Here is a 56,155-nt window from a genome sequence, read left to right on the forward strand (position 1 = left end):
CATCGTCGCCAGCGTGGTAATCAGGGCGTTGATTTTCAATTTAGCGATAACAAAACCATTCACCAGGCCGCACAGAACGCCCAGCAGTAAACCTGCCGCCACGCCAATCCACAAACTTTCGGTCAGGTTAATAACCACCGCAGTGGTTACGCCTGCGCAGGCAATCACCGAGGCGACAGAAAGGTCAAAGTCACCTGAGGCCAGGCAAAACAACATACCGCAAGCCACCATCCCCGACATGGAGATTGCCAGTCCCAGCCCTTTCATATTAATAAAGGTGGCAAAGTTCGGCACGAAGATGGCACAGGCGATAAAAAGCACTGCGAACACCACCAGCATACCGTACTGATCCCAGATACGCCCGAGGCTGAATGACGACTTAGGCGCGCCAGAACCCGATGTAGAAACAGAAGACATCTTATTCTCCTTACTCAGGCAACTGCCTGGCTGACTTTAGGCATAGCAAGGCTTAGTGCCTGACGCTCATCTGCCTGCTCATGTAGCAATTCACCGGCGATTTCACCTTCCCGCATAACTACGATGCGGTCGGCGACACCAAGGACTTCGGGCAGGTCACTGGAGGCAAACAGTACCGCCACGCCCTGCGCGGCCAGCGCATAAATCACGTTATAAATTTCATGTTTAGCCCCTACATCGATGCCGCGCGTAGGTTCATCAAGCAAAATGACTTTCATCTCTTCGGATAACCAGCGCCCTAAAATGGCTTTTTGCTGATTACCGCCGGAAAGATTCATGATCAATTGCTCTGCACCTGGCGTTTTGATGTTGAGAGAACGAATGTGGTGATCGGCATTATTGGCTTCCCAGCCGTTGTTGATCACGCAACCGCCGTGCACATGTTTGCGACGAGCGCTGATGTTGATATTGTCGCGCACCGAATGCACTGGAATAATGCCCTCCGCTTTGCGATCTTCCGGGCAGAGCATCATGCCAGCGGCAATGGCGTGGCCCGGTTTACGGATATCGATCGGCTGTTGGTCGATATAAACCTGCCCAGCGGTAATTTGCGTACCGCCAAACATGCCTTTCATTAATTCGCTGCGCCCTGCCCCCACCAGACCAAACAGGCCGACGATTTCGCCACTGCGAACAGCCAGGCTTATTGGCGTACGCACGCCTGGTGCCTTTACCGCATCCAGACGCAAGCGCTCCTCGCCGTAGTTGCGCGGTTGCCAGCCGTAGATATCGCCGATGTCGCGACCAACCATTGCCTGTACCAGCGAGTCATGATCTACCTGCTGCATGTCGGTAAAGGTTTTGACGTAACGACCATCTTTAAAAACAGTGATGGCATCGCTGAGCGCAAAAATTTCTTCCATACGGTGAGAAACGTATAAGATCACCCGCCCCTCTTTTCGCAGTTCACGAATGACGCGAAACAGATTGTCTATTTCACGCGCGGATAAGGAGCTGGTTGGTTCATCAAAAGCGATAATTTTGGCGTTACGTGCCAGAGCTTTGGCAATTTCAACCATCTGCCATTGCCCGATGGAGAGATATTTCAGCGGCGTATCCGGGTCAATATCCATACCCAGATGTTTGAGCTGTATCCCAGCTTCATAATTCAGCAGTGAACGATTCACGATGCCGCCTTTATGAGGAAGCTGGCCGAGATAGATGTTTTCCGCGACGGTCATTTCCGGCACGAGATGCAGTTCCTGGTAAATAATCGCGACACCCGCATTCAGTGCTGCGGTTGTATCGGAAAAGGACATTTCCTGCCCATTAATCACTACAGAACCCGTGGTTGGCGCATAGTTTCCACTAAGGATTTTTAAGAGTGTTGATTTTCCGGCGCCATTTTCACCCATCAACGCATGAACCTGACCGGCATAACAGTCAAAACTGATATCCGTAAGCGCCTTAACGCCTGGAAAGGTTTTACCAATGCCGCGAAATGAGAGATACGGGGTAGACTGTTGCATAACGTCTCCGTGAATCACTGGTCGTTTTACACCCCCTCTGCATAACGCAGAGGGGAATTTTTCCGGCAGATTACTTACCGCCTAAACCTTTTTTCTCCAGTTCTTCTTTAAAGTTGTCACGCGTGATCAGCACCACGTCGGTAACTTCAGTGAATTTTGGCGGTTCAACGTCTTTTGCTACCCAGTTGTAAAGCATTTCGCTGGATTTATAGCCATGAACGTCCGGGCTTGGCAGCAGTGAACCATAGAAACCCGTAGCCTGTGCCTTTGACAGTTCACTCACCGCATCCACACCGTTAATACCGATACCGATAATATCTGCGGCTTTAAAGCCCTGACCTTCCGTCGCGCGTACGCCACCCAGCACGGTGCTGTCGTTCATACCGACGATCAACCAGTGTTTAACTTCAGGATGCTGAACCAGCATAGAGTTGGCGGCGTCAAACGCCCCTGGAATGTCGTTAGATTTGGTAGGAACTTGATAAATTTGTTTTTCCGGGAATCCGGCGGCTTTCAGCGCATCCATAGAACCGGTGGTACGACGACGGGCGGTATCCAGTTCGTTGGCAGTAATCGCCATTACGGCGCTTTCTTTCACATCCCAGCCACGTTTCTGCATCTCTTTATACAGTTCCTGGCCCTGACGTTCGCCAATTTTCGTCGCCGCCATCATCACCAATGGAACGGTATCAACCGGCTTACCTTTGGCATTAACAAACTGATCATCCACGGCAATAACTTTCATATCGTAGCCACGCGCTTTCGCCACGATGGCTGCACCCAGTTTCGGGTCCGGAGTACAGATAACAAAACCTTTCGCGCCACTGGCTGCCAGGCTATCAATAGCGTTCAGTGTTTTTTCGCCATCAGGTACGGCTATCTTAATAACTTCAAAGCCTAAATCTTTCCCGGCTTTATCGGCAAACTTCCATTCAGTCTGAAACCACGGTTCTTCTGGTTGCTTCACCAGGAAACCGAGTTTCAAATTTTCCGCCATAGCGGATTGTGACATAACGGCAGCCAGACCGATGGCTGCAAGAGCTTTAGTAAATTTGTGCATGGTTATCTCCAGCTTTAGCATCATTTTGTATAGGGCAAAACCTAAGAACTTTCGTTAATTCAATCGGAAAACAAAGCATTACCTTTGGCGAAAAGATAAGTGACTGTGTTGGCATAGTTTTAGCGAGAAATTAATTCTCCATAGGAGAGCAATATCACACCGCAGAATTACAGTGAGAACGTGCATGAATTTAGCAATAAAAGACATACGGAAGACGTCAATTGTATGACAAATGAGAAATGACTTAGCAGATTAGTCCATAAGATTAGCCTGGAAATCCTTGTGGCATCATTTGATAGCTCTGGCGTGTCTTCTTTTTAATCTAATTTGCTCGGGCAAGAAGCTGCTCATTACAGCTGAATGGTGAATGATGTAAGAAGAATAAAAATTCCAGACAAAATTCCTTTCGCTGTTAATTATCACCACCTTCATTAATGAAGGATAAATCCATAATGCGAGCATCATCGCAAAACTGAAAAAATACCTAAAAATATAAGAACAGCATCATGAAATTGATAAATTCATTTAATATCAATAACATCCAAAAATTCACAACATTGAGAGTTATTGCAAATCAATAACTCTAATCAATGAAATGTAAAAAAATATAAACTTGGTGATTTAAGGATTTTCTTATAATGCTTCAGACGTTATGCTTATTTCAGATCATCGTCAGAATTGACTCCAGGATCACATTTCGGACCCGCAGAAAGGAATTATTCTGCAAACAGTAATTACGGTGTTTTGATTTATCTTGCACCTCTCGTCTTCTGGATATAAGGATATTAGGTATGGCAACCACTGGAATGCTTCTCAAACTCAACACTCAAATGAACCGCGAGTTTTATGCATCCAATCTCTACCTCCACCTGAGCAACTGGTGTTCTGAACAAAGTCTGAATGGCACCGCGACTTTTCTTCGCTCCCAGGCACAAAGTAACGTGACTCAAATGATGCGCATGTTTAACTTCATGAAAAGCGTCGGAGCGACGCCCATCGTTAAAGCCATTGATGTACCTGGCGAAAAACTGAACTCTCTGGAAGAACTCTTCCAAAAAACGTTGGAAGAATATGAGCAGCGTTCAAGCACGCTGGCGCAATTAGCAAATGAAGCTAAAGAATTGAATGATGATTCTACTGTCGATTTTCTGCGCGATCTGGAAAAAGAACAGCAGCACGATGGTCTCTTACTGCAAACCATTCTTGATGAAGTGCGCAGTGCGAAACTGGCCGGTATGTGCCCTGTCCAGACCGACCAGCATGTTCTGAATGTCGTGTCGCATCAGATACATTAATAAAATCGGCGCATGAAAAGATGCGCCGAATACACAAAAAGTGGTGAAAACCGCTGCCTCACATCGCTGAGGCGGCGGTTTTTTAATGGGATTCGTTTTGTGGGGTAAACTTTAGCTCAATCAACGCGATGGCTTTTTGAATAGCACGCATAGTGACTGGGTCAGCAGCAGCCGGATGGTGGGTAAAATCAATATTCTTCAGCTGGCTGGACATTTTTTCACGAACCTCAACAGGCGCGATCACATCGAGCACGTCGAGAATTTGTTTGATCACCAACTGGCAAGCAACAACATCAGAAACCAGTTCCTGATCGGCATTCAGCGGCTGGGACATCCTAAACTCCTGATAGCATTTTGAAAGCCGTTATAGTAGCGGCTTCCCTTCCTCAACGATAGTCACATCAGCCCGCATCAGGGTATAAAAAAACCTGCCGGAGCAGGTTTTTTTATTATCTGAACATATTGCCTGGCGGTACGTCTTTGAACGTCTTGCAATAATTATTGAACATGCTTTTCAGGATCTTACGCAGTTTCATCGCGCCACTCCGATTATTTGTTATGCAGGTGTTATTGTTCTTGCTGCTTATAATATGACATCCATCACAAAAATCAATCTTTATGTGATGCAAATCACATAAATACCCCTTTAATGTTACATAAATGATAACCACAAGATGTGTGCGTTCTGAAGAAAGCAAGGAATAGCGCTAATCCGTCGTCTTTTCTGTCCATAACCTGGCTGTGTCCACAAGTACAATACCTGTTTCTTCTCCCTCTTCAGGCTGTGACATGAAACATCTGATAATTGTTTTTTCACTTTTAACAGTAGCGGGCTGTACCGTAACTCGTCAGGCTCACCTCAGCGATGTTGATGCCACGAGTGGCATTGTACGCCTCGTTTATAATCAGGCTTTTTTACAACACGCCCGCACTGACAACTATCTCGATCAGGGAATCGCGAACCGCGCATGTCAGCAGGTTGGATTTACCCGCGCCTTTGCGTTTGGGCAACCTGTAAGTAACTGTAGTTTGTTTGCAGGATCATTATGTCTGAATACGCAATTTACACTGTCGTATCAGTGCCGATACTTAACCCCCTCGGCTTATCAATAAAGATTTTAATCAGCGAGGGAGGCTTCACTGGTTAATTACCATCTCAAATAGCGTTAATGCGTTTTATTCACATTCGCATTTTTAATAATTGACTTTAATATTTTACCTTTTGCAAATAATAAAATAACAAATTATAGTGGCGCCACAGCAACAAATATAACCTTTGTGGAGCACTATCATGCTGAAACCAGAAATGATTGAAAAACTTAATGAGCAGATGAACCTGGAACTCTACTCTTCACTGCTTTATCAGCAAATGAGCGCATGGTGCAGCTATCACACCTTCGAAGGTGCTGCCGCGTTTCTGCGTCGCCACGCCCAGGAAGAGATGACGCATATGCAGCGTCTGTTTGATTACCTGACCGATACCGGAAATTTACCGCGAATTAATACCGTTGAATCGCCGTTTGCTGAATATTCTTCACTTGATGAATTATTCCAGGAAACTTATAAACACGAACAATTAATTACGCAAAAAATTAACGAACTCGCTCACGCTGCCATGACTAATCAGGACTACCCAACGTTCAATTTCCTGCAATGGTATGTGTCTGAGCAACACGAAGAAGAGAAGTTGTTCAAATCTATTATTGATAAATTGAGCCTGGCGGGGAAAAGCGGCGAAGGACTTTATTTCATCGATAAAGAACTCTCTACCCTCGACGCACAAAACTAATCTTCTCTGGCGGCAGATTTTCTGCCGCCGTTTCAGATCAGTGACGACAAATCTTACTTTTATCGGTTGAGAACCCCTCTTCGCAGGGAATAAATTTGCCTTTTTCCGCCAGAAAAACCACCAACTCTCCCGCTGTCATCCCTTCAGCCGAGCAAGTATGAAAACGTGTCTGATCACCAAAACGCGCTTTGATCGCCGCTTCCAGGCTGGCGTGCGTATATTGCTCACCTGATTCAATCATCATATTTAACACTTCATGACCGTGAATAGATTCCATCGTTCCTCCTCAAAAAAAGCATAGCGTAACGATCCCTGCGCCTTATGGCTTTGCGCCAGCTCAGTTCTGAATGCATTTATCGTACATTTTTATTTACACCTGATGTAACGTCGATTTGACGAAATATGGATAATGCCTTAACCTGCGCCGCAGATATCACTCATAAAGATCGTCAGGACAGAAGAAAGCGTGAAAAACAGAACTCTGGGAAGTGTTTTTATCGTGGCGGGAACCACAATTGGCGCAGGTATGCTGGCAATGCCGCTGGCAGCGGCTGGCGTCGGTTTTACCGTCACTCTGACATTGTTAATCGGCTTGTGGGCCTTGATGTGTTACACCGCGCTGTTACTGCTGGAAGTGTATCAGCATGTCCCTGCAGATACCGGCTTAGGCACACTGGCAAAACGCTATCTGGGCCGCTACGGTCAGTGGCTGACCGGCTTCAGTATGATGTTTTTAATGTATGCCCTGACCGCAGCATATATCAGCGGTGCCGGTGAATTACTTGCCTCCAGCATCAGCGACTGGACAGGCATTTCAATGACCACAACCGCTGGCGTGCTGTTGTTTACTTTTGTTGCCGGTGGTGTGGTTTGTGTTGGGACGTCGCTGGTCGATTTGTTTAACCGTTTTTTGTTCAGCGCCAAGATTATTTTCCTGGTGCTAATGCTGGTATTGCTGCTACCACATATTCATAAAATCAATCTGCTAACGCTGCCACTGCAACAGGGTCTGGCATTGTCTGCAATTCCGGTGATTTTTACCTCGTTTGGTTTTCACGGTAGCGTACCGAGCATCGTCAGCTATATGGATGGCAACATTCGTAAATTGCGCTGGGTGTTTATTACCGGTAGCGCAATCCCTCTGGTGGCATATATTTTCTGGCAACTGGCGACACTGGGCAGTATTGATTCAACAACCTTTATGGGACTGCTGGCGAATCATGCTGGATTAAATGGGCTGTTACAGGCATTACGCGAAGTGGTGGCCTCGCCGCATGTCGAGTTGGCAGTGCATTTATTCGCTGATTTAGCCCTCGCCACATCTTTCCTGGGCGTAGCGTTAGGTTTATTTGATTATCTGGCGGATTTGTTTCAGCGTTCCAATACCGTTGGTGGAAGACTGCAAACCGGTGTAATTACCTTTCTGCCGCCACTGGCGTTCGCGCTGTTTTATCCACGTGGTTTTGTAATGGCGCTCGGGTATGCTGGCGTAGCGCTGGCAGTATTAGCGTTGATAATTCCTTCACTGCTGACCTGGCAGAGCAGGAAGCATAATCCACAAGCAAGCTATCGGGTGAAAGGTGGACGTCCCGCACTGGTGTTGGTGTTTATCTGTGGCATTGGCGTGATTGGCGTGCAATTTTTGATTGCGGCAGGATTGTTGCCAGAAGTGGGATAAATGCTTTGCCGTGTATATGGACATAGTCCAGATTTTTGTCCGCATCCTTAAAACATGGGTGCCAGAGTTAATTCTGACACCCAATATAGCCTCTTAATGCAGGCAGCACTGCTTATATTTCTTGCCACTACCACATGGGCAAGGGTCGTTACGACCAGGTTTTTCTTCAGCTTTAATCGGTTGCTGAACAGCTTTTTCCTGAGGATGCGTCATCCAGTAAGCATGCAAATCAAGCGCCGCCAGTCGAATGGCATCCACGCTTTCTTCAAACGCTTCTGGCGACATCTTCTCTACGCGCTCGAAGTTTTTCTCAGTACCGTGCAGCGCAATCGCTTCAAGCGCCGGTTTTAATGAGTCAGGCAATGCTGACCAGTCAGAAAGCGCAACGCCACGCATATAGCCAAAGCACCACTCTTCGACAATCGTCAGCTCGCTACCGTCAACTTCTCGTAGACCAAATAACGGTTCAAACTGTTCAGGAAACTCGTTGAGGCGCTCTGCAGTATCGGCCATATGTTGGAACGCCAGGTTCATAAAGCGCGTCATCTCTTTCTCTGACGCCCAGCGCGGCACATAATCCGCCCCACCCCACACAGCAACCAGCCACTGTTCTGGTTCAATTTCTTGCGGAGAACTCAACACCGCCGTCAACAAACCGTCCAGCTCTGCCACATCAAGGATGGCGTGGTCTGTGTTGTATTTGGTCAAGATATCATCCAGCCATTCCAACTCACTTTCGTTTAACGGTCCAGTTTTCATACGCTTTTCCTTGTGGATCTCGACTCGCCAGCGCCTATCTTACATGTCGGTCTGGCATAGAGATACTTTTCGAGTGGATTACCCGGAGATTAAAAATCAGAGAGGGTGTAACGACAAGTTGCACATACAAAAAAACCACCCGAAGGTGGTTTCACGACACTGCTTATTGCTTTGATTATTCTTATCTTTCCCATGGTACCCGGAGCGGGACTTGAACCCGCACAGCGCGAACGCCGAGGGATTTTAAATCCCTTGTGTCTACCGATTCCACCATCCGGGCTCGGGAAAAATTGGAGGCGCGTTCCGGAGTCGAACCGGACTAGACGGATTTGCAATCCGCTACATAACCGCTTTGTTAACGCGCCAAATTCTTCAGGCTTTTCAGCCAGACACCCGCTTAATGCCGATGTCGTTTAAACTGGAGCGGGAAACGAGACTCGAACTCGCGACCCCGACCTTGGCAAGGTCGTGCTCTACCAACTGAGCTATTCCCGCAATCATCAAGCAATCAGCTAATTACTTGATTTTATTATCGTCTGGCAATCAGTGCCGCCGTTCGATGCGTTGCATTCTACTTACCTGACGCGTTGAGTCAACGATATTTTTCATCACTTTTGATCGTTTGCTGAAATTTGCGTCGAAACGATCACTGATCAAGCAAATCTGCGCGAGCAGCGCTCAAATATTGCAACATTGACCAGAGTGTCAGCACCGCAGCCACAAAGAAAAGGGCAATACCGGCGTACTCAACCCAAATATTCGGGCGCCACAGCAACCAGGCCAGCGCGACCATCTGGGCAGTCGTTTTGACTTTACCAATCCAGGATACGGCCACACTGCTACGTTTACCGAGTTCAGCCATCCATTCACGCAGAGCAGAAATGATAATTTCACGGGCAATCATCGTTGCCGCCGGTAAGGTCACCCACCAGCTATGATAATGCTCGGTTACCAGCACCATGGCGATGGCGACAAGCACTTTGTCTGCTACTGGATCAAGGAAGGCACCAAAACGGGTACTCTGGTTCCAGCGACGCGCCAGAAAACCATCGAACCAGTCAGTCACCGCCGCGACGCAGAAAATGAGCGCGGCAGCAAACGGCGACCAGGTAACAGGTAGATAAAAAACCAATACAAAGAATGGGATAAGGATGACACGGAACAGTGTGAGCAACGTAGGGATATTAAATTGCATAATGACGGGTAACTATCTGTTGTCAGTAAGATTACCCCTATGTTGCTACAGAGACATCAATGTTTCAACGACCAGAAGATCTTTTCTGCCAGACCTTGCGAAATACCCGGCACTTTTGCAATTTCTTCGACGCTGGCGTTACGTAAACCTTGCAAACCGCCCATATATTTCAACAACATTTGTCGACGTTTTGGCCCGACGCCTTCAATGGTTTCCAGGGTGCTGGTATTTTTGACCTTCGCCCGTTTTTTGCGATGTCCGCCAATCGCATGATCGTGTGATTCATCGCGAATATGCTGGATGACGTGCAACGCAGGCGAATCTGGCGGTAAGCTAAAGCCCTCTCCTTCAGGCTCGAAGAACAATGTTTCCAGCCCAGCCTTACGGTCGGCCCCTTTGGCAACGCCAAGTAACAACGGATGGTTTTTATCCCAGGGAACGTCCAGCTCGGCGAAGACATTTTTCGCCTGCGCAAGTTGTCCTTTGCCACCATCAATCAGGATCACGTCCGGAATCTTACTGTCATCGATGGCTTTACCATAACGCCGACGCAACACCTGATTCATCGCCGCATAATCATCGCCCGGCGTAATGCCATTGATGTTATAGCGCCGATACTCCGCACGCAGTGGGCCATTAGCATCAAACACCACGCACGAGGCAACGGTTTGTTCGCCCATCGTATGGCTGATATCGAAACATTCCATCCGTTTCACTTCCGGCAATTTCAACACGCTGGCAAGCGCTGTCAGTCGCTGATGAACGGTTGATTGCTGCGAAAGTTTGGTGGTTAACGCTGTTGCTGCATTCGTCCGCGCAAGTTTCAGGTAACGCGCCCTGTCGCCTCGCGGTTTGGTCTGAATGTTTATCTTGCGCCCCGCCAGTTCTGATAATGAATCGGCGAGCAGCGTTTTATCGCTAAGATTAAAATCGAGCAGGATCTCACCCGGGAGAGTGCGCATCTGGCTGCCCTGTAAATAGAACTGACCAACAAAGGTTTCCACGACTTCGCCCAGTTCCGTACCGCCCGGCACCTTCGGAAAATAGCTACGGCTACCGAGCACTTTGCCCTGACGAATAAACAAAACATGGACACATGCCATACCAGCATCGAACGCCACGCCAATAACATCAAGGTCGTCGCCCGTATTAGAGACAAATTGTTTTTCGGTGACGCGTCGCACCGCCTGAATTTGGTCGCGAATACGTGCCGCTTCTTCAAACTCCAGATTCTGGCTGGCTGTTTCCATGCGGCTAATCAGTTGCTTAAGCACCTGATCGTCTTTACCCGATAAAAACAGGCGCACATATTCAACCTGCTGGGCATACTCTTCTTCGCTAACCAACCCGGCCACGCACGGCCCAAGACAGCGCCCTATCTGGTATTGCAGGCATGGACGCGAGCGATTGCGATAAACGCTATTTTCGCACTGGCGAATGGGGAAAATCTTTTGCAACAACGCCAGAGTTTCACGCACCGCATAACCATTCGGGAACGGGCCGAAATACTCCCCCTTGGCGTGCTTTGCACCGCGATGCATCGCCAGACGTGGATGTGTATCGCCACTGAGGAAGATAAAGGGGTAAGATTTATCATCGCGTAACAAAACGTTGTAACGCGGCTGATAGAGTTTGATGTAGTTGTGTTCCAGCAATAATGCTTCGGTTTCAGTATGAGTCACCGTGACATCGATTTGCTGGATCTGGGCGACCAACGCTTCCGTTTTGCGCGAAGCGAGATTGCTACGGAAATAGCTTGAAAGCCGTTTTTTCAGGTCTTTCGCTTTACCGACATAAATAACCGTACCACCAGCATCATACATGCGATATACACCCGGCTGGCTGGTGACGGTTTTTAAAAACGCTTTTGCGTCAAACTGAACACTCACTGACTTGTTAACGTCTCCGCATTACACAAACCATGGCGAATAGCCAGGTGAGTCAGCTCAACATCGCCATGAATGTTTAATTTACTGAACATACGGTAGCGATAGCTGTTCACCGTTTTCGGGCTGAGATTAAGCTGTTCTGAAATCTCATTGACCTTCTGGCCTTTGGTAATCATCAGCATAATCTGCAATTCGCGTTCAGACAAACTGGCAAATGGGCTTTCTGTTTTTTCTGGTTCGATCTGGCTTAACGCCATTTGTTGCGCAATGTCAGAAGCAATATAACGCTGCCCAGAATAGACAGAACGAATCGCGCTCACCACCTCCTGCGGGGCCGCACCTTTGCTTAGATAGCCCGCAGCGCCAGCCTGCATGACTTTTGCTGGTAAAGGGTTTTCGGTGTGAACCGTAAGCATGATGATTTTGACATCTGCGGTTGAACGGGCGATTTTACGCGTCGCCTCAAGGCCGCCAATGCCAGGCATACTCATGTCCATTAGCACCACGTCGACGGAATTTGCCCGGCACCACTTAACGGCATCTTCACCACAGGAAGCCTCACCAACGACTTTAATACCCTTTATATCTTCCAGAATGCGTCGTATCCCTGCGCGCACCAGTTCGTGGTCATCAACAAGTAGAACGTTGATCAAAGGAATATCTCCAGAAATAGGGATAACGCTACTGATAGTTAGTCATCCGTATATTAGCGGGTTTTATTGCAACTTTGAAACGTTAAAAATGGTGGGTATTCGATTTTTCTCTCATTTTTGATAATTCGATTGTCCACAGTTATGATCACGTCCGTCACCAAAAAGCTTCCGGGGCGTTGTAACCTATCTGTTAGACTGAAATGTGACAAAAATTGACTTCATTCAGCACAAATGAAAAATCATCAGCATGAATATGTAACATTAATTAACTCAATAAATACGCACAAAAAACATTCATGATATAAATATTTATTAACCACTATATTAACTAATTTAATATCAATGATGATTCAGCGACCAAAAAACAACCACTGCTATTTTTAGCAAAGCTTATGGTATACTCCGCCGCCTTAACATTTTTTACTGCAAATTTTCATTGCAACATGACGAGGAAAATAAATGAGTACGCCTGATTTTTCTACTGCCGAGAATAATCAAGAACTGGCAAATGAAGTCTCCTGCCTGAAAGCGATGCTGACGCTGATGCTGCAGGCGATGGGACAAGCTGACGCGGGCCGCGTGATGTTAAAGATGGAAAAACAGCTTGCGCTGATCGAAGACGAAACCCAGGCTGCGGTATTTTCCAAAACGGTTAAGCAAATTAAACAGGCCTACCGTCAGTAATATAAAACCGGCTGAAAGCACACCTTTCAGCCGGTTTTACACCTGGCACGCAGAATGTAATAGAGGTCATATTAAGCCAGTTGCGGCAGCGTAGCAGGCAACTTGGGTCTTATTCGGCGCGTTGATTTTTTTCTGCATGTTTTTCTGATGAAAATTAACCGTGTTCTCGGAGATTGACAAGATCATCGCAATCTCTGCCGATGTCTTACCTTCCGCGGTCCATTTCAAAATCTCCTTTTCCCGCTTACTGAAATTCATCTCCGGCGTCATCACTATTTGATCATTTAAACGCATCAGCGCCATCAGACTTTCGCGCACCAGTAACTGCATTTTTAATTGCAGCTCATCGCTAAGAACGGGTATTTCGCGCGTACTGCTACGAGAAAATGACAAAAATCCCAACGCCCGGTTCGGTAGCATTAAATACTGAGTGACTCCCCTGCGTAAACCATGCGCACGCGCAGCCTCCCATAATGGCTGGGCTTCACTGAATAAGTCATCATTCCACAATAAATGGCCCTGACTGAAGTTTTCAGGGTTGAGCACGGGATCAATAGCGAGAAAGTTTTTTGCCTGATAATAACTAACCCACGACTCAGGGTAATTGGTGTAGAAAGCCACTTTGGGTCGCGTGAATGGCACCGGGTGGCGAACACATAACGAATAGTAATCGTACTCGAGCTGCTGAGCCTGAAGCTCTATTTCATGGTAGACCTCTTCTGCGGCCTCCATCCTCTGAAAGCGCGACAGCATTGTGCGACGCCAGCTAAAAAAATCCGTATCCTGCATAGTAAACCGCAATGCCCCTGAGAGTGAGTATCATTTATACTGAAAACTCAAGCTATCACATAAATAAGATTTATATATAATTTATATTATTCAGATAATGAATTACTTTTGCAAGACATCGCATTCTCTTATGTTATTAATGAGTTATGCTGATTTATTGACCGTTTATTGAGTCTTCAGAAGAGTGGTTCGCCCCGGTAACTAACTCACCGGGGCTGATTTTTTCTTATTATTGCAGTAGAAACTTCTCGAGAAACTGGCGGGTACGGGGCTGCTGTGGAGTAGCAAATAACGCTTTCGCCGAGCCCTGCTCTACTATCCGCCCCTGGTCCATAAAGATCGCGCGGTCAGCAACATCTCGGGCAAAGCTCATTTCGTGTGTCACAATCACCATTGTGCGCTTTTCCTGTGCCAGCTGGCGGATAGTATTCAGGACTTCGCCCACCAGCTCTGGGTCCAGGGCCGACGTTGGCTCATCAAACAAAATCACCTCGGGACGCATCGCCAGCGCCCGGGCAATCGCCACACGCTGCTGTTGACCGCCAGATAAACGACGTGGATAGCTGGTTTCTTTGCCTGCAAGGCCAACTTTCGCCAACAACTCACGTGCGCGCGCCGTGGCTTCCTCTTTAGGTTCACCTTTGACAATCACCGGCCCTTCAATAATGTTTTCCAGCACCGTACGATGCGGAAACAAATTAAAGTTCTGGAAAACAAAACCAACGTGCTGGCGCAACTGACGAATCAGGGATTTTTGCTGACTTAACGAACGCGCGGTATCAATGGTGATATCCCCGACGGTAATCGTCCCCGCTTCGGGTTGTTCCAGCAAATTTATGCTGCGTAGCAACGTGGTTTTCCCGGAGCCGCTTGGACCTATAATCGCCACCACTTCGCCGGTTTTAACCTCCAGATCTATGCCATGCAGCACCGTCTGACCGTGGAATTTTTTCACCAGGTTTTTAACGTCAATGGCACTCATTTTGGATCCCTCTCCTGGCGATTAAGTTGATTCTCAAAATGGTTCTGCAACGTCGATAACACCGTCGCCATAATCCAGTAGATGAGCGAAGCCGCCAGATACATGGTGAAAACTTCCAGTGTGCGCGAAGTAATCAACTGCGCCTGACGGAACAACTCTGGCACCTGAATCGTCGCAGCCAGAGAAGTATCTTTTACCAGGCTGATAAAACTGTTCGACAGCGGCGGCAGTGCTACCCGCGCGGCCTGTGGCAAAATAGCACGACGCATAGTTTGCCACGGCGTCATGCCGATACTGGCAGCCGCCTCCCACTGACCTTTATCAATGGACGAAATCGCTGCCCGCAGCGTTTCGGCTGCATAGGCGGCGGTGTTCAATGACAGGCCAATCATCGCTGACGGAATCGGGTCTAATTCAATACCAAACTGCGGTAAACCGTAGTAGATCATAAACAGCTGTGCGATGAGTGGCGTACCACGGAAGATGGAGATATAAAAACGCGCCAGCCAGCGCACAGGCCAGACGGGTGACAAGCGCATCAGCGCGAGAATAAATCCCAGCAGTAAGCCAAAAAACATGCCGCCAATGCTGAGTTGCAGCGTATACCCTGCCCCTTTCAACAGGAACGGCAGCGAATCAATAACCAGTTGTATGCTTTCTTGCATGAGCGTTTCCGGAGCTAAACGTGGGGATGATAGGCGAACAGTGCAGGCGCGCCCCCGGTATGAATAAACAGAATCGGTCCTTCATCTTTGAAGCGTTTCTGACTTATACCATCAATCAGCCCCGCCATCGCTTTTCCGGTATACACGGGATCAAGCAGAATGCCTTCCAGACGCGCCAGCAGTTTCACCGCTTCCATGCCTTCGTCATTCGGCACGCCGTAGCCAGGCGCAAAATAGTCATCCCAGAGGAAAATTTCCGCTGATGCAGTCAGCTCCAGTTCTTTCGCGATCGCCTGTTGTAGGCCAACCACTTTCGGCAACTGGTCAGCAACAGAACGTGAAACAGTCACGCCAATCAGTTCTGTTTCAGGCATCAGTTGTTCCAGCCCTACTGCAAGCCCGGCGTGAGTTCCGGCACTGCCTGATGCCACCACCACCGACGATATGTTAACCGCCCCTTCACACTGCTGGGCGATTTCCAGCGCACTCTCCACATAGCCCAACGCGCCTAAAGCATTGGAACCGCCAACCGGAATGACGTATGGGCGAAAGCCTTGCGCTTCGACGCGAGTCGCTAACTCTTCCAGTTGGGCATCAGGATCGGTCAGCGCATCGCACATTTCAATCTGAGTATTGAACAGATCCAGCAACAAGCGGTTGCCGTTGGTTAAATAGTTTTCTGCGGCAGTGCCAATGGGATTTTCCAGCAGCGCCACGCAATGCAAACCAAGTTTTGCGGCCACTGCGGCAGTCTGGCGCACATGGTTAGACTGAATCGCTCCGGCGGTAATCAGTGTATCGGCACCTTCGCGCAAGGCGTCTGCTGCGAGAAATTCCAGTTTGCGTAACTTATTTCCGCCCATTGCCAACGGGGTGACGTCATCCCGTTTGATGAAAATGTCCCGCCCGAGATAGTCAGAAAAACGTGGCAGATATTCGAGCGGTGTCGGTGCGCCGATAAACTCCAGCCGTGGAAAACGAGTTAAATTATGCAGTGGCATAAAAGCCTCCGATTTGTGTTGTTGTGATCTTGTTATTATGCACGCAGGAAACGTATAAATAAAAAATGCGCCGATTAAAGCGCCCTTTTTTGTCATTATGCCCCGCCCAGAGTAGCGTTGACACGTTCCCGACTGTGAGTTCAACCGAGGGATGCAACACACTGGTTGAACCGATCTGTGAGTGATTCGTACTCTGGAGTTTTCTCGGTCTTTCGTTGAGCATATGGCAACTGTAGTACTTATGGATTCCGGGCGATAGCAGGTAGTGTGTTAATAGAATCAGATTTGTGGTCCCGTGATGCTGTTGAATGTCCGATGGGTCATCAGGAACGTAACGGTGTAAAGGCTGCTTATGTCCATAAAGCAGTAAATCTGATGTCCCCTGGTTACGGGGATAACTTCTCCTGGCATCTTAGGTTGATCAAGCCTGGTTATCCATACCCGTTCATTAATATGGTAATCATTATCTCTGTATTAATTATTATTTATATCCAGGTCTGTTTTTAGGATAAAAATATTATATTCCATGACGGTATTTTCAGGCACTTTTCTTATAAAAAAGCAGAGAAACACTCACTATCTAAAATTACACCAATCAATAAACAAACTAACATCCAGAAAACATTACAATTTCAAATTACTCGCCAAAAAAAATCAACCTGATTGCTTGAGATGGATTTTCTCTGTTTATTTGCAATAATGCTCGCATCGATCATTTGTATGATGATTGGATGATGCATATTACTTCCCAATGACATTACACAGTCAAAACATTTAACCCACCATTTTCAAACAAAGTATTATTGGAGATTTTGTGAAAATGAAAACTAATAAAAAAGAAAAATTTGATATCTATATAAAAAACAGAAAAACATTCGGCGTAACGCAAGAGGGAATGAAGACTACATTACTTTGCAGTCTTATATCTGCCACTCTGGCCATTCAGCCTGCTTTGGGAGCTAAAAAGGAAGTTACTCTTTCTGAAGGAAACCCTGCTGAAATATCTGAACATATCATTGGTGCTAATGGCCCGCAGGATAGGTTGGGTAGTGATGATGGAGAAGCCGGTGAAGATGCTCTCATTGTTAATGTTGTACCCGGTTCGTTACAGGATGAAAATGTCCTGACAATTAACAGCGGAACTCACATTAGTGGCGGTGAAGGCGGATGGGCTGGTCATGATGATGATCATACTATGAAGGGCGCTGCAGGAGGCCAGGGCGGCACAGCTATTACTGGAAATAATTTTACTCTTGTTAATTATGGTGATATTTCCGGTGGTAAAGGGGGTTGGGGAGGTTATGGTAATGGCGGGGGCGATGGAGGTGAAGCAGGTACCGCTATTTCCGGAGATGATCTTACCATTACGAACAACGGTAGCATTACGGGTGGCAATGGCGGAATGCCTGGAGCCAGTGGTTATGGCGATAAGAGCGGTGGTTTAACGGGGACTCCTGCTGTTGGTGGGACTGCCATATCTGGCAATAATCTTCAAATAAGCAATAACGGAAACATCACTGCCGGGCAAGGTAGTAGTGGTGCCTGGTGGGCGGTATGGGGGTCTTCTGCCGGCACAGGAGGGAATGGAGGCACGGCCATATCCGGAAATAATATGGAGATAACAAATAATAATCACATTACAGGTGGCCAGGGGGGGGATGGTGCTCGCGGTGGTGAAGGTAGTGTCGAATTTTCTACCGTTCCGAATATTAATGGGAGTACCGGTGGTAGTGGTGGTATTGGAGGGTCTGCTATATATGGTAATAATATTAAGATAAATAATACGGGAGATATAACTGGCGGACAGGGAGGCACTGGTGGTGAAGGTGGTAGCGGTGGTACAGATGAATATGATTACACTGACTCAGCGCCCCTTGGTTCTGGTGGTACGGGAGGTATTGGTGGCACCGGGGGGATTGCCATATCTGGAAATAATATGGAAATAAATAATTATGGAAATATTATTGGTGGAAATGGCGGCACTGGTGGTAATGGTGGCGATGGAGGGCGTTCCCATGAAAATAATAAAACTGGTGCCGGAGGTAATGGTGGCAACGGAGGTAATGGTGGTACTGCTATCTCCGGGAGTAATATCACGATAAATAATCATGGCAGGATATTGCCTGGGAGTGGCGGACAGGAAGGTGAAAGTAACGTTATCTTCTCCGGAGGAGTATCTGGTAACAGAGGGCAAGATTGTGATACCGCAATATCTCTGAATGGTGGAACTAACTCGTTGAATCTCTTCGCTGGTTCTGTCATTCAAGGTGATATTGTTTTGAATAATGTTGAAAATAATGCTGATGGTAATTCTCTGTCCATTACAAATAAAGACTCCACCAGCTCTGAAATAAAAGGCAATCTGAGTGCGGGTACAGGTACACATGTTTCCGTTTCAGGAGCTGATGTCACCTTTAGCGGAAGTTCGGTATTTGACACAGATTCATCGCTGAATATGAGCACAGGTTCCAGTCATTTAACTGCCAAAAGTATTCAGTTCAATAACGGTGCAGTGCTTAATGTTGATACTGCCATGACAATATGGAAGCAAAATGAGTACGGCTTGTTGACGACCTCCAAGGGCATAACAGGGCTCTCTGAAAATAATATTTATCAGCATAATAATCTACTGAGTGATGGTGCTGAAGACTATGTTTTAACATCACTTAGTGGTAACGGGCAGACAGTAAAAGAGGTGAGTTCTTCCCTGAAGTGGAATGACCCTTCAGGAAATGGATATGGCACGTTTGACCTGAGATATGGCGCGGTGTTAGAGCTGAAGGTACGGCTTGCAGATAACAATGCTGTTCAGTTATCTCATGGCTGGGATGGAAAAACGCTGACCAAAGCAGGCGAAGGAACACTGATTCTGTCCTCCCAAAACACTTACACAGGTGTAACAGACATCCGCGGCGGCAATGTCCGCATGAACAGCAACAGTGCACTGGGGCAGACCAGCGAGATTCGCCTGGCAGACGACACCATGCTGGACATGAACGGTCACAGCCAGACCGCAGGTAAACTGAACAGCGCAGCAGGTTCCATACTGAACATTAATGGCGGTAATCTGACCCTCACAGGTGGAGGCCTGTCTGCAGGTACCCTCATCGGCTCTGGCTCCCTGAACATCAGCGGTGGCGTGTTCGATATTACTGGTGCCAGCCGCGCCCTGAATGCCACCACCACTATCGCAGAAAAGGCAATGGTGAAAGTGCTTAATACTGACGGACTGGGAACAGGCTTGGTTAACACTGCCGGCACACTGATTCTGGGCAAGGCTGATGCACCTGTCATGCTTGCCAACAGCCAGGTCACCATCGCTCAGCAGGGGACACTCTCCGGCTCTGGTGGTGTCGCCGGGAACGTAACCAACAGCGGTACTCTTGACCTGAGAGCCGATGCTCCGGGTAATGTACTGACGATCGGAGGTAACTATACCGGTAATAATGGCTTACTGCTCATGAACACCGCTCTGGGGAATGACAGCTCCGCAACAGACAAACTGGTTATTAAAGGCAATGCTTCCAGTCAGACCCGTGTGGTTGTTATAAATGCAGGTGGTACCGGAGCACAGACACTAAACGGTATTGAGTTGATTCATGTCGACGGAAATGCTGACAGTGCTGAATTTATTCAGGCCGGGCGTATTGCCGCCGGGGCTTATGACTACACGCTGGGACGTGGTCAGGGAAGCAACCGTGATAACTGGTATCTGACCAGTGGTAAAAACACTCCGTTCCTGCTGCGCGCTCTGAAAGCAATGCAACCCCCTGCCCCTGAACCTGCTCCGGGTGGTAATGACAACGACTTGCGTCCGGAAGCTGGCTCCTATACGGCGAACATGGCTGCAGCAAACACCATGTTCGTATCCCGTCTTCATGAACGCCTGGGGCCAATGCATTACACCGATGTGATTACCGGTGAGCAGAAAGAAACCAGCATGTGGATGCGCCATGAAGGGGGACACAACCGCTGGCGTGACGGTACAGGTCAACTGAAAACACAGGGTAACCGTTACGTCCTGCAGATGGGCGGTGACCTGGCCCAGTGGAGCCGGAACAGATCTGACCGCTGGCATCTGGGGGTTATGGCTGGTTACGGTAATGACCATAACAATACAGATTCTGTACGTACCGGATACAGTTCAAAAGGCAGTGTGAAAGGATACAACACAGGTCTGTATGCCACCTGGTATGCTAATGATGAGACACATAGCGGGGCTTATCTGGATAGCTGGGCACAGTACAGTTGGTTCGATAACGATGTGAAAGGTGACGGACTACCGGGGGAATCCTGGAAATCAAAAGGTCTGACAGCCTCACTGGAAACCGGTTATGTCTGGAAAGCCGGTGAGTTTACCGGTAGCCATGGCAGTCTGAACGAATGGTATGTCCAGCCTCAGGCTCAGGTTATCTGGATGGGCGTAAAAGCTGATGAGCACCATGAACGCAATGGTACCCGTGTTGAAAGCACTGGTGACGGTAACGTCCATACCCTTCTGGGCGTGAAAACCTGGATTAAGGAACACAACAGAATGAATGACGGCAAATCCCATGAGTTCCGTCCGTTCGTTGAGGTGAACTGGCTGCACAACACCCGTGATTTTGGCACCCGCATGAACGGTGTGACGGTACATCAGGACGGCGCCAGCAATATCGGAGAAGTAAAAACCGGTGTTGAGGGACAGATTAATGACCATCTGAACCTCTGGGGCAATGTGGGTGTACAGATCGGTGACGAGGGATACAGTGACGCCTCTGCCATGCTGGGAGCGAAGTATACATTCTGAACCGGGTAGTGGAGTAGCCAGCTCTTTATCAGTCAGTGCATGAGAGAAACGGGATAACCTGCTCAATGACCGTTGGTTATGACTGCGACCAGAATGCGCTGGCTGAACGAATAAACGGGCTCCTGAAAAACTCGCGTCCTGCTGGCCCGGGAAATAGTAAAAAAACCGAGGCCATTTATAACCATGAGCGGCCACACCTGGCACTGAAATACAAAACGCCCGATGAAGTTCATCAGGCGTTTTACAGACAGAAAACTGTCAACTTATAGCAGGACCCGTCAATACGTTGATTATTTGGTCACATCAGCACCAAACCATTTTTCCGAAAGGGCTTGCAAGGTTCCATCTTTTTGCATTTCTGCAATGGCATCGTTGACTGCTTTCAGCAAGTCTTCGTTACCTTTACGCAGCGCGACACCTGACTCCTGGCGGGAGAAGGCTTCGCCAGTTACTGCCAGTGTATCATTGGTTTTCTTCACCAAATCCAGCGCCGCCAGACGGTCAACCAGGATGGCATCAATACGGCCTACGCGCAGATCCTGGTACTTGGTCGGGTCATCATCATAGGTGCGCACATCAACACCCTGAACATTCTGACGCAGCCACTCTTCATAGTTAGTGCCTAAACCAACGCCAACTTTTTTACCTTTCAGATCGTCTGCGGTTTTAATTGTGCCTTCATTCCCTTTTTTCACCAGTGCCTGAATACCGGAAATGGTGTAAGGGGTAGAAAAATCGTATTTTTTCTTGCGTTCATCAGAAATGGTGACCTGGTTAATCACCACATCGATGCGTTTAGAATCCAGTGACGCCAGCATCCCATCCCATTTGGTCGGTTTTAATGCGGCATCAACGCCCAGATGTTTTGCCAGCTGTTGGGCAAATTCCACTTCAAAACCAGTCAACTTGCCGTCATCGCCCTGAAAGCTAAACGGCGGGTAAGTCCCTTCCAGTCCCACCAGCAACGTGCCACGCTCTTTTACTTTATTGAGCAGGCCTTCGTTGGCAAAACTTTTCACGCTCATACCCGCAACCAGCGCCACGGCCATAACGCCCATCAACGCCTGATGTCCCAGATGTGCTAGTTTCATATTCACCCCGAATGTTGTTTTGTTGGTTTGCAGTGTAGAGCCATTGTTTGTAAACACAAAAACAACTCTGCTACATCTTATTCTTATTTAATATATATCAGAAGCTGACATGCAGGGGGATATCTGCGCAAGATCACCGCGGGTTTGCGTCTGGTAACACTGATACTTACGTAATGCGATGCGGTAATTATTGGTGCTTGTGGTGGGTAGCCAAGGCGCCAGGTTTTCATCAAGAAAACCATCCTGCAGCAGGTCGGTGGAAATATCTTGCTCGCTTAAATAATTACCCAAACGACGCAGACGTACCACATACTCGCGCACAGTACCGGGGCTCATTTCAGTATGGTCAAAGAGAAACTGCTTGAAGCCGATAATATCAAAAAAATCACTCTGCGTTTTGCAGTGTAAATCGCCGCAAAAACGACACAACGCGGACCATGATTTTTGTTCTTCCTGCCAACCATTTTCATCAAGCAGTGTATCGAGACGGGAAATCTCGATTTTATTCACTATTTTGCCGTCGCGAACCAGCGTAATGCGATCAAGTAGTTTACGGCAAAATGCGCAATGGGTTTGACTGTGTTTAAAGTCTTTAAGATAGCGACTCAATGGCCGCCTTTTCTGGTGCTGCATCATTATTAAGAACTCCTGGTATTCAAAATTAATGTGCGGCATTTACTTAAGTTATAACTTACCCAGTTTGGTGCGTAACCGTTTAATGGCCTGACTGTGTAACTGACTGACCCGCGATTCACCAACTTCCAGCACCGCGCCAATCTCTTTGAGATTAAGCTCTTCCTGGTAATAGAGCGTTAATACTAACTGTTCACGCTCCGGCAACATTTCGATGGCTTCCATTACCCGTTGACGCAAATTACTTTCCAGTAATTTTTGTAACGGGTTTTCGCGCTGATGATCGTCACTTACCAGTTCAATACTATCGCCGTGCTCTTCACGCCACTCATCGTAGGAAAAGAGTTGGCTGTTATTAGTATCAAGCAACATTTGTCGATAATCGGCGATTTCGATCCCTAAACGTTCTGCCACTTCAGTTTCTGTGGCGTTACGGCCAAGTTCCTGCTCCAGTTGCCCCATTGCCTGTGCCACTTCACGCGCATTGCGTCGCACGCTTCGTGGCACCCAGTCACGGCTGCGAAGTTCATCCAGCATAGCGCCACGGATTCGCTGCACTGCGTAAGTTGTAAATGCCGTTCCTTGCAGGGCGTCATAACGTTCAACGGCATTAAGTAATCCAATGCCGCCCGCCTGTAGGAGATCATCAAGTTCTACACTCGCGGGCAGTCGGACCTGCAGGCGCAATGCTTCGTGACGCACCAGCGGGATATAACGCTGCCACAGCGAGTATTTATCCATTACACCTTCAGCGGTATAGAGTGATTTCACGATAAACAACCCTGCGTTATATAAGTAATCGGCATAATTATCCGTTTCTGCAGGTTTTTTAATCGGACGATTAATGGGTGAAATAAGCGGTTATTTAGAGTGATCGGTAAATAATGAGCAAAATAACCCCGCCGGACGCGGGGTTAAGAGATCTGACAACGTACGCTTCATCTTGCCGGATGCGGTGTAAATGCCTTATCCAGCCCAGACGAATATGCAAATTTAATTAATTGCGATTCATCTTGTAGGCCTGATAAGCGCCGCGCATCAGGCAATTTGGCGTTTGCTGTCACTATCAGTTAGTCAGGTTTTGGCGATTAACCCTGCAGCAGAGACAGAACTTGCTGCGGCACCTGGTTAGCTTTAGACAGCACGGAGTTACCCGCCTGCTGGATGATCTGCGCTTTCGACATGTTGGACACTTCGGTCGCATAGTCGGCGTCCTGAATACGGGACTGCGCTTCAGACAGGTTGGTGGTGGTGTTGTTCAGGTTAGTGACCGCAGAATCCAGACGGTTTTGTACGGCACCGAGGGAGGAGCGGAATTTGTCGACTGATGCAATCGCTTTGTCTAAAAGTGCCAGTGGATCGTTGGTTGCAGTACCAGAAAATGTTGGTGTGGCCGGTGTTTTTACAGAACCATCAGCATCGAGTTCATCAGTAAGCCGGATTGTTGTGGCTTCATTTTTTGCAGCGTCACCACCGTTTATAATTGCATCCTTACCGTCTGTACCAGCAAGGTAATCTTTGCCTTGAATAGTAACATAGCCAACAGCCGCGCCAGCACTATTCGTCGTGACCTTGATAGGCTGACCTGCCTGTGTTGCTGTGGTAACACCGTTCGCAGGATCAGTGAAAGTAACCTTGGTGGTATTAAGCGTAACAACGCCACCAGCATTCACGGAAGCCGAATAGAAGTCATTACCAGATTGAACAACATAGGTTTCTGTCGCTTTACCATCCGCGCTTTGTACGTTATGTAGGGACAAGCCTGATGTATCACTTATTCCCAATGTTTTAGCCATTGCGGCGGCAGCAGCATCGTCCGTACCAAATTTAACCGTAACCGGGGGAGCGCCAGCAGCACCAGGAACTGTAGTTATCGCGTCGCTAACTTTTAATGCGTTCCCTGATACCGAGAAACCTTTCAATCCCAGCGTTGAAGAATCAATTTTCTGCAAATCGATAGAGATCGTCTGCCCATCATTCGCGCCAACCTGAATCTTCATAGAACCATTTTTCGCCAGCACATTCACGCCGTTGAACTGAGTCTGACCGGATACACGGTCAATTTCATCGAGACGGGATTTGATTTCGTCCTGAATAGAAGACAGGTCAGAATCAGAGTTAGTCCCGGTCGTCGCCTGAACGGTCAACTCACGCACACGCTGCAAGTTGTTGTTGATTTCAGACAGTGCGCCTTCTGCGGTCTGCGCCAGAGAAATACCGTCATTGGCGTTACGCGCGGCCTGAGTCAGCCCTTTAATGTTAGAGGTGAAACGGTTAGCAATCGCCTGACCAGCGGCGTCGTCTTTCGCACTGTTAATACGCAGACCAGAAGAGAGGCGCTCGATAGAAGTCGACAGCGCAGACTGGTTTTTGTTGATGTTGTTCTGAGTGATCAGCGAGAGGCTGTTGGTGTTAATGACTTGTGCCATAATTTTTATTCCTGTTTTTTAGCTCTACGGTTTAAGTATTGGGCTTCCACCCTTCGGCTTCGTCGCCGTCAACCCTGTTATCGTCTGGTCACTCACAACCTTTAGAATTTTTTTCTAGCCGTCGAAATACTCCCCTTCCTCGTTGCTGTTCGTGTCATTAAGCCCAAAAATAAATCGTAAACTTTGCCCCGCTTGCGCCGATAACCCCGGTATTCGTTCTACATGTCGCATGATTAAGGAATATATATGGCTAGTATTTCAACGCTCGGGGTTGGGTCGGGGCTGGACTTAAGCAGCATCCTCGACAGTCTTGAGGCGGCAGAAAAATCTACCCTGACGCCGATATCAAAACAGCAAAGCTCGTACACCGCGAAACTGAGCGCCTACGGGACGCTGAAAAGCGCGCTGGAGAGTTTTCAGACCGCCAACACGGCACTGAATAAAGCCGACTTATTTACTGCTACCTCAACCACCAGCAGTTCCTCAGCTTTTAGCGCCACCACCACGGGCAGCGCAATTGCCGGAAAATACACCATAAGTGTCAGCCAACTGGCACAGGCACAGACGCTCACGACCCAAAACAGCCAAAAAGACAACAAAGCCGCCATCGCCACCAGCGATAGCGTACTGACCATCCAGCAAGGCGGTGGAAAAGATCCCGTCACGATTGATATCAGCGCGGCTAACTCGTCACTCTCTGGCATCCGCGATGCAATTAACAACGCCAAAGCCGGCGTCAGCGCCAGTATCATCAATGTGGGTAACGGCGAGTATCGTTTGTCTATCACCGCCAATGATACCGGTAGCGATAACGCCATGAAACTGAGCGTCAGCGGCGACAGCGCCCTGCAAAGTTTTATGGGTTACAACGGAACGTCGGGTGATAGCAGTAATGGCATGATTGAAAGCGTCACCGCGCAGAACGCCAAACTGACGGTTAATAACGTTGAGATTGAAAACAGCAGCAACACTATCAGTGACGCGCTGGAAGATATCACTCTCAACCTGAATGACGTCACCACTGGTAATCAGACCCTCACCATCAGCAAAGACACCTCCAAAGCTGAAAATGCGGTTAAAGCGTGGGTGGATGCCTATAACACGTTACAGGATACGTTCAGTAGCTTAACAAAATACACCGCAGTCGATGCCGGGGCAGAAAGTCAGGACTCCAGCAACGGCGCGTTACTCGGTGACTCCACGCTGCGCACCATCCAGACCCAGTTAAAAACGCTGCTTGCCAATACGCATAGCAGTTCAGCCTATAAAACATTGGCACAGATCGGTATCACCACCGACGCCAGTACCGGTAAGCTGGAAATAGCGACTGACAAGCTGCAAACGGCCATGAAGAAAGATGCCACTGGCGTAGGTGAAATGTTTATTGGTGACGGTAAAAGCACTGGCGTAACCACCAGCATTAGCAGCAACCTGACCAGTTGGCTCTCCTCCACCGGGATAATCCAGGCTGCAAAAGATGGCGTAAGCAAAACACTGAACCATTTGACGGATCAGTACAACGCTGCCAGTGAACGTATCGATACATTAATGGCGCGCTACAAAGCCCAGTTCACCCAACTGGATGTGTTAATGAACTCGCTTAACTCCACCAGTAGCTATCTGACACAGCAATTCGACACCTCAAATAGCAGCTCGAAATAATCTTCAGGAGAGACTATGTACAGCGCAAAAGGCACGCAGGCCTATGCACAAATTGGCGTTGAGAGCGCCGTGATGAGCGCCAGTCCACAGCAACTGGTTACCATGCTATTTGACGGCGTGTTGAGTGCGCTGGTAAGAGCACGCCTGTTTATGCAGGACAACAACCTGGAAGGCAAAGGCATTTCTTTATCGAAAGCTATCAACATCATTGAGAATGGGCTGAAGGTGAGCCTCGAAGAAGAAAGCCAGGATGAATTAACCCAGAATTTAATTGCGCTCTATAGCTATATGGTCAGGCGTTTGCTGCAAGCGAATTTGCGTAACGATGTCTCCGCAATAGAAGAAGTGGAAACGTTGATGCGCAATATTGCCGATGCCTGGAAAGAGACTTTACTCTCCCCTTCTTTGATTCAGGACCCTGTCTGATGAACCATGCACCGCACTTGTATTTTGCCTGGCAGCAACTTGTCGAAAAAAGCCAGCTCATGTTACGCCTGGCGACAGAAGGACGATGGGATGAACTCATCGCCAGCGAAATGGATTATGTGAATGCGGTGCAACAAATCGCACACCTGACGGAAGAGATGGCACCCTCTGCCATGATGCAGGAACAACTCAAACCGATGCTACGCCTCGTCCTGGACAACGAAAGCAACGTTAAGCAGTTATTGCAGGGGCGAATGGATGAGCTGGCGAAGCTGGTTGGTCAGTCATCGATGCAAAAATCCGTATTAAGTGCTTACGGCGACCAGGGCGGCTACGTACTGGCGCCGCAGGAGAATATCGTCAATTTTTCTCCCCATCTGCATTTTGGCAAAGCATAAAAGTTGGATTACTCGCGAATAACCTGATTACGGCTACGCTTCTAATGTTCCCCTCATGTGGAGTCGAAGAATGCGTAATCCCACGCTGTTGCAATGCTTTCACTGGTATTACCCTGAAGGCGGCAAGCTCTGGCCCGAGCTTGCCGAGCGCGCCGACGGTTTAAATGATATTGGTATCAATATGGTCTGGCTACCACCTGCCTATAAAGGCGCATCGGGCGGATATTCTGTCGGCTACGACTCCTATGATTTATTTGATTTAGGCGAGTTTGATCAAAAAGGCACTGTCGCGACGAAATATGGTGATAAAGCGCAATTGCTGGCGGCCATCGACGCGCTTAAACGCAACGACATCGCCGTACTGCTGGATGTGGTGGTGAACCACAAAATGGGTGCCGACGAAAAAGAAGCGATTCGCGTTCAGCGAGTTAACGAAGAGTGTCGCACGCAAATTGATGATGAAATTATCGAATGCGAAGGCTGGACCCGTTACACCTTCCCTGCACGAGCCGGAAAATATTCACAATTTATATGGGACTTCAAATGTTTTAGCGGTATCGACCATATCGAAAACCCGCATGAAGATGGCATCTTTAAAATCGTCAACGATTACACTGGCGAAGGCTGGAATGATCAGGTCGATGATGAATTAGGCAATTTCGATTATCTGATGGGCGAAAATATCGATTTTCGTAACCATGCCGTCACCGAAGAGCTCAAATACTGGGCGCGCTGGGTAATGGAACAAACTCAGTGCGATGGTTTTCGTCTCGACGCGGTAAAACATATTCCGGCGTGGTTCTATAAAGAGTGGATCGAGCATGTGCAAGAAGTTGCGCCGAAACCACTCTTTATTGTGGCGGAATACTGGTCGCGCGAGGTCGAGAAACTGCAAACGTATATTGATCAGGTGGAAGGTAAAACCATGCTGTTTGATGCACCGCTGCAGATGAAATTCCACGAAGCGTCTCGTATGGGGCGTGATTATGATATGACTGAGATTTTTAGCGGCACATTGGTTGAAGTCGATCCTTTCCACGCTGTGACGCTGGTCGCCAACCACGACACCCAGCCGTTACAAGCCCTTGAAGCTCCGGTGGAGCCGTGGTTTAAGCCGCTGGCTTATGCCCTTATTTTGCTACGGGAAAATGGCGTGCCTTCGGTGTTTTACCCTGATCTGTACGGGGCTCATTACGAAGATGTCGGCGGTGACGGACAGACCTATCCAATCGATATGCCAATAATCGAACAACTTGATGAGCTAATCCTCGCCCGCCAGCGTTTTGCCCACGGTGTACAGACGCTATTTTTCGATCATCCGAACTGTATTGCCTTTAGTCGCAGTGGCACCGATGAATATCCTGGCTGCGTTGTGGTTATGTCGAACGGTGACGATGGCGAAAAGACGATTAAACTGGGTGAGAACTACGGCAATAAAACCTGGCGCGATTTTCTCGGTAATCGACAAGAGAGCATAGTTACCGATGAAAATGGCGAAGCGACATTCTTTTGTAACGGCGGCAGCGTCAGCGTTTGGGTTATCGAAGAGGTGATTTAAAACCGATCGCTGACAATACACGCATCGTTATTGCGGCGCCGTTACAGTTTCAGGCCCGATAAGCTTGCGTATCGGGCACTTTTTTTGACATGAAAATCCCCCAGAGCCAGGGGAGTTTCATTACGGCAGCGGCGTCGGTAACGGCGCTTTTTCCAGCGCGGCGGCACACTCTGCCGTCGGACGAGCCACGCGTTCCATCGTCATGCCATCATACTCAATAGTGTTACCGTCACGCTCAATCTCGTACAGCTCACGTTTCACAGTAACGTTAGTGAGAGAATCAGACATCAGCGTCAGCTTACCCGGTAACGCAATCACTCGCTGCCATTGACGGCAATCCAGGGTATCACCCTCTTTAGTGACAATCAGGCTACCAATCGCTTCCGGGCTGACCAGCGCACGTTGCGGCCCTTTGGTCTGCCAGTACCCTGCCAACCAGTCTGGCGCAGGGGTTTTTACAACATTATTATAGTTTTCGACTTCGGCACAGCCCGCCAACAACATGAGTGCGCCTGCAATTGCGAGTTTTTTCATCATTCGTCCTGCATGAGAAGAAAAGTGGATTGTGGCATTAAAGCCCTGACGCTGCCACCCTTTCCAGGCCCAAAGAGAAATTTGATCTAACTATTATTTTTGTGAATTATTGCCGCGCAAATAAATTCTCCTGATGTATGATTCGCGACTCTTGTTTAAACCTTCTGAGTTCAGAGGCTACATACATGTCATGGCAGCAATTCAAACAAGCCTGGTTGATTAAATTCTGGGCGCCAATTCCTGCGGTCATCGCGGCGGGCATTCTCTCCACTTACTATTTTGGCATTACCGGCACCTTTTGGGCAGTTACGGGTGAATTTACCCGCTGGGGCGGTCAGCTCCTGCAACTGTTTGGCGTCCATGCTGAAGAGTGGGGCTATTTTAAAATCATCCATCTGGAAGGATCGCCATTAACCCGCATTGACGGGATGATGATTCTCGGTATGTTCGGCGGCTGTTTTGCCGCGGCATTATGGGCCAACAACGTCAAACTACGCATGCCGCGTAGCCGTATCCGCATTATGCAGGCCATTATTGGCGGGATTATTGCCGGTTTTGGTGCGCGTCTGGCGATGGGCTGTAACCTGGCGGCGTTCTTTACCGGCATTCCTCAGTTCTCGCTGCACGCCTGGTTCTTTGCCATCGCTACCGCCATCGGCTCATGGTTTGGCGCGCGCTTTACCCTGCTGCCTGTCTTTCGTATCCCCGTGAAAATGCAGAAAGTCTCTGCCGCCTCACCGTTGACGCAGAAACCAGATCAGGCGCGGCGCCGTTTTCGTCTCGGGATGCTGGTCTTTTTCGGCATGCTGGGCTGGGCGCTGCTGACGGCGATGAACCAACCAAAGCTGGGGCTGGCGATGCTGTTTGGTGTCGGCTTTGGCTTGCTGATAGAACGTGCACAAATCTGCTTTACTTCGGCGTTCCGCGACATGTGGATCACCGGACGAACCCACATGGCGAAAGCGATCATTTTCGGTATGGCGGTAAGTGCCATCGGGATTTTCAGTTATGTACAGTTAGGCGTAGAACCTAAAATCATGTGGGCGGGTCCGAACGCGGTAATTGGTGGATTACTGTTTGGTTTTGGTATTGTGCTGGCGGGCGGCTGCGAAACGGGATGGATGTACCGCGCGGTGGAAGGCCAGGTACATTACTGGTGGGTCGGTCTGGGCAACGTTATTGGCTCCACGATTCTGGCGTATTACTGGGATGATTTCGCCCCGGCGCTGGCAACCGACTGGGACAAAATCAACCTGCTAAAAACCTTTGGTCCAATGGGCGGCCTGCTGGTGACATATTTACTATTGTTCGCTGCGCTGATGTTGATTATCGGTTGGGAAAAACGCTTCTTCCGCCGTGCGGCGCCGCAGACAGCTAAGGAGATCGCATGAAAAATATCGTTCCTGATTACCGTCTTGATATGGTGGGCGAGCCCTGCCCTTACCCGGCGGTTGCAACCCTTGAGGCGATGCCGCAGTTAAAAAAAGGCGAGATCCTCGAAGTGGTCAGCGATTGTCCACAGTCGATTAACAATATTCCGCTGGATGCGCGTAATCACGGCTATACGGTACTGGATATTCAGCAAGACGGGCCGACCATTCGTTATCTAATTCAGAAGTAATCTTTTCTCCCGCTGTTTCAGGCAGCGGGAGTCACTTGCTACGAATACTCCGTTGTCTATTTTCCGTACCGCAGTTGGACTATTATTGATTCACACAGACACAGCATTAAGTGATCGGACCAGATTGAAGGAATAACACCGATCATGCAAACTACTCTCCCTCACAACTGACGAGAGATTATTTCCCTGATGGATCAGGTTGCTAATTTTCAAAAGATGTTTGAGCAAGTGAGAACGGAGCTAAACTTTTCCTGGTTTTATGCTGAGTTAAAACGTCATCGTATTGCACATTATATTTACTATCTTGCCACAGATAACATCAGGATCGTCACGCACGATGACAATGTTTTGTTAATCAGAGGGAGCAGAAGTCTATTAAAAGTCAGTGCCATCAAGGATCCTGAGCAAGTCAAAAAAGCAGCCCGGACTCACATTTCAAGACAGTCAACATTTCGGGAATATTGTATAACGCTTGCAAAGGCTGGCGTTTTCCGGTGGGTTACTGACGTTGGTGATAATAAGCGGCGTTACTATTCTATCGATAATACACTTTTATATATTGAAGATATCGAGAACAACAAACCACTTATTTAGCTGTTCTCGCCAGCTCAGCTCTGACAGTGACTGGTTATTAATAAAATTTTTTAAATGAACGGTTCCGAAATAGCGATTAACTAACACCTTCATGTTCATGCCTGTGACCATGTATTTTTCGTTGATGACAAAGAAAGCCCTGGGGCGCACCAGATAACAGGCAGTCAGAGTTGACTGAAACATCAAGCATCGTAGTTCGCCGTAGATATAACGATGTGATTTACCCCATATATGCCCCACCACTCAGCATCGAAGAGCACAAAGCCTTGCAATCCAGTGCAAAGCTTTGTGTGCCCCCCACTACGACCTGCATAACCAGTTAGAAGATAGCAGTGATGTCAAACGACGCAGCTGTCTTCTTTTCTTTCACGCTTTCCCCCACCCAGCCTGCCTGCCACAACTGAAGTGAATGTCTGTTATGAGCGAATCGCGGAAGTTGACGGTTCCGGGATGAACATTGATGTTGTCGTGATTCAATGCCTCCTTTAATGACATGAGTGTAAAATAAGATTATTCTCATTAGGCGATTTTCTTAACTCCATGAGAATTCAATGAATAAAATTACAATTGCTGCAGTCATTCTTTCCTCTGTGCTTCTGGGGGGGTGTGCATCGGTTCCTCTGGCCAGTAATACTGAAAACGAGACAGCTAAGTCTTTCCCGATCCCGGAAAATGGTAAAGCCGGTCTATACGTTTACAGAGACAGTTTTGTTGGTAAAGCGTTAAAAAAGGATGTTTATCTTGACGGCCGTTGTCTTGGTGAAACGGCTGACAGAGTCTTTTTCTATCAGCAAATATCGACCAGCCAACCACATACGCTGGGAACTGAATCTGAGTTTTCACCTAATAATCTGACAATCAATGTCACGTCCGGGAAAAACTACTTTGTTCGCCAGTACATCAAAATGGGCGTTTTTGTTGGTGGAGCTGGACTTGAACAGGTTTCCGAAAACGAAGGTATCCGCGTCGTTTCTAAACCTGAAGTTAAGTTAGCAGTGCCAGGTCATTGCGATAACTGAGCGGCGGAAATTTAATATCCAGCCCGCATCAGGGCCGGATATCATTCGCTTCTCGGTTTGGCTATATTGTTAAGAATTTGCGGGCACATTCCCCACTTTATCTTTTTTGGCTTTCGAATTATCAGCTGCCTTTGGTTTCTGGCTGGAGGAGCATTTTAGGTCAACTGTGCTTTTTCCAACCTGCATGCCGGAGAGTTCGCTTTGCGGTCAGAATCTGTACACAACTGGTGGTTGTGTTGGTGATTTTAACAATGCTCGCCTTAGTGCTCACTTGTACCCAGGAACGGCGATAAACAGCTGACAAGCAATGCCGGGGGTTTAGCTCTTTATGACCCTCGGCCACTTCCGCTCCAGGTATGGAACGGACAATCTGCTGGTCTGAAGGTCCGCTGTGAGCGAGAAGCAGACAAAGGAGTGCTTTTAAAAGTTTAATACTTGTCTCAGTCCGAGATTTTGGTGAGTATTGATTCACTATAGTTTTCCTCCAGCATAAAGGGAGGCCCATATAGCAGCCCCTGCCAAGATAAGAACTAAAAATCTCTCAACCGTTTTGATAACTTTATATCTATATGTTGACTTGAATCTAAAGTCATTAAAAATAAGGTATTGCCTATAAATATAATTGCTCATATTGGAAGCAGAATGCTGTGCAGTGGATGTACAATACCTACAATATATGGAAAAATGTTTTTTTATGTGTTTGGGTGTTATTTGGGATGGGTTTTGATACTTACCTATTATTATTTCAGTTTCATTGATTTTCCCAGCATTAGATTGATAAGGCGCAACAAACACAAGAACATCACCGGATGGTCCCTGCGAATACCATAATTGAGCATTCCTTTCGAATGCAACTTCTAATCTTTTGTTGTCAGAGGATGATATGTTAAAACCCAAGAATCTGACCCCAGTAAAAATATGAGTCGAATTAATATATTGTGAACTAATAAGATTAGATGATTTGATTGGTTCATCATCTTTTGATCTGCTAATGTAAAGGCTTCCAAAGATATCGGCACTATGAGTGTCAGCATTTAAAATTTCAAACTCCCTTTGAACTCGATCGTCCATAAACCTCCAATTTATGCGTTTAAAATATGCATTTAAACTATCTCTTCTTATTCTCTCTGCAGCAGACTTTAATTTCAAAGTAAATCCTTAAATATAAAAATAGTTCATCATATATTCCTAGGTAAACTAGGAAGTTATTATGCTGAAAAGCATCACAGGAAATAAAATCAAACAAGTTCCAAGCATACTACATCGACAAACATCGATGCGCTCACATTCAGTATGAGAAACTTCGTTACGCGTGCCGACCTACTCCCCTTAAACTAATGCAGCATGATGTTAGGAACTTCCGCCTCTGGCACAAAGCAGTCCCCATGTGATAGTGCCGCGCTGCCATGGGGTCTTGTAGATAAATCCTCTCGTAAAAAACTACATTTCTCAGTCAAACAGTAGATATCTGCAGATACATGAAATTAGCATATTGCATTATAAGTGAACAAATATCGACCATGTAAATTACAGAAATGCATATGCTATATTTCAACTAATTGCAAACTTACATTAAATAGCAAACAAATCCCTGCAGTAAATTATAACAAATGTTACAAACATCTTTTCTACCTTAATAGATAACTATTTTTCCTGCCTTAACGCAAATTAACCACTTATTATCTGTTACTACTCAGGTTATTAATATAATGACTTGACACATATAATTATTCATTTTTTACATCAGAAAAATGTGAGCCATATCGAATTAGGCAACATTTTATTTGTTTTTATTATCCGAATATAATTTATTTCTTTACTTTTTTGAGATTAATCCTAAAAATACGCGCTTTAACAATTTTACCTAAAAAGGAGAAACGTAATGTTTACACACAAAAAATCAATAACTATCATCATGTTATACCTATCTGCCGGCATCTCTGGATGTCAATCAAATGCTGATGAGTATGCTGCTGACGTTTACGAAGCCAATCAATTAAATTCAAAGCAAGAAACTAAAACAGTTAATATCATTTCTGTTCTTCCCGCTAAAGTTGCTGTTGACAACACTGCAAATAAACAAGCAGCTCAAACTTTCGGAGCTATTTTAGGCGCCGTTGCTGGGGGGGTGGCTGGACATAACGTTGGAACCGGAAGTAATCTGGGAACCGCAGCAGGAGCTGTGGGTGGGGGAGCAGTTGGAGCAGCTGCGGGTACACTTGTAAAAGATAAATCTATTGTAGAGGGTGTTTCTTTAACCTACAAAGATGGAACAAAAATGTTTACATCAACCCAAGTGGGCAAATCTTGTCAATTTACCCCAGGTTTAGCTGTAGTCATTTCGACAAAAAATAATGAAACCAGAATTCAGCCTAATGCCTCTTGCCCTGAAAAAGCATAACACACAGTATCCATCATGAAAAAAATACTCATAGCTCTTGTTGCTATACCTTTCTCTCTCAGTTTTGCCAGTTCCTTACAAAGTCAACTTGCGGCAGTAGCTGAAGCAGAACAACAAGGAATCGCTGAAGAAAAAAGAGCAAATGACGCACATAAGGAAAATCTAGAGCGAGAAGCCCGTCTGGAGCAGCAACGACGTGCTAGTGCAATTGAAGCACAAAATAGAAAAGCTGCAGCTATTGCTGCAGACAGAAAAGCCGCACGCGAAAAGTTAGAATCTGAAATTAAGGAAGATAAGAAACGAGACATCGCATATGAAAATGAATTACGAAGCTTAGAGATTCAAAAACTAAAATTGGCTTTAGCTCGAGAAGAAGCTCGAGTCAAAAGAGAGAATGACTTTATAGATCAAGAACTGAAGAACAAAGCTGCACAGACAGACATCCTTCAATCCAACGCAGATGCAAATAGAAATATTTCTGAAGGTGGAAAGGAGTTAATGAAAAGTACTGGAAAAGCCAAAGAAAAAGAAGCTAGCGGATTCTTTAACTAATTTCATTCATGGTTATAATCAGTGCACATAAAATATATTCTTCTGTTAATGGAATATATAAAAGGCTGTCAAACCATTGGCAGCCTTACAGCAATCATAAAATTGCGTGAACTTCCGGTATCATAGTTGCATGTTGGTCTTTGACCGCTGGAGCTAACCCTAACTTCATCGCGAAGCAAATGGGACACTCTGATTCTCAGATGGTTTATCGCGTTTACGGATCGTGGATGGCAGAAAACAATCAGGATCAGGTATCCATTTTAAACCAGAAATTGAGTGAGTTTGCCCCATCCATGCCCCACGCTGTGGGATCGGATGTAATTAAACAAGCATAGTCAACAGGTTACAAAACCTACACCTGCATGGACATCATTTCCTGGTACGCCGCCACCAGCTTATTACGCACCTGAATCCCCATTTGCATTGAAACTGAGGCTTTTTGCATATCGGTCATCACATCGTTTAGCGCTACGCCGGGTTCGCCGAGGGTGAATTTTTCTGCCTGAGTGCGGGCGGCGGTTTGCGTATCACTTATACGATCGAGCGCGGCATGAAACTGTCCGGCAAAACTGATGCCAGGTTGTGGTAGTGATTCCTGCGCACGGGCACTCATCGCCGTAGCCTGTAACTGGCTGATAACCCCTTCAATCCCCTGTATGGCTGACATATTCATCTCCTGGACCATTTCTGGTAGCAGAGATTAACAGTAAGTCAATAAGATAAAGGCGTTAAATAACGATAAAAAACCGGGTTAATTGGCGCATAGAAAAAAATAAAACCACAAATAATGAGGCCGTCAATTTTTCGAGTTTGCTGACCCGGGAGTGCGTCTTGTTCCACTTTGCTAATAACGCCGTCTTTCATCTGCCGCGAGGTGCACGATGAATACGACTGCAGCCCAGACAAAATCTCTTGAGTGGCTTAATCGCCTACGCGCGAATCCGAGAATCCCTTTGATTGTTGCTGGTTCCGCTGCAGTGGCAGTGATAGTCGCGTTAGTTCTATGGGCAAAAGCCCCTGATTACCGCACGTTATTCAGCAACCTTTCCGATCAGGATGGTGGCGCGATCGTCAGCCAACTGACGCAGATGAACATCCCTTACCGCTTTAGTGAAGCCAGTGGTGCAATTGAAGTTCCGGCGGATAAGGTTCACGAATTGCGTCTGCGTCTGGCGCAGCAAGGCTTACCTAAAGGCGGGGCGGTCGGCTTTGAGCTGCTCGATCAGGAAAAGTTTGGTATCAGCCAGTTCAGCGAACAGGTGAATTATCAGCGAGCGCTGGAAGGCGAACTTTCTCGTACCATCGAAACCATCGGCCCGGTAAAAGGGGCGCGCGTGCATCTGGCGATGCCGAAACCGTCTTTATTTGTTCGTGAGCAAAAATCCCCTTCCGCATCGGTAACGGTGAATTTATTGCCAGGACGAGCGCTGGATGAAGGGCAAATTAGCGCCGTTGTGCATCTGGTTTCCAGTGCAGTAGCTGGGCTGCCACCGGGTAACGTTACACTGGTGGATCAAGGTGGGCATCTGTTAACCCAGTCCAACACCAGCGGGCGCGATCTCAATGATGTTCAGTTGAAATATACCAGCGATGTCGAAGGCCGCATTCAGCGTCGTATTGAAGCAATTCTGTCGCCTATTGTCGGCAACGGCAATATTCATGCGCAAGTCACAGCGCAGCTGGATTTCGCCAGTAAAGAGCAAACAGAAGAGCAGTATCGCCCTAATGGCAATGAGTCACAGGCAGCACTTCGTTCCCGTCAACTGAATGAAAGCGAGCAAAGCGGTTCCGGTTATCCGGGCGGCGTGCCGGGGGCATTATCTAATCAGCCCGCGCCCGCAAATAACGCGCCGATCAGTACGCCTCCGGCAAATCAAAACAATCGCCAGCAACAGACGAGCACCACCAGCAATAGTGGACCGCGCAGCACACAGCGTAATGAAACCAGCAACTACGAAGTCGATCGCACCATTCGTCATACCAAAATGAACGTCGGCGACGTGCAACGTCTGTCTGTCGCGGTTGTGGTGAATTACAAAACGCTGCCGGATGGCAAACCGTTGCCACTGAGCGCCGAACAGATGAAACAAATTGATGATCTGACCCGCGAGGCAATGGGCTTTTCGGAAAAACGCGGTGATTCGCTCAATGTCGTCAACTCGCTGTTTACCAGTAGTGATGAAAGTGGTGGTGAGTTGCCGTTCTGGCAACAACAAGCGTTTATCGATCAGTTACTGGCTGCCGGACGCTGGTTGCTGGTGATACTGGTGGCGTGGCTGCTGTGGCGTAAAGCGGTGCGTCCGCAATTAATCCGCCGCGCTGAGGTGGTGAAAGCCGTTCAGCAACAGACACAAACTCGCCAGGAGACGGAAGATGCAGTGGAAGTACGCCTGAGCAAAGACGAACAACTGCAACAACGCCGCGCTAACCAACGTCTGGGGGCTGAGGTAATGAGCCAGCGCATCCGCGACATGTCTGATAACGATCCGCGCGTAGTGGCGCTGGTCATTCGCCAGTGGATAAATAACGATCATGAGTAACCTGACAGGCACCGATAAAAGCGTCATTCTGCTGATGACCATTGGCGAAGACCGGGCGGCAGAGGTATTCAAGCACCTGTCCCAACGAGAAGTGCAAACCCTGAGCGCGGCAATGGCGAACGTCTCGCAGATCTCCAACAAACAATTAACTGAAGTACTGGCAGAGTTTGAACAAGAAGCCGAACAGTTTGCCGCACTGAATATTAACGCCAATGATTATCTGCGTTCAGTGCTGGTCAAAGCGCTGGGCGAAGAGCGTGCCGCCAGCCTGCTGGAAGATATTCTCGAAACCCGCGACACTGCCAGCGGTATTGAAACGCTCAACTTTATGGAGCCACAGAGCGCCGCCGATCTGATTCGCGATGAACATCCACAGATTATCGCCACCATTCTGGTGCATCTGAAACGCGCTCAAGCCGCCGATATTCTGGCGTTGTTCGATGAACGTCTGCGCCACGACGTGATGCTACGTATCGCCACCTTTGGCGGCGTACAACCTGCTGCACTGGCTGAACTGACAGAAGTGCTGAATGGCCTGCTCGATGGCCAGAACCTCAAACGCAGCAAAATGGGCGGCGTGAGAACAGCAGCCGAAATTATCAACTTGATGAAAACTCAGCAGGAAGAAGCGGTTATTACCGCCGTACGTGAATTTGACGGCGAGCTGGCGCAGAAAATCATCGACGAGATGTTCCTGTTCGAAAATCTGGTGGATGTCGACGATCGCAGCATCCAGCGTCTGTTGCAGGAAGTGGATTCCGAATCGTTACTGATCGCGCTGAAAGGTGCAGAACAGCCACTGCGCGAAAAATTCCTGCGCAATATGTCGCAACGTGCTGCCGATATTCTGCGCGACGATCTCGCCAACCGTGGTCCGGTGCGTCTGTCGCAGGTGGAAAACGAACAGAAAGCGATTCTGCTGATTGTGCGCCGCCTTGCCGAAACCGGCGAGATGGTGATTGGCAGCGGCGAGGATACCTATGTCTGATAATCTGCCGTGGAAAACCTGGACACCGGACGATCTCGCGCCACCACAGGCGGAGTTTGTGCCGCTGATGGAGCCAGAAGAAACCGTCACTGAAGAGGTCGAACCCAGCCTTGAGCAGCAACTGGCACAACTGCAAATGCAGGCCCACGAGCAAGGTTATCAGGCGGGGATTGCCGAAGGTCGCCAGCAAGGCCATGAACAAGGCTATCAGGAAGGTCTGGCTCAGGGGCTGGAACAAGGACTGGCACAAGCAAAATCCCAGCAAGCGCCGATTCATGCCCGGATGCAGCAACTGGTCAGCGAGTTTCAGACCACCCTTGACGCGCTTGATAGCGTGATTGCTTCACGCCTGATGCAGATGGCGCTGGAGGCAGCGCGTCAGGTGATCGGCCAGACGCCAACGGTGGACAACTCGGCACTGATCAAACAGATTCAACAGTTGTTGCAGCAAGAACCGCTATTCAGCGGCAAACCGCAGCTACGCGTGCACCCGGATGATCTGCAACGTGTTGATGAGATGCTCGGCGCAACCTTAAGTTTGCATGGCTGGCGCTTGCGCGGCGACCCGACCCTGCATCCTGGCGGTTGTAAAGTCTCCGCTGATGAAGGCGATCTCGACGCCAGTGTCGCCACCCGCTGGCAAGAACTCTGCCGTCTGGCAGCGCCAGGAGTGGTGTAATGACCACGCGGCTGACTCGCTGGCTAACCTCGCTGGATAACTTCGAAGCCAAAATGGCGCAGTTGCCTGCGGTGCGTCGCTACGGGCGATTAACCCGCGCCACCGGGCTGGTGCTGGAAGCCACCGGATTGCAACTGCCGCTCGGCGCAACCTGTGTCATTGAACGTCAGAACGGCACCGAAACGCACGAAGTAGAAAGCGAAGTGGTTGGCTTTAACGGTCAACGGCTGTTTTTAATGCCGCTGGAGGAAGTGGAAGGCGTGCTGCCCGGCGCACGCGTTTACGCCAGAAATATCTCCGGCGATGGGCTGCAAAGCGGCAAGCAGCTACCGCTCGGTCCGGCGTTATTAGGTCGCGTTCTGGACGGCGGTGGTAAACCGCTCGATGGTCTGCCCTCCCCCGACACGACTGAAACAGGCGCCCTGATTACCCCGCCGTTTAACCCGTTGCAACGTACACCGATTGAGCATGTGCTGGATACGGGCGTGCGCCCAATTAATGCCCTGCTTACCGTTGGGCGCGGGCAGCGTATGGGGCTGTTTGCCGGATCTGGCGTTGGTAAAAGTGTGCTGCTGGGAATGATGGCACGCTACACGCGTGCCGATGTGATCGTCGTTGGTTTGATTGGTGAACGTGGGCGAGAAGTAAAAGATTTTATTGAGAATATTCTCGGTGCCGAAGGGCGTGCGCGCTCCGTGGTGATTGCCGCTCCGGCGGATGTTTCTCCGCTCCTGCGAATGCAGGGTGCCGCCTATGCCACGCGCATTGCCGAAGATTTTCGCGATCGTGGTCAGCATGTATTGCTGATTATGGACTCCCTCACCCGCTACGCGATGGCCCAGCGTGAGATTGCGCTGGCGATAGGCGAACCACCCGCCACCAAAGGTTATCCGCCGTCGGTATTCGCCAAATTACCGGCGCTGGTCGAACGTGCCGGAAACGGAATCAGCGGCGGCGGCTCGATTACCGCGTTTTATACCGTGCTCACCGAAGGCGATGACCAGCAGGATCCGATTGCTGACTCCGCGCGGGCGATCCTCGACGGTCACATTGTGCTTTCTCGTCGTCTGGCGGAAGCCGGGCACTATCCGGCAATTGATATTGAAGCCTCAATCAGCCGTGCAATGACGGCGTTGATCAGCGAGCAGCATTACGCGCGGGTACGTACATTCAAGCAGCTGTTGTCGAGTTTTCAACGTAACCGCGATCTGGTCAGCGTCGGCGCGTATGCCAAAGGCAGCGATCCAATGCTCGATAAAGCTATCGCCTTGTGGCCGCAGCTGGAGGGCTATTTGCAACAAGGCATTTTTGAACGCGCGGACTGGGAAGACTCTCTCCAGGGGCTGGAACGTATTTTTCCGACGGTGTGATTACGCAGGAGATAACAGCAGATGGCAGAACATGGCGCCCTGGCGACCCTGAAAGATCTGGCAGAAAAAGAGGTGGATAATGCGGCCCGCCTGCTGGGTGAAATGCGTCGCGGATGTCAGCAGGCGGAAGAACAACTCAAAATGCTGATCGATTATCAAAACGAATATCGCAGTAACCTGAACAACGACATGAGTGCAGGAATGACCAGTAATCGCTGGATCAACTACCAGCAGTTCATTCAGACGCTGGAAAAGGCCATTACCCAGCACCGCCAGCAGCTTAATCAGTGGACGCAGAAAGTTGACATTGCTCTGAACAGCTGGCGAGAAAAAAAACAACGTTTGCAGGCCTGGCAGACCCTCCAGGAACGGCAATCCACGGCGGCCCTGTTAGCAGAAAACCGCCTCGATCAGAAAAAGATGGACGAGTTCGCCCAGCGCGCCGCCATGAGGAAAACTGAATGATTCGTTTAGCGCCCTTGATTACCGCTGACGTTGACACATCCACATTGCCCGGTGCTAGCGCCACTGACACGGCACAGGATTTTCTTGCGTTGTTGAGCGGGGCATTAGCAGGAGATGCAGCACCAGGCAAAGCTTCGCCATTGCTTCAGGTTGCAGTGGATACCCCACACGCGCAAGGTAAAGAACGCGCCAACGAAATTCTGGCCGGGGTATTGCCGTCTGATTTACACATCGCTACTGACGAAACGCTGGCTGAAATAACCGCAGCACGACCCGATACAACGCCGCTGACGACGGCTCTGGTTAATACGCTGGCAGCCATGCCAGAAAAGGAGACGGTCGCCGACGATAAAACGGATGACCTTAATGAAGATGCTGTCGCCAGCCTGAGCGCCCTTTTTGCTATGCTGCCCGGTTTTGACAATACCCCCAAAGTGACTGATGCGCCTGTCACAGCGTTACCGACGCAGAAGCAAGCACTCTCAACAAAACTGACTACCGCGCAACTCGCAACAGCACAACCTGACGACGCCCCTGGTGTGCCAGATCAGCCATTAACACCGCTGGTCGCTGAAGCCCAGAGTAAAGCGGAGATCATCAGCACGCCTTCACCTGTTACTACTGTCACCAGTCCGCTAATTACTCCGCACCAGACGCAGCCACTGCCCACCGTCGCAGCGCCTGTTTTGAGCGCACCGCTGGGTTCCCACGAATGGCAACAATCCTTAAGCCAGCATATTTCGCTGTTTACCCGCCAGGGGCAACAAAGTGCCGAACTGCGTTTGCATCCGCAAGATTTAGGCGAAGTGCAAATCTCCCTTAAGGTGGATGACAACCAGGCGCAAATTCAGATGGTTTCACCGCATCAGCACGTGCGCGCCGCTCTGGAAGCGGCTTTGCCGGTACTGCGCACACAACTGGCAGAAAGCGGAATTCAGTTGGGGCAGAGCAATATCAGCGGTGAGAGTTTTAGCGGTCAGCAGCAGGCAGCTTCCGAGCAACAACAAAGTCCACGCACAGCAGGCCATGAACGCCTGACAACCGAGGATGACGATGCATTGCCAGTTCCAACAACTCTTCAGAGAGTTTCATCGGGCAATAGTGGCGTCGATATTTTCGCCTAACGTCAGAGGTAGCACCTTAATCCGCGTCTTTTCCCCGCTTTGCCACACTTAAGACGCAGGATAATTAGCCGATAAGCAGTAGCGACACAGGAAGACCGCAACACATGACTGATTACGCGATAAGCAAGAAAAGCAGGCGATCGCTTTGGCTCCCGATCCTGGTATTCATCACTCTCGCGGCTTGTGCCAGCGCGGGTTACAGCTACTGGCATTCGCAACAAGTGACCGCTGGCGACAAAGCGCAGCAACACGTCGTGCTCTCACCTGTCTTCTATGCGCTAGACACTTTTACGGTCAATCTTGGCGATGCAGATCGCGTGCTTTATATCGGTATAACGCTGCGACTGAAAGATGAAGCCACCCGTTCGCGGTTGAGCGAGTATTTGCCGGAAGTCCGCAGTCGCTTGCTGTTACTGTTTTCGCGCCAGGATACCGCCGTGCTGGCAACGGAAGAAGGCAAGCAACAACTGATTGCCGCAATTAAAGCCACACTTTCCCCCCCGCTTGTTGCCGGGCAACCGAAACAGGATGTCACCGACGTGCTGTATACCGCTTTTATTCTGCGATAACGACATGGGCGATAGTATTCTTTCTCAAGCTGAAATTGATGCGCTGTTGAATGGTGACAGCGAGGTCAAAGACGAACCGACAACCAGTGTTAGCGGCGAAAGTGACATTCGTCCGTACGATCCTAATACCCAACGACGGGTTGTGCGCGAACGGTTACAGGCGCTGGAAATCATCAATGAACGTTTTGCCCGCCATTTTCGTATGGGGCTGTTCAACCTGCTGCGCCGTAGCCCAGACATTACCGTCGGGGCCATTCGCATTCAGCCGTACCATGAATTTGCCCGCAACCTGCCGGTGCCAACCAACCTGAACCTTATCCATCTGAAACCGCTGCGCGGCACAGGGCTGGTGGTGTTTTCGCCGAGTCTGGTGTTTATCGCCGTGGATAACCTGTTTGGCGGCGATGGTCGCTTCCCTACCAAAGTAGAAGGTCGTGAGTTTACTCATACCGAACAGCGCGTCATCAATCGCATGTTGAAGCTGGCACTTGAAGGCTATAGCGACGCGTGGAAGGCGATTAATCCGCTGGAAGTCGAGTACGTGCGTTCCGAAATGCAGGTGAAATTTACCAATATCACCACCTCACCGAACGACATTGTGGTTAACACGCCGTTCCATGTGGAGATTGGCAACCTGACCGGCGAATTTAATATCTGCCTGCCATTCAGCATGATCGAGCCACTGAGGGAATTGTTGGTTAACCCGCCGCTGGAAAACTCGCGTAATGAAGATCAGAACTGGCGCGATAACCTGGTGCGCCAGGTGCAGCATTCACAGCTGGAGCTGGTTGCCAACTTTGCCGATATTTCGCTGCGCCTGTCGCAGATTTTAAAGCTGAAGCCCGGCGATGTCCTGCCGATAGAAAAACCCGATCGCATTATCGCCCATGTTGACGGCGTTCCGGTACTGACCAGCCAGTACGGCACCATCAACGGTCAGTATGCGTTACGGATAGAACATTTGATTAACCCGATTTTGAATTCTCTGAACGAGGAACAGCCCAAATGAGTGACTTGAATAATCCGGCCGATGACAACAACGGCGCAATGGACGATCTGTGGGCTGAAGCGTTAGGCGAACAAAAATCAACAAGTGGCAAAGGCGCGGCTGAGGCCGTGTTCCAGCAGCTTGGCGGCGGCGACGTCAGTGGAACATTGCAGGATATCGACCTGATTATGGATATTCCGGTTAAGCTGACCGTCGAACTGGGCCGCACACGAATGACTATCAAAGAGTTGTTGCGTCTGACGCAAGGGTCAGTCGTGGCGTTGGACGGTCTGGCGGGCGAACCACTGGATATTCTGATCAACGGTTATTTAATTGCTCAGGGCGAAGTTGTCGTAGTCGCTGATAAATATGGCGTGCGGATCACCGATATCATTACCCCATCCGAGCGGATGCGCCGCCTGAGCCGTTAGTGATGAATAACCACGCTACTGTACAACCTTCCGCGCCGGTTTCTGCTGCTCCGCTCCTTCAGGTGAGCGGCGCGCTAATTGCCATTATTGTCCTGATCCTCGCTGCGGCCTGGCTGGTAAAAAGGCTGGGATTTGCTCCCAAACGTAATGGCACGAACGGGCTGAAAGTCAGCGCTAGTGCCTCGTTGGGGGCGCGTGAACGGGTTGTGGTGGTCGATGTGGAAGATGCGCGACTGGTGCTCGGTGTTACTACCGGGCAAATCAATCTGCTGCATAAACTTCCCCCTTCTGCGCCAACGGAAGAGTTACCTCAAGCCGATTTTCAGTCGGTCATGAATAATTTGCTTAAGCGTGGCGGGAGAGCCTGATGCGTCGCCTCTTGTCTGTCGCACCGGCCCTTCTCTGGCTGCTTACTCCCCTCGCCTTTGCTCAACTGCCTGGCATCACCAGCCAGCCGCTGCCTGGCGGTGGACAAAGCTGGTCACTCCCAGTGCAGACGCTGGTGTTCATCACCTCGCTGACTTTTATTCCGGCAATTTTACTGATGATGACCAGCTTCACCCGCATCATCATTGTTTTTGGTTTATTGCGTAACGCACTGGGAACGCCCTCCGCGCCGCCCAACCAGGTTTTGCTGGGGCTGGCGCTGTTTTTGACCTTTTTTATTATGTCTCCGGTAATCGACAAAATTTATGTCGATGCGTACCAGCCATTCAGCGAAGAGAAAATTTCAATGCAGGAGGCACTGGAAAAAGGGGCGCAGCCACTGCGTGAGTTTATGCTGCGCCAGACCCGCGAGGCGGATTTAGGGTTGTTTGCCAGGCTGGCGAATACCGGCCCGTTGCAGGGACCTGAAGCAGTGCCGATGCGCATTTTGCTCCCGGCCTACGTGACCAGCGAGTTGAAAACCGCCTTCCAGATAGGCTTCACGATTTTCATTCCGTTTTTGATTATCGACCTGGTTATTGCAAGTGTGTTGATGGCATTGGGGATGATGATGGTTCCCCCCGCGACCATTGCCCTGCCGTTTAAACTGATGTTGTTTGTACTGGTGGATGGCTGGCAATTGCTGGTCGGCTCGCTGGCACAAAGCTTTTACAGCTAGAGAGGCCAAATGACACCCGAATCGGTCATGATGATGGGGACAGAAGCGATGAAAGTCGCGCTGGCACTGGCTGCCCCGCTGTTGCTGGTGGCGCTGGTCACCGGTCTTATCATCAGCATTTTGCAGGCCGCCACGCAGATTAACGAAATGACGCTGTCGTTCATTCCGAAAATCATCGCCGTATTTATCGCCATTATTATTGCCGGACCGTGGATGCTCAACTTGTTGCTGGATTACGTTCGTACCTTATTCACTAACCTACCGTATATCATCGGGTAATCGATGCAATGTTGCAGGTAACAAGCGATCAATGGCTTTCCTGGTTAAGCCTGTATTTCTGGCCATTACTGCGCGTGCTGGCGCTGATCTCCACCGCGCCCATTTTGAGCGAACGCAGCGTGCCAAAACGGGTAAAACTGGGCCTCGCAATGATGATCACGTTCGCCATTGCTCCGGCAATACCCGCCAACGATGTGGCTATTTTTTCGTTCTATGCCCTATGGCTGGCGGTGCAGCAAATCCTGATTGGCATTGCTCTCGGCTTTACCATGCAATTTGCCTTCGCCGCTGTGCGCACCGCTGGCGAAATTATCGGTCTGCAAATGGGGCTGTCATTTGCGACATTTGTCGATCCTGGCAGTCATCTCAATATGCCCGTCTTAGCGCGCATTATGGATATGCTGGCGCTACTGTTGTTCCTGACATTTAACGGTCATTTATGGCTGATTTCGTTGCTGGTCGATACATTTCACACTCTACCCATTGGTGGCGAACCGCTGAACAGCAATGCATTTCTGGCACTCACCAGGGCAGGGAGTTTGATTTTTCTTAACGGGTTGATGCTGGCGTTACCGCTCATTACCCTGTTGCTGACGCTGAATCTCGCATTAGGTTTACTGAATCGTATGGCCCCGCAATTATCAATCTTTGTTATTGGTTTTCCATTAACGTTGACTGTCGGCATCTCATTAATGGCGGCATTAATGCCGTTAATTGCTCCTTTTTGCGAACATTTATTTAGTGAAATTTTTAATTTGCTGGCAGATATTATCAGCGAATTACCTGTAATATGATTCCCTAATGTTTATCTTGTTATCCTAAGGATTATCCGAAAAATAATACCAGCGAACATCTTCCAGGATACTCCTGTGGCGAAATATTTGTTTTAACCTCACTCACATATCGCAACATTTACTTTACTTTAAGACAATTCCAGGCAAATTATACAACGCTTTACGGGATAGTAAGTCCGCCTGAAAAATCGCGAGAGTGGCGCATTAGGTGACCCATGTCGTTCCGTTTAGTCATGATGAAATATTCAGGTAAGGGGAATTATCGTTACGCATTGAGTGAGGGTATGCCATGTCAACGATTATTATGGATTTATGTAGTTACACCCGGTTGGGTTTGACCGGGTATCTGTTGAGTAGAGGGGTGAAAAAAAGAGAAATCAACGACATTGAAACCGTTGATGACCTTGCCATCGCTTGTGATTCACAGCACCCTTCAGTGGTGTTTATTAATGAGGACTGTTTTATCCACGATGCTTCTAACAGTCAACGTATCAAGCACATCATTAATCAACATCCCAATACGTTATTTATCGTTTTTATGGCAATTGCCAATGTTCATTTTGATGAATATCTATTGGTCAGAAAAAATTTATTGATCAGCTCAAAATCGATTAAGCCGGAATCTCTTGATGATATCCTTGGCGATATTCTGAAAAAAGAGACAACGATGGCCAGCATTTTAAATATGCCAACGTTATCATTAAGCCGGACCGAATCAAGTATGTTGCGAATGTGGATGGCTGGCCAGGGAACGATTCAAATATCTGACCAAATGAATATTAAAGCCAAGACCGTTTCATCGCATAAAGGCAATATTAAACGTAAGATCAAAACGCATAATAAACAGGTTATCTACCATGTCGTCCGACTGACCGATAATGTGACAAATGGTATTTTTGTTAACATGCGCTAAGGCATACTGACTGGTGGGATACCACCAGTCAGGCTGGCAGAAATTACTCGGCTTTCTCCACAAAGATACCATCCTGATGCCCTGCTTCATTAAAGAACCAGATGCCGAGCGGGTAGTCTTCCAGCGAAACCAGGTACATTGTGCCTTCACTAAACTCCTCAACTGCCAGTACCACGCCAGGACGACGCGGACCGCCATCCGTTTTGACTGTTACCCGATCATTCACCTTCATCGTTTTCCTCCTGTGGCTTTGTGCCAGTTTAGAACAATTTCGTTTTTCTGACAGCGCCGGGCGCGTGCGAGTGCTGATTTTCTCAACGGTCTATACTTAAGAAATGCTTGGCTGGCATGACGTGTCGGCAGCAACATATAAGCAACGGTTGCGAGGAAAGATGATGAAAACCGCAAAAGAGTACAGCGATACCGCAAAACGTGAGGTCAGCGTCGATGTCGATGCCCTGCTGGCGGCGATCAATGAAATTAGCGAAAGCGAAGTTCATCGCAGCCAGAACGATTCGGAACACGTTAGCGTCGATGGCCGTGAATATCATACATGGCGTGAATTAGCCGATGCCTTTGAACTTGATATTCATGACTTTAGCGTCTCTGAAGTGAATCGCTAAATGCGTGATAAAAAAATCCCGACCCTTGTTGGGGTCGGGATCAAACTTGCTTAAGCAAGAAGCACTTAAAAAATTCGTTACACCAGGAAATCTGATGCGTTCATCACCTTATCCGCAATTTTTTAGGCTGACAAGAAAATATTCTTGATATGAATGATTAACGTCACTAATGAATGGAAGTGTGATCCGCGTCACCCCTTGGAGGCTCTGGCGTTCACGTGATCGCTCCCAAAAAACGATTTTTTATTATTCGTGCTGTTTTAAGAAATATCCGGCAAAGGGAGTACTGCGCGATCATGCTTTCAATTCATCAACCGCTGCTGATTTTCACCGATCTTGATGGCACCTTGTTGGACAGTCATAGCTATGACTGGCAACCTGCCGCCTCCTGGTTAATCCGCCTGCGGGAAGCGGAGATCCCCGTGATCCTGTGTAGTAGTAAAACCTCGGCTGAAATGCTGTACCTGCAAAAGATGTTAGGTCTGCAAGGGTTGTCACTCATTGCAGAGAACGGCGCGGTGATCCAACTGGATCAACAATGGCAGGATTTGGACGGCTTTCCGCGCATCATCTCGGGGATTGCTCATAGTGAGATCAGCCAGGTATTAAATACGCTGCGTGAGAAAGAACACTTCAAATTCACCACCTTTGATGACGTCGATGATACAACCATCGCTGAATGGACTGGCTTAAGCCGCAGCCAGGCCGCACTGACGCAATTGCATGAGGCTTCGGTCACGCTTATCTGGCGCGACAGTGACGAGCGGATGGCGCAATTTACCGATCGCCTGAATGAACTGGGCTTGCAGTTTGTGCAAGGTGCGCGTTTCTGGCATGTGCTGGATGTCTCAGCCGGGAAAGATCAGGCAGCCAACTGGATCATTGCGGCATATCAGCAATCGCGTGGAAAACGTCCGACCACGCTTGGCTTAGGCGACGGCCCAAATGACGCACCATTACTGGAAGTGATGGATTATGCGGTGATCGTAAAAGGGCTAAACCGGGAAGGCGTGCATTTGCAAAATGAGGATCCGGCCCGTGTCTGGCGGACACAGCGAGAAGGACCGGAAGGCTGGCGCGAAGGGCTGGATCACTTTTTCACGGCCAGTTAAGGGCTATCGCTCGCGCAGACCTGATTGCGCCCCGCTTGTTTTGCGAGATACAACCGCCGGTCGGCCAGAGACTGTAATTGCTCAAAATCATAATCGCCGGTTTCCTCGCTGCTACTCACCCCCAGCGAAGCACTGATGCGTAGGGTCGTGCTCTTGGCGATCAACATCTCTTTTTCATTCAGCTTCAGGCGAATACGTTCGGCCACTTCCGTTGCCTGCGCCAGGTTAGCGCCAGGCAGAATCACACAAAACTCCTCGCCGCCCACGCGGCCTGCAACGTCCTGTGAACGCAATGAACGACTGATTAATCCGGCAGCATGCGACAGCACACGATCGCCTGCCTGATGACCAAAGCGGTCATTAATCGCTTTAAAATGGTCAAGGTCGACCTGTATGACAGAAAACGGATGTTTGTGTATCTGACACAATTCGGCAAGCGGACGCGCTTTTTCGAACAATGCGCCACGGTTATACAAGCGCGTTAAGGTGTCATGCCACGCCTGCCACTGCAACGAGCTTTGCAGGACATACATATTGCTGACCATCTGGCGAATCACATACCAGGAGATAAGTAACATCGTCGTAAAGAGCGCCCACAGAAGGGTTAACGCAATGCTGATGCTGCCGAAATCACCACGCACACCTTCACTAAGCGTATGAATGCGCACTAATGCGCCGTCAAAATGGTCCAGTCGCTCCCAGCTAACATAGCGACTGTTCATCCTAATACCACCGCGCGTATCGTGTTCCATAGCCTGCGCCAGAGATGCCAGCTCTCGAGGATCAAAAAGGTCCTCCGCCGAGTGTTCCGGGTTAGATGAAGTCAATAATTTTAGTTTGCTGTCGTAGAGCTGGTATTCGCCATCCAGTTTTTTATCAATAGCGTTTTTTAGAAATTGCTGCATCGAGCGCACAGGGATACTCATTCCCAACACGCCATACCAGTAATTATTACTGTCGACCGGTACGCTTACGGTGACCTGCGGTTCAGTAACATTGTTATGGTCATGCTGAGAGGTAAACCAACGTACGCCACGTTGACGATTTTCTCGTTCTGATTGGCCGATAAACCAGGGTTGTGTGACAAATTCGTAGTAACGTGTAGGGATATTTCGGGTAAACAACGTCGGCTGCGTCGAAACGTAGAATCCGGCGCGTGAGACATACATTGCCTGTTCAACCATCGAAGTAGAGTTGTGCGCCAGTCGTAGTAAGTATCCGACTTCCAGTGCGGCAGTAATTTCATTGTCGAGTAATTCATTTTCGCGAGAAAGCTGATTTCCCTCGCTCACTAACGCATCCGAGACACCGTTTACTGACAGAGTGCGTCGTCTGTTGAGTTCGATTTGCCAGGCGTGCTCGTCGCGATGTTGTTCAAACTCGACAACAGCGTTACGCATAGAGGTGAAATCCAGCGGCGCAACAAGGGCTTCACGCATTCCATTACGCAAAAAAATCAGTTTATCGACGTTATATTGCAATTGCTTGTCGAGCGCGTTGGCAACGTTTTCCAGATGATTACGCTGACTGGAGATATAGGCGTCTTCCAGCACCACGACTTCACGCCAGGTGAGCAAAGTGGAGAAGATCAACACCACGATAAAACACAGATTAACGACATGACCTGGCCCCAGGCGGCGCGCGAGTTTTTTTAGCCAGCTCTGGTTTTCCATTTTTGTCTCGTGCTGCACCCTGACGACTCCCAACCTGCTTTTTAATGATTCTGGCATAACCTGGCGATAGCGTACCGCCAAACAACGATAATTTTATAATGTTGGCATGATACGAGGCATCAGGCCTTCGATATTGACGCTGGCAGGACTGCCGGATGCGGCGTGAACGCCACATCCGGCCTGGTGTTAATTGCACATTTTCAAACTTCTTCCGACGAACAACTCCCCTCCCCCGGAACAAGCTCGGTTTCATGAAAAGCTTCCCGCTTGACCCCATAACCGTCATACCACCGGCACTCAACCATACCGCTGGAATACCCGGTGACAATCATCCGCGGGCCGCCCTCTTTTACCGTGACTTCCTCACTAACCATAAAGCTCATACTCGCCTCCTTTTTTCGAGTGAAACTTGTTCACCTTAGTCGAGGATGGCGAATTTTGCATAACAGCCAATGTGAATTTTAATGTGCCTGGCCGCGCATTTTCGCTACCACTTTCACTCCCAGCACCACGATGCCACCGATGATAAATCCAAGAATCAGATTTAAAACAGTCGGTAATATCATCGCCACCAGCGCGTTCTGCTGTCCGGCAAAATGTTCAATGGCATGATGCAGCGGCGCGATGCCATGCACCACAATGCCGCCACCAACCAGGAACATCGCCAGCGTGCCGACAACCGATAATGCTTTCATCAGCCAGGGCGCGATAATCAACAGCCCCTTACCCAACGCCTGCATCATCGTACTGGACTTTTCTGCCAGCCAGTAGCCCAGGTCATCAATCTTAACGATAATCCCCACCAGGCCATACACGCCAATCGTTACCACCAGAGCAATCCCTGAGAGCACCAGCACCTGATTAATCAGCGGCGCTTCCGCCACAATACCCAGCGTTATGGCGACAATTTCCGCAGACAAAATAAAATCGGTGCGAATGGCCCCTTTTATTTTGTCCTTTTCAAACTTGAGCGGGTCTTGCTCCGCCAGTTTTTCCAGACGCTGCTGACTCTGCGCCGGATCCTCTTTGTGTTTACGCGCCTCCAGCATATGTAGCACTTTCTCTACCCCTTCAAAGCAGAGAAACGCACCACCAATCATCAACAGTGGCGTAATTGCCCACGGGATAAATGCACTGATGATCAGCGCCAGCGGCACCAGAATCACTTTGTTGATTAGCGATCCCTTCGCCACGCCCCAGACCACAGGAAGTTCCCGGTTGGCACGCACACCTGAAACTTGTTGCGCGTTGAGCGACAAGTCATCCCCTAATACGCCGGCGGTTTTCTTCGCCGCCAGCTTGCCCATCACGGAGATATCGTCCAGCAAAGTGGCGATATCATCGAGCAACGTCAATAAACTACTCCCGGCCAAAAGCATTCCCTCTCATTTTTTCGTTGACGCGCTAAGTATGAAGCAAAATCGGCTTGCCTGATACTGTGCTTCACAGGTCAACATTTTTTTAACAATCAAGCACAATTATATCTCTCGCCAGCAGAATGATTTTCACGTTTACTATGAACCACCTTTTTATTTCCACCGTGAGGGATTATGCGTTTCCGCCAGTTGTTACCGCTTTTTGGCGCGCTGTTTGCGTTGTATATCATTTGGGGCTCGACCTATTTTGTCATTCGGATTGGCGTTGAAAGCTGGCCACCGTTAATGATGGCGGGGGTGCGATTTTTGGCAGCAGGTCTTTTATTGATGGCATTTTTACTGCTGCGTGGGCACAAATTGCCGCCGCTACGTCCCCTGCTCAACGCCGCGCTTATTGGCCTGTTACTGCTGGCTGTCGGTAACGGTATGGTGACGGTTGCCGAACATCAAAACGTCCCTTCCGGCATTGCCGCCGTGGTGGTGGCAACTGTGCCACTCTTTACTCTTTGCTTCAGCCGCCTGTTTGGCATTAAAACGCGCAAACTGGAATGGGTGGGTATCGCCATTGGGCTTGCCGGGATCATCATGCTCAATAGTGGCGGTAATTTAAGCGGTAACCCGTGGGGTGCAATGCTGATTTTAATCGGCTCAATTAGCTGGGCGTTTGGGTCGGTTTATGGCTCGCGCATTACCTTGCCGGTAGGGATGATGGCAGGCGCCATTGAGATGCTGGCAGCAGGCGTAGTGTTAATGATTGCGTCGATGATTGCGGGTGAAAAACTGACAGCAGTCCCTTCGCTTTCTGGTTTCCTTGCAGTCGGCTATCTGACGCTGTTTGGCTCGATTATCGCCATCAACGCTTATATGTATTTAATCCGCAATGTCAGTCCGGCTCTGGCCACCAGCTACGCCTATGTTAATCCCGTGGTCGCGGTATTGCTGGGTACGGGTCTGGGCGGCGAAACGCTGTCGAAGATTGAATGGCTGGCGCTAGGAGTGATTGTTTTCGCCGTGGTGCTGGTCACGTTGGGGAAATATCTCTTCCCGGCAAAACCCGTTGTCGCTCCCGTCATTCAGGATGCATCAAGCGAGTAAATGAATCCCCAGAGTGTCGATCTGCGCGCTGGCGCCCTCGCCGCAGATCCACTCTTCCAGACGCTCGGTAAGTGCCGCGTCCGTTAATTTCTCCCGCCCGCGTAACGCACATTCCCAGACAATCAACACACGCCAGCCGAGTTCCTGCAAACGACTGATATCGCGCCGATCGCGCTCGACATTTTTACCTATCTTCTCAAGCCAAAAATCTGTTCGCGTGGCGGGGACGTTAAACAGATAGCAATGGTGATGGTGCCAGAAGCAACCGTGGGCAAATATCACACAGCGAAATTCATCAAGGACAAAATCCGGACGTCCGGGAAGACTGGCTTCCTGAACACGAAACGCCAGCCCCTGCTCAGTTAACAGGCTGGCGAGACGTTTCTCGATTGCCGTATCGCGCGTGGCAATCGCGCGCATATTTTTGCTACGCGTGGCCTTATCGTGAACGTCGGCCATGTTGTGTTTCTCGCTGACGCAACGCCACCGCTTGTCTGATTTTTGGCTCGAGCAGTTTTGCCACCGCGGCAAAGACCGGTACTACCACCGAATTACCGAACTGACGATAGGCTTGCGTATCAGAAACCGGTATACGGAATTTCGCTTCTCCCGGCGCTTCAAAACCCATCAGGCGCGCGCATTCACGAGGCGTTAATCTGCGTGGGCGATGTTGCTGATTCTGCGGATCGTCAAAGTCTTTCTCACCTGTCGCCATATCCCAGCCGCGATCGATTAAGATTTCCGCGCCGTCTTTATAATAACGGGCAGAAAGCGTGCGCGTGACACTTTGCGGATTGTGCGGATAAACCATCCCATAACCGAAGCCGTTACCGCGCGCCTGATGCTTTTTCGCATAGCGATAGAGATACTTCCATAGCACCGGCGTCAGGATATATTTCGCTTCGACCATCGGGTCCAGCAACTGCGCCAGCGTCACTCGCTGCACCGGGAAACAATCGCTAATATCACGCAGGGTGAAATCTTCTTTCAGATTAAGATCGCGACGGAAGCCCACCAGCACGATGCGCTCACGGTGCTGCGGTAGAAAATGTTTGCCATCGATGATTTTCGGATCGTCCGGGCCGTTATCTTCTGCGTCGGCAACGTCATAGCCCAGTTCGTCCAGCGTCTGCATGATGATGCGAAACGTTTTACCCTGGTCGTGGCTTTTCAGGTTCTTAACGTTTTCGAGCACAAAAATCGCCGGACGACGAGCGTCGATGATGCGCACCACATCAAAGAACAACGTCCCCTGGGTATCGCAGGCAAAACCGTGCGCCCGCCCAAGCGAGTTCTTTTTCGATACGCCAGCCAGCGAAAACGGCTGGCAAGGAAAACCGGCCAGTAAAACATCGTGTTCAGGAATGTGCTGACGGATATGTTCCGCCGCCGCGTCATCACTTACGCCCTCTTTATGGCTCAGGGTAATGTCGCGGATATCTTCATTAAAATGATGAGTCGCCGGGTCGCAATAATGGTTGGCTTTATAGGTGCGCACCGCATGTTTATTCCATTCACTGGTAAATACGCACTGACCGCCAATTGACTCAAAACCGCGACGGATACCACCAATCCCGGCAAAGAGATCGATAAAGCGAAACGCATAATGCGGATGATGTGCTGGCGGTTTGGGTAGCAACGTTTGCAGGTGGGCGAACTCATTTTCACTTAAACGGTGCCATACCGAATCATTCGCCAGCGCACGTTTTAAAATCGCCGCGCTCCAGTGGTTCTCACCCACTCCATTAAGTTGCGCCACCAGCGTTTTAACATCATAAATTTGCAGCAGTTTCTCCAGCATTGCCTGTACGGCATTCCCGGTGCTGTATGAATCGGTTACTGAAATATTTTCCTGCATAGATTTAACCGGCCATATGAGATGGCCGACAGGTTAACATAATTACATCGGTTTAGGGCCACGCGCGCAGTCAGCTGGCGA

General features: G+C 49.0%; 62 protein-coding genes, 3 tRNA genes and 3 pseudogenes (2 of these 68 running past the window's edge). 37 read left to right on the plus strand and 31 right to left on the minus strand.

The annotated features are described in order from the left end of the window. The 3 genes from araH to araF all read right to left on the minus strand — a co-directional run. Positions 1-417, minus strand: the 5' portion of a protein-coding gene (gene araH / locus D9738_RS08060; RefSeq protein WP_130208537.1) for an arabinose ABC transporter permease AraH. 570 nt of this gene lie to the left of the window's left edge; only the first 417 of its 987 coding nucleotides appear in the window; it begins with the start codon at positions 415-417; its stop codon lies beyond the left edge, outside the window. Between the two features lie 14 nt (positions 418-431). Continuing rightward, a complete protein-coding gene (gene araG, locus D9738_RS08065) occupies positions 432-1,946 on the minus strand; it encodes an arabinose ABC transporter ATP-binding protein AraG (protein WP_130259923.1) in 1,515 nt (504 codons plus the stop codon). 70 nt (positions 1,947-2,016) lie between these two features. Beyond that, entirely contained in the window at positions 2,017-3,006 is a 990-nt protein-coding gene (gene araF, locus D9738_RS08070; RefSeq protein WP_130208541.1) for an arabinose ABC transporter substrate-binding protein AraF, read from the minus strand. Between the two features lie 791 nt (positions 3,007-3,797). Here araF and D9738_RS08075 point away from each other — a divergent pair. Continuing rightward, positions 3,798-4,301 (plus strand): non-heme ferritin-like protein, encoded by a 504-nt coding sequence (locus D9738_RS08075; protein WP_130208543.1) that lies wholly within the window; start codon positions 3,798-3,800, stop codon positions 4,299-4,301. A gap of 82 nt (positions 4,302-4,383) precedes the next feature. Here D9738_RS08075 and yecJ read toward each other — a convergent pair whose 3' ends face one another. Continuing rightward, positions 4,384-4,635, minus strand: coding sequence for a DUF2766 family protein YecJ (gene yecJ / locus D9738_RS08080; RefSeq protein ID WP_064529310.1), 252 nt, complete (start codon positions 4,633-4,635; stop codon positions 4,384-4,386). A gap of 115 nt (positions 4,636-4,750) precedes the next feature. Next, positions 4,751-4,837: a stress response protein AzuC gene (gene azuC, locus D9738_RS08085; protein ID WP_010723106.1), complete on the minus strand. Its 87-nt coding sequence runs from the start codon at positions 4,835-4,837 to the stop codon at positions 4,751-4,753. A gap of 253 nt (positions 4,838-5,090) precedes the next feature. Between azuC and yecR the strand changes: the two genes are divergently transcribed. Both yecR and ftnA read left to right on the plus strand, forming a co-directional pair. Next, a complete protein-coding gene (gene yecR / locus D9738_RS08090) occupies positions 5,091-5,414 on the plus strand; it encodes a YecR family lipoprotein (protein ID WP_130208545.1) in 324 nt (107 codons plus the stop codon). A 178-nt stretch (positions 5,415-5,592) separates the two neighbouring features. Continuing rightward, complete coding sequence (ftnA, locus tag D9738_RS08095; RefSeq protein ID WP_000917207.1) at positions 5,593-6,090, plus strand: non-heme ferritin; 498 nt, start codon at positions 5,593-5,595, stop codon at positions 6,088-6,090. Positions 6,091-6,127: 37 nt separating this feature from the next. Here ftnA and D9738_RS08100 read toward each other — a convergent pair whose 3' ends face one another. Further along, positions 6,128-6,367, minus strand: coding sequence for a YecH family metal-binding protein (locus D9738_RS08100; protein ID WP_130259924.1), 240 nt, complete (start codon positions 6,365-6,367; stop codon positions 6,128-6,130). Positions 6,368-6,556: 189 nt separating this feature from the next. On the opposite strand from D9738_RS08100, the gene tyrP reads away from it, so the two are divergent. Then, positions 6,557-7,768: a tyrosine transporter TyrP gene (gene tyrP / locus D9738_RS08105; protein ID WP_130208549.1), complete on the plus strand. Its 1,212-nt coding sequence runs from the start codon at positions 6,557-6,559 to the stop codon at positions 7,766-7,768. Between the two features lie 93 nt (positions 7,769-7,861). On the opposite strand, the gene yecA is transcribed toward tyrP, so the two are convergent. From yecA to uvrY, 7 genes are all read right to left on the minus strand, one after another. Then, positions 7,862-8,527, minus strand: a complete 666-nt coding sequence (gene yecA / locus D9738_RS08110; protein WP_130259925.1) for a UPF0149 family protein YecA — start codon at positions 8,525-8,527, stop codon at positions 7,862-7,864. Positions 8,528-8,720: 193 nt separating this feature from the next. Further along, positions 8,721-8,807 (minus strand) — tRNA-Leu (locus tag D9738_RS08115). A gap of 11 nt (positions 8,808-8,818) precedes the next feature. Continuing rightward, positions 8,819-8,892, minus strand: a tRNA-Cys gene (locus D9738_RS08120). 54 nt (positions 8,893-8,946) lie between these two features. Beyond that, positions 8,947-9,022, minus strand: a tRNA-Gly gene (locus tag D9738_RS08125). Positions 9,023-9,173: 151 nt separating this feature from the next. After that, complete coding sequence (gene pgsA / locus D9738_RS08130) at positions 9,174-9,722, minus strand: CDP-diacylglycerol--glycerol-3-phosphate 3-phosphatidyltransferase (RefSeq protein WP_001160187.1); 549 nt, start codon at positions 9,720-9,722, stop codon at positions 9,174-9,176. A 56-nt stretch (positions 9,723-9,778) separates the two neighbouring features. Further along, positions 9,779-11,611 carry an excinuclease ABC subunit UvrC gene (uvrC, locus tag D9738_RS08135; RefSeq protein WP_130208553.1) on the minus strand — a complete coding sequence of 611 codons (1,833 nt, stop codon included), beginning with the start codon at positions 11,609-11,611 and terminating at the stop codon, positions 9,779-9,781. After that, positions 11,608-12,264 carry a UvrY/SirA/GacA family response regulator transcription factor gene (gene uvrY / locus D9738_RS08140; RefSeq protein ID WP_064529316.1) on the minus strand — a complete coding sequence of 219 codons (657 nt, stop codon included), beginning with the start codon at positions 12,262-12,264 and terminating at the stop codon, positions 11,608-11,610. Before uvrY ends, uvrC begins: the two co-directional genes overlap by 4 nt. A gap of 338 nt (positions 12,265-12,602) precedes the next feature. On the opposite strand from uvrY, the gene D9738_RS25050 reads away from it, so the two are divergent. Both D9738_RS25050 and yecF read left to right on the plus strand, forming a co-directional pair. Further along, the gene (locus D9738_RS25050; protein ID WP_240731141.1) at positions 12,603-12,737 is read left to right on the plus strand and encodes a hypothetical protein; all 135 of its coding nucleotides are present in this window, start codon (positions 12,603-12,605) and stop codon (positions 12,735-12,737) included. Further along, a complete protein-coding gene (gene yecF / locus D9738_RS08145) occupies positions 12,724-12,948 on the plus strand; it encodes a DUF2594 family protein YecF (RefSeq protein WP_000106474.1) in 225 nt (74 codons plus the stop codon). The genes D9738_RS25050 and yecF overlap by 14 nt, the downstream gene beginning before the upstream one ends. Before the next feature lie 66 nt (positions 12,949-13,014). Here the strand turns inward: yecF and sdiA are convergent, their stop codons facing one another. The 4 genes from sdiA to dcyD all read right to left on the minus strand — a co-directional run bounded on the left by sdiA (position 13,015) and on the right by dcyD (position 16,385). After that, positions 13,015-13,737, minus strand: coding sequence for a transcriptional regulator SdiA (gene sdiA / locus D9738_RS08150; RefSeq protein WP_130208555.1), 723 nt, complete (start codon positions 13,735-13,737; stop codon positions 13,015-13,017). 229 nt (positions 13,738-13,966) lie between these two features. Beyond that, positions 13,967-14,719 (minus strand): L-cystine ABC transporter ATP-binding protein TcyN, encoded by a 753-nt coding sequence (gene tcyN, locus D9738_RS08155; protein ID WP_130259926.1) that lies wholly within the window; start codon positions 14,717-14,719, stop codon positions 13,967-13,969. Continuing rightward, complete coding sequence (gene tcyL / locus D9738_RS08160) at positions 14,716-15,384, minus strand: cystine ABC transporter permease (RefSeq protein ID WP_130223595.1); 669 nt, start codon at positions 15,382-15,384, stop codon at positions 14,716-14,718. The genes tcyN and tcyL overlap by 4 nt, the downstream gene beginning before the upstream one ends. Positions 15,385-15,398: 14 nt before the next feature. Then, positions 15,399-16,385: a D-cysteine desulfhydrase gene (gene dcyD / locus D9738_RS08165; protein ID WP_130259927.1), complete on the minus strand. Its 987-nt coding sequence runs from the start codon at positions 16,383-16,385 to the stop codon at positions 15,399-15,401. Between the two features lie 240 nt (positions 16,386-16,625). Between dcyD and D9738_RS25055 the strand changes: the two are divergent. The 3 genes and pseudogenes from D9738_RS25055 to D9738_RS08180 form a co-directional block, all read left to right on the plus strand. Continuing rightward, positions 16,626-16,751 (plus strand): annotated as a pseudogene (locus D9738_RS25055) (integrase); the annotation flags it as partial. Between the two features lie 454 nt (positions 16,752-17,205). After that, positions 17,206-21,174 carry an autotransporter outer membrane beta-barrel domain-containing protein gene (locus D9738_RS25405; protein WP_276320295.1) on the plus strand — a complete coding sequence of 1,323 codons (3,969 nt, stop codon included), beginning with the start codon at positions 17,206-17,208 and terminating at the stop codon, positions 21,172-21,174. 23 nt (positions 21,175-21,197) lie between these two features. After that, a pseudogene (locus D9738_RS08180) lies at positions 21,198-21,443 on the plus strand (integrase core domain-containing protein); the annotation flags it as partial. 21 nt (positions 21,444-21,464) lie between these two features. Here the strand turns inward: D9738_RS08180 and tcyJ are convergent. From tcyJ to D9738_RS08200, 4 genes are all read right to left on the minus strand, one after another. Further along, complete coding sequence (gene tcyJ, locus D9738_RS08185; protein WP_130218652.1) at positions 21,465-22,265, minus strand: cystine ABC transporter substrate-binding protein; 801 nt, start codon at positions 22,263-22,265, stop codon at positions 21,465-21,467. A gap of 87 nt (positions 22,266-22,352) precedes the next feature. Next, a complete protein-coding gene (gene fliZ, locus D9738_RS08190; RefSeq protein ID WP_130260045.1) occupies positions 22,353-22,904 on the minus strand; it encodes a flagella biosynthesis regulatory protein FliZ in 552 nt (183 codons plus the stop codon). Positions 22,905-22,949: 45 nt separating this feature from the next. Further along, the gene (gene fliA, locus D9738_RS08195) at positions 22,950-23,669 is read right to left on the minus strand and encodes an RNA polymerase sigma factor FliA (RefSeq protein ID WP_064529323.1); all 720 of its coding nucleotides are present in this window, start codon (positions 23,667-23,669) and stop codon (positions 22,950-22,952) included. A 317-nt stretch (positions 23,670-23,986) separates the two neighbouring features. Continuing rightward, the gene (locus D9738_RS08200; RefSeq protein WP_130259929.1) at positions 23,987-25,327 is read right to left on the minus strand and encodes a FliC/FljB family flagellin; all 1,341 of its coding nucleotides are present in this window, start codon (positions 25,325-25,327) and stop codon (positions 23,987-23,989) included. A gap of 246 nt (positions 25,328-25,573) precedes the next feature. Here D9738_RS08200 and fliD point away from each other — a divergent pair, with 246 nt between their 5' ends. From fliD to amyA, 4 genes are all read left to right on the plus strand, one after another. Continuing rightward, positions 25,574-26,989: a flagellar filament capping protein FliD gene (gene fliD, locus D9738_RS08205; RefSeq protein ID WP_130259930.1), complete on the plus strand. Its 1,416-nt coding sequence runs from the start codon at positions 25,574-25,576 to the stop codon at positions 26,987-26,989. A 15-nt stretch (positions 26,990-27,004) separates the two neighbouring features. Then, the gene (gene fliS / locus D9738_RS08210; RefSeq protein WP_130259931.1) at positions 27,005-27,415 is read left to right on the plus strand and encodes a flagellar export chaperone FliS; all 411 of its coding nucleotides are present in this window, start codon (positions 27,005-27,007) and stop codon (positions 27,413-27,415) included. Further along, complete coding sequence (gene fliT, locus D9738_RS08215; protein WP_130208573.1) at positions 27,415-27,813, plus strand: flagella biosynthesis regulatory protein FliT; 399 nt, start codon at positions 27,415-27,417, stop codon at positions 27,811-27,813. Before fliS ends, fliT begins: the two co-directional genes overlap by 1 nt. A 70-nt stretch (positions 27,814-27,883) precedes the next feature. Beyond that, on the plus strand, positions 27,884-29,371 hold the full coding sequence (gene amyA / locus D9738_RS08220) for an alpha-amylase (protein ID WP_130259932.1): 1,488 nt from the start codon (positions 27,884-27,886) through the stop codon (positions 29,369-29,371). 120 nt (positions 29,372-29,491) lie between these two features. Here the strand turns inward: amyA and yedD are convergent, their stop codons facing one another. Continuing rightward, positions 29,492-29,905 (minus strand): lipoprotein YedD, encoded by a 414-nt coding sequence (gene yedD, locus D9738_RS08225; RefSeq protein ID WP_064529329.1) that lies wholly within the window; start codon positions 29,903-29,905, stop codon positions 29,492-29,494. A gap of 185 nt (positions 29,906-30,090) precedes the next feature. Between yedD and yedE the strand changes: the two genes are divergently transcribed. The 4 genes from yedE (at position 30,091) to D9738_RS08250 (ending at position 33,139) form a co-directional block, all read left to right on the plus strand. Beyond that, positions 30,091-31,296, plus strand: coding sequence for a selenium metabolism membrane protein YedE/FdhT (gene yedE, locus D9738_RS08230; RefSeq protein ID WP_130208577.1), 1,206 nt, complete (start codon positions 30,091-30,093; stop codon positions 31,294-31,296). Then, positions 31,293-31,526, plus strand: coding sequence for a sulfurtransferase-like selenium metabolism protein YedF (yedF, locus tag D9738_RS08235; RefSeq protein ID WP_000790504.1), 234 nt, complete (start codon positions 31,293-31,295; stop codon positions 31,524-31,526). Before yedE ends, yedF begins: the two co-directional genes overlap by 4 nt. Positions 31,527-31,715: 189 nt before the next feature. Continuing rightward, positions 31,716-32,120, plus strand: a complete 405-nt coding sequence (locus tag D9738_RS08240; protein ID WP_130259933.1) for a DUF1398 domain-containing protein — start codon at positions 31,716-31,718, stop codon at positions 32,118-32,120. Positions 32,121-32,671: 551 nt separating this feature from the next. Continuing rightward, a complete protein-coding gene (locus D9738_RS08250) occupies positions 32,672-33,139 on the plus strand; it encodes a DUF2846 domain-containing protein (RefSeq protein ID WP_130259935.1) in 468 nt (155 codons plus the stop codon). Between the two features lie 471 nt (positions 33,140-33,610). Here the strand turns inward: D9738_RS08250 and D9738_RS08255 are convergent, their stop codons facing one another. Further along, positions 33,611-34,288: a hypothetical protein gene (locus D9738_RS08255; protein ID WP_130259936.1), complete on the minus strand. Its 678-nt coding sequence runs from the start codon at positions 34,286-34,288 to the stop codon at positions 33,611-33,613. A gap of 733 nt (positions 34,289-35,021) precedes the next feature. Here D9738_RS08255 and D9738_RS08260 point away from each other — a divergent pair. The 3 genes and pseudogenes from D9738_RS08260 to D9738_RS25070 all read left to right on the plus strand — a co-directional run. After that, the gene (locus D9738_RS08260) at positions 35,022-35,540 is read left to right on the plus strand and encodes a glycine zipper 2TM domain-containing protein (RefSeq protein WP_130259937.1); all 519 of its coding nucleotides are present in this window, start codon (positions 35,022-35,024) and stop codon (positions 35,538-35,540) included. A gap of 15 nt (positions 35,541-35,555) precedes the next feature. After that, positions 35,556-36,092 (plus strand): DUF5384 family protein, encoded by a 537-nt coding sequence (locus tag D9738_RS08265; RefSeq protein WP_097482087.1) that lies wholly within the window; start codon positions 35,556-35,558, stop codon positions 36,090-36,092. 128 nt (positions 36,093-36,220) lie between these two features. After that, positions 36,221-36,427, plus strand: a pseudogene (locus D9738_RS25070) (integrase); the annotation flags it as partial. A gap of 17 nt (positions 36,428-36,444) precedes the next feature. On the opposite strand, the gene fliE reads toward D9738_RS25070, so the two are convergent. Then, on the minus strand, positions 36,445-36,759 hold the full coding sequence (fliE, locus tag D9738_RS08275; RefSeq protein WP_130259938.1) for a flagellar hook-basal body complex protein FliE: 315 nt from the start codon (positions 36,757-36,759) through the stop codon (positions 36,445-36,447). Between the two features lie 214 nt (positions 36,760-36,973). On the opposite strand from fliE, the gene fliF reads away from it, so the two are divergent. The 14 genes from fliF (at position 36,974) to rcsA (ending at position 48,337) form a co-directional block, all read left to right on the plus strand. Further along, the gene (gene fliF / locus D9738_RS08280) at positions 36,974-38,632 is read left to right on the plus strand and encodes a flagellar basal-body MS-ring/collar protein FliF (RefSeq protein WP_130223611.1); all 1,659 of its coding nucleotides are present in this window, start codon (positions 36,974-36,976) and stop codon (positions 38,630-38,632) included. Continuing rightward, the gene (gene fliG, locus D9738_RS08285) at positions 38,625-39,620 is read left to right on the plus strand and encodes a flagellar motor switch protein FliG (protein ID WP_032184453.1); all 996 of its coding nucleotides are present in this window, start codon (positions 38,625-38,627) and stop codon (positions 39,618-39,620) included. The genes fliF and fliG overlap by 8 nt, the downstream gene beginning before the upstream one ends. Then, complete coding sequence (fliH, locus tag D9738_RS08290; protein WP_130259939.1) at positions 39,613-40,299, plus strand: flagellar assembly protein FliH; 687 nt, start codon at positions 39,613-39,615, stop codon at positions 40,297-40,299. Before fliG ends, fliH begins: the two co-directional genes overlap by 8 nt. After that, complete coding sequence (gene fliI / locus D9738_RS08295; protein WP_130208589.1) at positions 40,299-41,669, plus strand: flagellar protein export ATPase FliI; 1,371 nt, start codon at positions 40,299-40,301, stop codon at positions 41,667-41,669. Before fliH ends, fliI begins: the two co-directional genes overlap by 1 nt. Before the next feature lie 21 nt (positions 41,670-41,690). Then, on the plus strand, positions 41,691-42,134 hold the full coding sequence (gene fliJ / locus D9738_RS08300; protein ID WP_130208591.1) for a flagellar export protein FliJ: 444 nt from the start codon (positions 41,691-41,693) through the stop codon (positions 42,132-42,134). Beyond that, positions 42,131-43,258, plus strand: a complete 1,128-nt coding sequence (locus tag D9738_RS08305) for a flagellar hook-length control protein FliK (protein WP_130259940.1) — start codon at positions 42,131-42,133, stop codon at positions 43,256-43,258. The genes fliJ and D9738_RS08305 overlap by 4 nt, the downstream gene beginning before the upstream one ends. A 104-nt stretch (positions 43,259-43,362) precedes the next feature. Beyond that, a complete protein-coding gene (gene fliL / locus D9738_RS08310; RefSeq protein ID WP_130259941.1) occupies positions 43,363-43,827 on the plus strand; it encodes a flagellar basal body-associated protein FliL in 465 nt (154 codons plus the stop codon). 4 nt (positions 43,828-43,831) lie between these two features. Then, the gene (fliM, locus tag D9738_RS08315; protein ID WP_130216469.1) at positions 43,832-44,836 is read left to right on the plus strand and encodes a flagellar motor switch protein FliM; all 1,005 of its coding nucleotides are present in this window, start codon (positions 43,832-43,834) and stop codon (positions 44,834-44,836) included. After that, positions 44,833-45,246 (plus strand): flagellar motor switch protein FliN, encoded by a 414-nt coding sequence (gene fliN / locus D9738_RS08320; protein ID WP_130259942.1) that lies wholly within the window; start codon positions 44,833-44,835, stop codon positions 45,244-45,246. Before fliM ends, fliN begins: the two co-directional genes overlap by 4 nt. A gap of 2 nt (positions 45,247-45,248) precedes the next feature. Further along, positions 45,249-45,614, plus strand: a complete 366-nt coding sequence (fliO, locus tag D9738_RS08325) for a flagellar biosynthetic protein FliO (RefSeq protein ID WP_130260046.1) — start codon at positions 45,249-45,251, stop codon at positions 45,612-45,614. Continuing rightward, entirely contained in the window at positions 45,614-46,351 is a 738-nt protein-coding gene (gene fliP, locus D9738_RS08330) for a flagellar type III secretion system pore protein FliP (RefSeq protein WP_130208599.1), read from the plus strand. Before fliO ends, fliP begins: the two co-directional genes overlap by 1 nt. A gap of 9 nt (positions 46,352-46,360) precedes the next feature. After that, positions 46,361-46,630, plus strand: coding sequence for a flagellar biosynthesis protein FliQ (gene fliQ / locus D9738_RS08335; protein ID WP_000187358.1), 270 nt, complete (start codon positions 46,361-46,363; stop codon positions 46,628-46,630). An 8-nt stretch (positions 46,631-46,638) separates the two neighbouring features. Further along, positions 46,639-47,424 (plus strand): flagellar biosynthetic protein FliR, encoded by a 786-nt coding sequence (gene fliR / locus D9738_RS08340; RefSeq protein WP_130259943.1) that lies wholly within the window; start codon positions 46,639-46,641, stop codon positions 47,422-47,424. 289 nt (positions 47,425-47,713) lie between these two features. After that, complete coding sequence (rcsA, locus tag D9738_RS08345) at positions 47,714-48,337, plus strand: transcriptional regulator RcsA (protein WP_130208603.1); 624 nt, start codon at positions 47,714-47,716, stop codon at positions 48,335-48,337. A gap of 43 nt (positions 48,338-48,380) precedes the next feature. Here rcsA and dsrB read toward each other — a convergent pair whose 3' ends face one another. Next, a complete protein-coding gene (dsrB, locus tag D9738_RS08350) occupies positions 48,381-48,569 on the minus strand; it encodes a protein DsrB (RefSeq protein WP_000867217.1) in 189 nt (62 codons plus the stop codon). A 163-nt stretch (positions 48,570-48,732) separates the two neighbouring features. Here dsrB and yodD point away from each other — a divergent pair, with 163 nt between their 5' ends. Together yodD and D9738_RS08360 are read left to right on the plus strand one after the other, a co-directional pair. Continuing rightward, positions 48,733-48,960, plus strand: a complete 228-nt coding sequence (yodD, locus tag D9738_RS08355) for a peroxide/acid resistance protein YodD (protein WP_000844800.1) — start codon at positions 48,733-48,735, stop codon at positions 48,958-48,960. Between the two features lie 296 nt (positions 48,961-49,256). Next, entirely contained in the window at positions 49,257-50,072 is an 816-nt protein-coding gene (locus tag D9738_RS08360) for a mannosyl-3-phosphoglycerate phosphatase-related protein (RefSeq protein WP_130259944.1), read from the plus strand. Here the strand turns inward: D9738_RS08360 and dgcQ are convergent. The 3 genes from dgcQ to D9738_RS08375 form a co-directional block, all read right to left on the minus strand. Further along, positions 50,069-51,763, minus strand: a complete 1,695-nt coding sequence (dgcQ, locus tag D9738_RS08365) for a cellulose biosynthesis regulator diguanylate cyclase DgcQ (RefSeq protein WP_130259945.1) — start codon at positions 51,761-51,763, stop codon at positions 50,069-50,071. The genes D9738_RS08360 and dgcQ overlap by 4 nt on opposite strands. A 182-nt stretch (positions 51,764-51,945) precedes the next feature. Next, complete coding sequence (locus D9738_RS08370; RefSeq protein ID WP_130208609.1) at positions 51,946-52,128, minus strand: DUF2158 domain-containing protein; 183 nt, start codon at positions 52,126-52,128, stop codon at positions 51,946-51,948. 78 nt (positions 52,129-52,206) lie between these two features. Further along, complete coding sequence (locus D9738_RS08375; protein ID WP_130259946.1) at positions 52,207-53,124, minus strand: DUF808 domain-containing protein; 918 nt, start codon at positions 53,122-53,124, stop codon at positions 52,207-52,209. 171 nt (positions 53,125-53,295) lie between these two features. On the opposite strand from D9738_RS08375, the gene yedA reads away from it, so the two are divergent. Further along, complete coding sequence (gene yedA / locus D9738_RS08380) at positions 53,296-54,216, plus strand: drug/metabolite exporter YedA (protein ID WP_130259947.1); 921 nt, start codon at positions 53,296-53,298, stop codon at positions 54,214-54,216. Here yedA and vsr read toward each other — a convergent pair. The 3 genes in view from vsr to D9738_RS08395 are tightly spaced (at most 42 nt apart) and all read right to left on the minus strand, a layout consistent with a single transcriptional unit that may run on beyond the window. Continuing rightward, entirely contained in the window at positions 54,205-54,675 is a 471-nt protein-coding gene (gene vsr, locus D9738_RS08385; protein WP_130259948.1) for a VSPR family DNA mismatch endonuclease, read from the minus strand. The two genes, yedA and vsr, sit on opposite strands and share 12 nt — an antisense overlap. Continuing rightward, a complete protein-coding gene (gene dcm, locus D9738_RS08390) occupies positions 54,656-56,074 on the minus strand; it encodes a DNA-cytosine methyltransferase (protein ID WP_130259949.1) in 1,419 nt (472 codons plus the stop codon). The genes vsr and dcm overlap by 20 nt, the downstream gene beginning before the upstream one ends. A 42-nt stretch (positions 56,075-56,116) precedes the next feature. Then, positions 56,117-56,155: the end of a phosphohydrolase gene (locus D9738_RS08395; protein ID WP_130259950.1), read on the minus strand. The gene runs 681 nt beyond the window's last position; 39 of the gene's 720 nt are visible here — the last part of the coding sequence; its start codon lies beyond the right edge, outside the window — the gene reads right to left on this strand; the stop codon is at positions 56,117-56,119.

Source organism: Escherichia sp. E10V5 (assembly GCF_004212315.1).
Classification (GTDB): domain Bacteria; phylum Pseudomonadota; class Gammaproteobacteria; order Enterobacterales; family Enterobacteriaceae; genus Escherichia.

Bases quoted from the DNA above. Each gene is read 5' to 3' on its own strand.
- araG (WP_130259923.1), bottom strand. From the start codon at position 1,946: ATGCAACAGTCTACCCCGTATCTCTCATTTCGCGGCATTGGTAAAACC.
- araF (WP_130208541.1), bottom strand. From the start codon at position 3,006: ATGCACAAATTTACTAAAGCTCTTGCAGCCATCGGTCTGGCTGCCGTT.
- D9738_RS08075 (WP_130208543.1), top strand. From the start codon at position 3,798: ATGGCAACCACTGGAATGCTTCTCAAACTCAACACTCAAATGAACCGC.
- yecJ (WP_064529310.1), bottom strand. From the start codon at position 4,635: ATGTCCCAGCCGCTGAATGCCGATCAGGAACTGGTTTCTGATGTTGTT.
- azuC (WP_010723106.1), bottom strand. From the start codon at position 4,837: ATGAAACTGCGTAAGATCCTGAAAAGCATGTTCAATAATTATTGCAAG.
- yecR (WP_130208545.1), top strand. From the start codon at position 5,091: ATGAAACATCTGATAATTGTTTTTTCACTTTTAACAGTAGCGGGCTGT.
- ftnA (WP_000917207.1), top strand. From the start codon at position 5,593: ATGCTGAAACCAGAAATGATTGAAAAACTTAATGAGCAGATGAACCTG.
- D9738_RS08100 (WP_130259924.1), bottom strand. From the start codon at position 6,367: ATGGAATCTATTCACGGTCATGAAGTGTTAAATATGATGATTGAATCA.
- yecA (WP_130259925.1), bottom strand. From the start codon at position 8,527: ATGAAAACTGGACCGTTAAACGAAAGTGAGTTGGAATGGCTGGATGAT.
- pgsA (WP_001160187.1), bottom strand. From the start codon at position 9,722: ATGCAATTTAATATCCCTACGTTGCTCACACTGTTCCGTGTCATCCTT.
- yecF (WP_000106474.1), top strand. From the start codon at position 12,724: ATGAGTACGCCTGATTTTTCTACTGCCGAGAATAATCAAGAACTGGCA.
- sdiA (WP_130208555.1), bottom strand. From the start codon at position 13,737: ATGCAGGATACGGATTTTTTTAGCTGGCGTCGCACAATGCTGTCGCGC.
- tcyN (WP_130259926.1), bottom strand. From the start codon at position 14,719: ATGAGTGCCATTGACGTTAAAAACCTGGTGAAAAAATTCCACGGTCAG.
- tcyL (WP_130223595.1), bottom strand. From the start codon at position 15,384: ATGCAAGAAAGCATACAACTGGTTATTGATTCGCTGCCGTTCCTGTTG.
- dcyD (WP_130259927.1), bottom strand. From the start codon at position 16,385: ATGCCACTGCATAATTTAACTCGTTTTCCACGGCTGGAGTTTATCGGC.
- D9738_RS25405 (WP_276320295.1), top strand. From the start codon at position 17,206: ATGAAAACTAATAAAAAAGAAAAATTTGATATCTATATAAAAAACAGA.
- tcyJ (WP_130218652.1), bottom strand. From the start codon at position 22,265: ATGAAACTAGCACATCTGGGACATCAGGCGTTGATGGGCGTTATGGCC.
- D9738_RS08200 (WP_130259929.1), bottom strand. From the start codon at position 25,327: ATGGCACAAGTCATTAACACCAACAGCCTCTCGCTGATCACTCAGAAC.
- fliD (WP_130259930.1), top strand. From the start codon at position 25,574: ATGGCTAGTATTTCAACGCTCGGGGTTGGGTCGGGGCTGGACTTAAGC.
- fliS (WP_130259931.1), top strand. From the start codon at position 27,005: ATGTACAGCGCAAAAGGCACGCAGGCCTATGCACAAATTGGCGTTGAG.
- fliT (WP_130208573.1), top strand. From the start codon at position 27,415: ATGAACCATGCACCGCACTTGTATTTTGCCTGGCAGCAACTTGTCGAA.
- amyA (WP_130259932.1), top strand. From the start codon at position 27,884: ATGCGTAATCCCACGCTGTTGCAATGCTTTCACTGGTATTACCCTGAA.
- yedD (WP_064529329.1), bottom strand. From the start codon at position 29,905: ATGAAAAAACTCGCAATTGCAGGCGCACTCATGTTGTTGGCGGGCTGT.
- yedE (WP_130208577.1), top strand. From the start codon at position 30,091: ATGTCATGGCAGCAATTCAAACAAGCCTGGTTGATTAAATTCTGGGCG.
- yedF (WP_000790504.1), top strand. From the start codon at position 31,293: ATGAAAAATATCGTTCCTGATTACCGTCTTGATATGGTGGGCGAGCCC.
- D9738_RS08240 (WP_130259933.1), top strand. From the start codon at position 31,716: ATGGATCAGGTTGCTAATTTTCAAAAGATGTTTGAGCAAGTGAGAACG.
- D9738_RS08250 (WP_130259935.1), top strand. From the start codon at position 32,672: ATGAATAAAATTACAATTGCTGCAGTCATTCTTTCCTCTGTGCTTCTG.
- D9738_RS08260 (WP_130259937.1), top strand. From the start codon at position 35,022: ATGTTTACACACAAAAAATCAATAACTATCATCATGTTATACCTATCT.
- D9738_RS08265 (WP_097482087.1), top strand. From the start codon at position 35,556: ATGAAAAAAATACTCATAGCTCTTGTTGCTATACCTTTCTCTCTCAGT.
- fliE (WP_130259938.1), bottom strand. From the start codon at position 36,759: ATGTCAGCCATACAGGGGATTGAAGGGGTTATCAGCCAGTTACAGGCT.
- fliF (WP_130223611.1), top strand. From the start codon at position 36,974: ATGAATACGACTGCAGCCCAGACAAAATCTCTTGAGTGGCTTAATCGC.
- fliG (WP_032184453.1), top strand. From the start codon at position 38,625: ATGAGTAACCTGACAGGCACCGATAAAAGCGTCATTCTGCTGATGACC.
- fliH (WP_130259939.1), top strand. From the start codon at position 39,613: ATGTCTGATAATCTGCCGTGGAAAACCTGGACACCGGACGATCTCGCG.
- fliI (WP_130208589.1), top strand. From the start codon at position 40,299: ATGACCACGCGGCTGACTCGCTGGCTAACCTCGCTGGATAACTTCGAA.
- fliJ (WP_130208591.1), top strand. From the start codon at position 41,691: ATGGCAGAACATGGCGCCCTGGCGACCCTGAAAGATCTGGCAGAAAAA.
- D9738_RS08305 (WP_130259940.1), top strand. From the start codon at position 42,131: ATGATTCGTTTAGCGCCCTTGATTACCGCTGACGTTGACACATCCACA.
- fliL (WP_130259941.1), top strand. From the start codon at position 43,363: ATGACTGATTACGCGATAAGCAAGAAAAGCAGGCGATCGCTTTGGCTC.
- fliM (WP_130216469.1), top strand. From the start codon at position 43,832: ATGGGCGATAGTATTCTTTCTCAAGCTGAAATTGATGCGCTGTTGAAT.
- fliN (WP_130259942.1), top strand. From the start codon at position 44,833: ATGAGTGACTTGAATAATCCGGCCGATGACAACAACGGCGCAATGGAC.
- fliO (WP_130260046.1), top strand. From the start codon at position 45,249: ATGAATAACCACGCTACTGTACAACCTTCCGCGCCGGTTTCTGCTGCT.
- fliP (WP_130208599.1), top strand. From the start codon at position 45,614: ATGCGTCGCCTCTTGTCTGTCGCACCGGCCCTTCTCTGGCTGCTTACT.
- fliQ (WP_000187358.1), top strand. From the start codon at position 46,361: ATGACACCCGAATCGGTCATGATGATGGGGACAGAAGCGATGAAAGTC.
- fliR (WP_130259943.1), top strand. From the start codon at position 46,639: ATGTTGCAGGTAACAAGCGATCAATGGCTTTCCTGGTTAAGCCTGTAT.
- rcsA (WP_130208603.1), top strand. From the start codon at position 47,714: ATGTCAACGATTATTATGGATTTATGTAGTTACACCCGGTTGGGTTTG.
- dsrB (WP_000867217.1), bottom strand. From the start codon at position 48,569: ATGAAGGTGAATGATCGGGTAACAGTCAAAACGGATGGCGGTCCGCGT.
- yodD (WP_000844800.1), top strand. From the start codon at position 48,733: ATGAAAACCGCAAAAGAGTACAGCGATACCGCAAAACGTGAGGTCAGC.
- D9738_RS08360 (WP_130259944.1), top strand. From the start codon at position 49,257: ATGCTTTCAATTCATCAACCGCTGCTGATTTTCACCGATCTTGATGGC.
- D9738_RS08370 (WP_130208609.1), bottom strand. From the start codon at position 52,128: ATGAGCTTTATGGTTAGTGAGGAAGTCACGGTAAAAGAGGGCGGCCCG.
- D9738_RS08375 (WP_130259946.1), bottom strand. From the start codon at position 53,124: ATGCTTTTGGCCGGGAGTAGTTTATTGACGTTGCTCGATGATATCGCC.
- yedA (WP_130259947.1), top strand. From the start codon at position 53,296: ATGCGTTTCCGCCAGTTGTTACCGCTTTTTGGCGCGCTGTTTGCGTTG.
- vsr (WP_130259948.1), bottom strand. From the start codon at position 54,675: ATGGCCGACGTTCACGATAAGGCCACGCGTAGCAAAAATATGCGCGCG.
- dcm (WP_130259949.1), bottom strand. From the start codon at position 56,074: ATGCAGGAAAATATTTCAGTAACCGATTCATACAGCACCGGGAATGCC.